Origin of the sequence: Candidatus Clostridium eludens, from assembly GCF_045310515.1 — a bacterium.
Lineage (GTDB): Bacteria > Bacillota > Clostridia > Clostridiales > Clostridiaceae > Clostridium_B > Clostridium_B eludens.
Genome location: NZ_JBJHZX010000008.1, coordinates 1 through 57671, shown reverse-complemented (window position 1 = coordinate 57671; position 57671 = coordinate 1). Strand labels below are relative to the sequence as shown.

60 protein-coding genes, 4 pseudogenes and 2 riboswitches (1 of these 66 running past the window's edge) are annotated in these 57671 nt (G+C 31.2%); of the genes and pseudogenes, 40 read left to right on the top strand and 24 right to left on the bottom strand.

The genetic code is table 11. The annotated features are described in order from the left end of the window. The 14 genes from eno to ACJDU8_RS07165 all read left to right on the top strand — a co-directional run. Positions 1–285, top strand: partial view of a phosphopyruvate hydratase gene (gene eno, locus ACJDU8_RS07230; RefSeq protein ID WP_406791477.1) — the final stretch only. 981 nt of this gene lie to the left of the window's left edge; 285 of the gene's 1266 nt are visible here — the last part of the coding sequence; its start codon lies beyond the left edge, outside the window; its stop codon occupies positions 283–285. Between the two features lie 116 nt (positions 286–401). Then, entirely contained in the window at positions 402–1037 is a 636-nt protein-coding gene (locus ACJDU8_RS07225) for a DUF190 domain-containing protein (RefSeq protein ID WP_406791476.1), read from the top strand. A gap of 65 nt (positions 1038–1102) precedes the next feature. Next, positions 1103–2296 carry an MFS transporter gene (locus ACJDU8_RS07220; RefSeq protein WP_406791475.1) on the top strand — a complete coding sequence of 398 codons (1194 nt, stop codon included), beginning with the start codon at positions 1103–1105 and terminating at the stop codon, positions 2294–2296. Positions 2297–2376: 80 nt separating this feature from the next. After that, positions 2377–2436: riboswitch (Fluoride riboswitch) on the top strand. A gap of 73 nt (positions 2437–2509) precedes the next feature. Then, positions 2510–2704 carry a hypothetical protein gene (locus tag ACJDU8_RS07215; RefSeq protein WP_406791474.1) on the top strand — a complete coding sequence of 65 codons (195 nt, stop codon included), beginning with the start codon at positions 2510–2512 and terminating at the stop codon, positions 2702–2704. A 59-nt stretch (positions 2705–2763) separates the two neighbouring features. Further along, complete coding sequence (locus ACJDU8_RS07210) at positions 2764–3330, top strand: recombinase family protein (protein WP_406791473.1); 567 nt, start codon at positions 2764–2766, stop codon at positions 3328–3330. Positions 3331–3673: 343 nt separating this feature from the next. Beyond that, positions 3674–4135: a MarR family transcriptional regulator gene (locus ACJDU8_RS07205; RefSeq protein ID WP_406791472.1), complete on the top strand. Its 462-nt coding sequence runs from the start codon at positions 3674–3676 to the stop codon at positions 4133–4135. A gap of 73 nt (positions 4136–4208) precedes the next feature. Continuing rightward, positions 4209–4787 carry a cyclase family protein gene (locus tag ACJDU8_RS07200; RefSeq protein WP_406791471.1) on the top strand — a complete coding sequence of 193 codons (579 nt, stop codon included), beginning with the start codon at positions 4209–4211 and terminating at the stop codon, positions 4785–4787. Between the two features lie 235 nt (positions 4788–5022). Next, entirely contained in the window at positions 5023–5586 is a 564-nt protein-coding gene (locus tag ACJDU8_RS07195) for a class I SAM-dependent methyltransferase (protein WP_406791470.1), read from the top strand. A gap of 251 nt (positions 5587–5837) precedes the next feature. Beyond that, complete coding sequence (locus ACJDU8_RS07190; protein ID WP_406791469.1) at positions 5838–6644, top strand: class I SAM-dependent methyltransferase; 807 nt, start codon at positions 5838–5840, stop codon at positions 6642–6644. 490 nt (positions 6645–7134) lie between these two features. Beyond that, positions 7135–7470, top strand: a complete 336-nt coding sequence (locus ACJDU8_RS07185) for a hypothetical protein (RefSeq protein WP_406791468.1) — start codon at positions 7135–7137, stop codon at positions 7468–7470. Positions 7471–7578: 108 nt separating this feature from the next. Then, entirely contained in the window at positions 7579–8052 is a 474-nt protein-coding gene (locus ACJDU8_RS07180; protein ID WP_406791467.1) for an HAD family hydrolase, read from the top strand. Positions 8053–8138: 86 nt separating this feature from the next. Next, positions 8139–8702, top strand: coding sequence for a GNAT family N-acetyltransferase (locus tag ACJDU8_RS07175; RefSeq protein ID WP_406791466.1), 564 nt, complete (start codon positions 8139–8141; stop codon positions 8700–8702). Positions 8703–8937: 235 nt separating this feature from the next. Then, complete coding sequence (locus ACJDU8_RS07170; protein ID WP_406791465.1) at positions 8938–9402, top strand: GNAT family N-acetyltransferase; 465 nt, start codon at positions 8938–8940, stop codon at positions 9400–9402. Positions 9403–9519: 117 nt separating this feature from the next. Continuing rightward, on the top strand, positions 9520–9993 hold the full coding sequence (locus ACJDU8_RS07165) for a GNAT family N-acetyltransferase (protein ID WP_406791464.1): 474 nt from the start codon (positions 9520–9522) through the stop codon (positions 9991–9993). Positions 9994–10450: 457 nt separating this feature from the next. Here ACJDU8_RS07165 and dcd read toward each other — a convergent pair. Beyond that, a pseudogene (gene dcd, locus ACJDU8_RS07160) lies at positions 10451–10972 on the bottom strand (dCTP deaminase). Positions 10973–11177: 205 nt separating this feature from the next. Further along, the gene (locus tag ACJDU8_RS07155; RefSeq protein ID WP_406791463.1) at positions 11178–11426 is read right to left on the bottom strand and encodes a helix-turn-helix domain-containing protein; all 249 of its coding nucleotides are present in this window, start codon (positions 11424–11426) and stop codon (positions 11178–11180) included. A gap of 348 nt (positions 11427–11774) precedes the next feature. Continuing rightward, positions 11775–11890, top strand: a riboswitch (SAM riboswitch). A 200-nt stretch (positions 11891–12090) separates the two neighbouring features. Between ACJDU8_RS07155 and ACJDU8_RS07150 the strand changes: the two genes are divergently transcribed. The 6 genes from ACJDU8_RS07150 to ACJDU8_RS07125 all read left to right on the top strand — a co-directional run bounded on the left by ACJDU8_RS07150 (position 12091) and on the right by ACJDU8_RS07125 (position 18083). Further along, positions 12091–12903, top strand: a complete 813-nt coding sequence (locus ACJDU8_RS07150; protein WP_406791462.1) for a transporter substrate-binding domain-containing protein — start codon at positions 12091–12093, stop codon at positions 12901–12903. Positions 12904–12990: 87 nt separating this feature from the next. Continuing rightward, the gene (locus ACJDU8_RS07145; RefSeq protein WP_406791461.1) at positions 12991–13692 is read left to right on the top strand and encodes an amino acid ABC transporter permease; all 702 of its coding nucleotides are present in this window, start codon (positions 12991–12993) and stop codon (positions 13690–13692) included. A 4-nt stretch (positions 13693–13696) separates the two neighbouring features. Then, the gene (locus ACJDU8_RS07140) at positions 13697–14407 is read left to right on the top strand and encodes an amino acid ABC transporter permease (protein WP_406791460.1); all 711 of its coding nucleotides are present in this window, start codon (positions 13697–13699) and stop codon (positions 14405–14407) included. Next, a complete protein-coding gene (locus ACJDU8_RS07135; protein WP_406791459.1) occupies positions 14404–15156 on the top strand; it encodes an amino acid ABC transporter ATP-binding protein in 753 nt (250 codons plus the stop codon). The genes ACJDU8_RS07140 and ACJDU8_RS07135 overlap by 4 nt, the downstream gene beginning before the upstream one ends. Positions 15157–15345: 189 nt before the next feature. After that, on the top strand, positions 15346–16809 hold the full coding sequence (locus ACJDU8_RS07130; RefSeq protein WP_406791458.1) for a nitrogenase component 1: 1464 nt from the start codon (positions 15346–15348) through the stop codon (positions 16807–16809). After that, positions 16797–18083, top strand: coding sequence for a nitrogenase component 1 (locus ACJDU8_RS07125; protein WP_406791457.1), 1287 nt, complete (start codon positions 16797–16799; stop codon positions 18081–18083). Before ACJDU8_RS07130 ends, ACJDU8_RS07125 begins: the two co-directional genes overlap by 13 nt. A 374-nt stretch (positions 18084–18457) precedes the next feature. On the opposite strand, the gene ACJDU8_RS07120 is transcribed toward ACJDU8_RS07125, so the two are convergent. Both ACJDU8_RS07120 and ACJDU8_RS07115 read right to left on the bottom strand, forming a co-directional pair. Continuing rightward, positions 18458–20302 carry an ABC transporter ATP-binding protein gene (locus ACJDU8_RS07120; RefSeq protein ID WP_406791456.1) on the bottom strand — a complete coding sequence of 615 codons (1845 nt, stop codon included), beginning with the start codon at positions 20300–20302 and terminating at the stop codon, positions 18458–18460. Between the two features lie 3 nt (positions 20303–20305). Next, positions 20306–22024, bottom strand: a complete 1719-nt coding sequence (locus tag ACJDU8_RS07115; protein WP_406791455.1) for an ABC transporter ATP-binding protein — start codon at positions 22022–22024, stop codon at positions 20306–20308. Between the two features lie 1153 nt (positions 22025–23177). Here ACJDU8_RS07115 and ACJDU8_RS07110 point away from each other — a divergent pair. After that, on the top strand, positions 23178–23429 hold the full coding sequence (locus tag ACJDU8_RS07110) for a methyl-accepting chemotaxis protein (RefSeq protein ID WP_406791454.1): 252 nt from the start codon (positions 23178–23180) through the stop codon (positions 23427–23429). Positions 23430–24356: 927 nt separating this feature from the next. On the opposite strand, the gene ACJDU8_RS07105 is transcribed toward ACJDU8_RS07110, so the two are convergent. The 6 genes from ACJDU8_RS07105 to ACJDU8_RS07080 form a co-directional block, all read right to left on the bottom strand. Further along, positions 24357–24515 (bottom strand): Spo0E family sporulation regulatory protein-aspartic acid phosphatase, encoded by a 159-nt coding sequence (locus ACJDU8_RS07105; protein ID WP_406791453.1) that lies wholly within the window; start codon positions 24513–24515, stop codon positions 24357–24359. A gap of 276 nt (positions 24516–24791) precedes the next feature. Beyond that, complete coding sequence (locus tag ACJDU8_RS07100) at positions 24792–25682, bottom strand: methyltransferase domain-containing protein (RefSeq protein WP_406791452.1); 891 nt, start codon at positions 25680–25682, stop codon at positions 24792–24794. Positions 25683–26050: 368 nt separating this feature from the next. Then, positions 26051–26227 (bottom strand): hypothetical protein, encoded by a 177-nt coding sequence (locus ACJDU8_RS07095; protein WP_406791451.1) that lies wholly within the window; start codon positions 26225–26227, stop codon positions 26051–26053. Positions 26228–26380: 153 nt separating this feature from the next. After that, on the bottom strand, positions 26381–26554 hold the full coding sequence (locus ACJDU8_RS07090) for a recombinase family protein (protein WP_406791539.1): 174 nt from the start codon (positions 26552–26554) through the stop codon (positions 26381–26383). 700 nt (positions 26555–27254) lie between these two features. Continuing rightward, positions 27255–29186 carry a glycosyltransferase gene (locus tag ACJDU8_RS07085; RefSeq protein WP_406791450.1) on the bottom strand — a complete coding sequence of 644 codons (1932 nt, stop codon included), beginning with the start codon at positions 29184–29186 and terminating at the stop codon, positions 27255–27257. A 14-nt stretch (positions 29187–29200) separates the two neighbouring features. Continuing rightward, positions 29201–30553, bottom strand: a complete 1353-nt coding sequence (locus ACJDU8_RS07080) for a glycosyltransferase family 2 protein (RefSeq protein ID WP_406791449.1) — start codon at positions 30551–30553, stop codon at positions 29201–29203. A gap of 145 nt (positions 30554–30698) precedes the next feature. Between ACJDU8_RS07080 and ACJDU8_RS07075 the strand changes: the two genes are divergently transcribed. From ACJDU8_RS07075 to ACJDU8_RS07065, 3 genes are read left to right on the top strand one after another with little or no spacing between them, the layout of a single operon-like run. Continuing rightward, positions 30699–31700 (top strand): SDR family NAD(P)-dependent oxidoreductase, encoded by a 1002-nt coding sequence (locus tag ACJDU8_RS07075; RefSeq protein ID WP_406791448.1) that lies wholly within the window; start codon positions 30699–30701, stop codon positions 31698–31700. A gap of 10 nt (positions 31701–31710) precedes the next feature. Beyond that, positions 31711–32649, top strand: coding sequence for a dTDP-glucose 4,6-dehydratase (locus tag ACJDU8_RS07070; protein WP_406791447.1), 939 nt, complete (start codon positions 31711–31713; stop codon positions 32647–32649). Positions 32650–32664: 15 nt separating this feature from the next. Then, a complete protein-coding gene (locus ACJDU8_RS07065; RefSeq protein ID WP_406791446.1) occupies positions 32665–34062 on the top strand; it encodes a metallophosphoesterase family protein in 1398 nt (465 codons plus the stop codon). A gap of 132 nt (positions 34063–34194) precedes the next feature. Here the strand turns inward: ACJDU8_RS07065 and ACJDU8_RS07060 are convergent, their stop codons facing one another. Further along, positions 34195–34878 (bottom strand): PIG-L deacetylase family protein, encoded by a 684-nt coding sequence (locus ACJDU8_RS07060; protein ID WP_406791445.1) that lies wholly within the window; start codon positions 34876–34878, stop codon positions 34195–34197. A 221-nt stretch (positions 34879–35099) separates the two neighbouring features. Here ACJDU8_RS07060 and ACJDU8_RS07055 point away from each other — a divergent pair, with 221 nt between their 5' ends. The 6 genes from ACJDU8_RS07055 (at position 35100) to ACJDU8_RS07030 (ending at position 40178) form a co-directional block, all read left to right on the top strand. Beyond that, the gene (locus tag ACJDU8_RS07055) at positions 35100–36068 is read left to right on the top strand and encodes an ATP-grasp domain-containing protein (RefSeq protein WP_406791444.1); all 969 of its coding nucleotides are present in this window, start codon (positions 35100–35102) and stop codon (positions 36066–36068) included. Positions 36069–36082: 14 nt separating this feature from the next. After that, positions 36083–37249, top strand: a complete 1167-nt coding sequence (gene pseC / locus ACJDU8_RS07050) for a UDP-4-amino-4,6-dideoxy-N-acetyl-beta-L-altrosamine transaminase (RefSeq protein WP_406791443.1) — start codon at positions 36083–36085, stop codon at positions 37247–37249. Positions 37250–37252: 3 nt separating this feature from the next. Beyond that, the gene (locus tag ACJDU8_RS07045) at positions 37253–37690 is read left to right on the top strand and encodes a hypothetical protein (RefSeq protein WP_406791442.1); all 438 of its coding nucleotides are present in this window, start codon (positions 37253–37255) and stop codon (positions 37688–37690) included. Positions 37691–37696: 6 nt separating this feature from the next. Then, on the top strand, positions 37697–38590 hold the full coding sequence (locus ACJDU8_RS07040) for a glycosyltransferase family 2 protein (protein WP_406791441.1): 894 nt from the start codon (positions 37697–37699) through the stop codon (positions 38588–38590). A gap of 21 nt (positions 38591–38611) precedes the next feature. Then, positions 38612–38803, top strand: a complete 192-nt coding sequence (locus ACJDU8_RS07035; protein ID WP_406791440.1) for a hypothetical protein — start codon at positions 38612–38614, stop codon at positions 38801–38803. Positions 38804–39041: 238 nt separating this feature from the next. Then, a complete protein-coding gene (locus tag ACJDU8_RS07030) occupies positions 39042–40178 on the top strand; it encodes a hypothetical protein (RefSeq protein WP_406791439.1) in 1137 nt (378 codons plus the stop codon). A 37-nt stretch (positions 40179–40215) separates the two neighbouring features. Here ACJDU8_RS07030 and ACJDU8_RS07025 read toward each other — a convergent pair whose 3' ends face one another. Both ACJDU8_RS07025 and ACJDU8_RS07020 read right to left on the bottom strand, forming a co-directional pair. Further along, positions 40216–40506, bottom strand: coding sequence for a hypothetical protein (locus tag ACJDU8_RS07025; RefSeq protein ID WP_406791438.1), 291 nt, complete (start codon positions 40504–40506; stop codon positions 40216–40218). A gap of 163 nt (positions 40507–40669) precedes the next feature. Beyond that, positions 40670–40747 (bottom strand): hypothetical protein, encoded by a 78-nt coding sequence (locus ACJDU8_RS07020; RefSeq protein WP_406791538.1) that lies wholly within the window; start codon positions 40745–40747, stop codon positions 40670–40672. A gap of 514 nt (positions 40748–41261) precedes the next feature. Between ACJDU8_RS07020 and ACJDU8_RS07015 the strand changes: the two are divergent. Next, positions 41262–41416: pseudogene (locus ACJDU8_RS07015) on the top strand (alanine:cation symporter family protein); the annotation flags it as partial. A 378-nt stretch (positions 41417–41794) separates the two neighbouring features. Here ACJDU8_RS07015 and ACJDU8_RS07010 read toward each other — a convergent pair. Continuing rightward, complete coding sequence (locus ACJDU8_RS07010) at positions 41795–42346, bottom strand: flavodoxin family protein (RefSeq protein WP_406791437.1); 552 nt, start codon at positions 42344–42346, stop codon at positions 41795–41797. Between the two features lie 145 nt (positions 42347–42491). On the opposite strand from ACJDU8_RS07010, the gene ACJDU8_RS07005 reads away from it, so the two are divergent. Both ACJDU8_RS07005 and ACJDU8_RS07000 read left to right on the top strand, forming a co-directional pair. Next, positions 42492–42812: a winged helix-turn-helix transcriptional regulator gene (locus tag ACJDU8_RS07005; protein ID WP_406791436.1), complete on the top strand. Its 321-nt coding sequence runs from the start codon at positions 42492–42494 to the stop codon at positions 42810–42812. 778 nt (positions 42813–43590) lie between these two features. Next, positions 43591–44181 (top strand): DUF4352 domain-containing protein, encoded by a 591-nt coding sequence (locus ACJDU8_RS07000; RefSeq protein WP_406791435.1) that lies wholly within the window; start codon positions 43591–43593, stop codon positions 44179–44181. Positions 44182–44420: 239 nt separating this feature from the next. On the opposite strand, the gene ACJDU8_RS06995 is transcribed toward ACJDU8_RS07000, so the two are convergent. Continuing rightward, positions 44421–44579, bottom strand: a complete 159-nt coding sequence (locus ACJDU8_RS06995) for a hypothetical protein (protein WP_406791434.1) — start codon at positions 44577–44579, stop codon at positions 44421–44423. A 266-nt stretch (positions 44580–44845) separates the two neighbouring features. Between ACJDU8_RS06995 and ACJDU8_RS06990 the strand changes: the two genes are divergently transcribed. The 5 genes and pseudogenes from ACJDU8_RS06990 (at position 44846) to ACJDU8_RS06970 (ending at position 47776) form a co-directional block, all read left to right on the top strand. Further along, a complete protein-coding gene (locus ACJDU8_RS06990) occupies positions 44846–45739 on the top strand; it encodes a helix-turn-helix domain-containing protein (protein WP_406791433.1) in 894 nt (297 codons plus the stop codon). A gap of 208 nt (positions 45740–45947) precedes the next feature. Beyond that, entirely contained in the window at positions 45948–46505 is a 558-nt protein-coding gene (locus tag ACJDU8_RS06985; protein WP_406791432.1) for a Uma2 family endonuclease, read from the top strand. Between the two features lie 22 nt (positions 46506–46527). After that, complete coding sequence (locus ACJDU8_RS06980; protein WP_406791431.1) at positions 46528–47106, top strand: Uma2 family endonuclease; 579 nt, start codon at positions 46528–46530, stop codon at positions 47104–47106. Between the two features lie 56 nt (positions 47107–47162). Further along, positions 47163–47482, top strand: a pseudogene (locus tag ACJDU8_RS06975) (tyrosine-type recombinase/integrase); the annotation flags it as partial. Between the two features lie 21 nt (positions 47483–47503). Beyond that, positions 47504–47776 (top strand): hypothetical protein, encoded by a 273-nt coding sequence (locus tag ACJDU8_RS06970; protein ID WP_406791543.1) that lies wholly within the window; start codon positions 47504–47506, stop codon positions 47774–47776. Between the two features lie 574 nt (positions 47777–48350). On the opposite strand, the gene ACJDU8_RS06965 is transcribed toward ACJDU8_RS06970, so the two are convergent. From ACJDU8_RS06965 to ACJDU8_RS06940, 6 genes are all read right to left on the bottom strand, one after another. Next, complete coding sequence (locus tag ACJDU8_RS06965; protein WP_406791430.1) at positions 48351–49277, bottom strand: alpha/beta hydrolase family protein; 927 nt, start codon at positions 49275–49277, stop codon at positions 48351–48353. A 95-nt stretch (positions 49278–49372) separates the two neighbouring features. Next, positions 49373–49600, bottom strand: coding sequence for a hypothetical protein (locus tag ACJDU8_RS06960; protein WP_406791429.1), 228 nt, complete (start codon positions 49598–49600; stop codon positions 49373–49375). 1 nt (position 49601) lies between these two features. Further along, the gene (locus tag ACJDU8_RS06955; protein WP_406791428.1) at positions 49602–49922 is read right to left on the bottom strand and encodes a YbjQ family protein; all 321 of its coding nucleotides are present in this window, start codon (positions 49920–49922) and stop codon (positions 49602–49604) included. Positions 49923–50002: 80 nt separating this feature from the next. Next, the gene (locus tag ACJDU8_RS06950; RefSeq protein WP_406791427.1) at positions 50003–51118 is read right to left on the bottom strand and encodes a helix-turn-helix domain-containing protein; all 1116 of its coding nucleotides are present in this window, start codon (positions 51116–51118) and stop codon (positions 50003–50005) included. 112 nt (positions 51119–51230) lie between these two features. Then, complete coding sequence (locus ACJDU8_RS06945; protein ID WP_406791426.1) at positions 51231–51617, bottom strand: CPBP family intramembrane glutamic endopeptidase; 387 nt, start codon at positions 51615–51617, stop codon at positions 51231–51233. A 99-nt stretch (positions 51618–51716) separates the two neighbouring features. Further along, a complete protein-coding gene (locus ACJDU8_RS06940; RefSeq protein WP_406791425.1) occupies positions 51717–52007 on the bottom strand; it encodes a hypothetical protein in 291 nt (96 codons plus the stop codon). 554 nt (positions 52008–52561) lie between these two features. On the opposite strand from ACJDU8_RS06940, the gene ACJDU8_RS06935 reads away from it, so the two are divergent. Continuing rightward, a complete protein-coding gene (locus ACJDU8_RS06935) occupies positions 52562–53572 on the top strand; it encodes an AI-2E family transporter (protein WP_406791424.1) in 1011 nt (336 codons plus the stop codon). Positions 53573–54186: 614 nt separating this feature from the next. Beyond that, positions 54187–55182: a sodium:calcium antiporter gene (locus ACJDU8_RS06930; RefSeq protein ID WP_406791423.1), complete on the top strand. Its 996-nt coding sequence runs from the start codon at positions 54187–54189 to the stop codon at positions 55180–55182. A 169-nt stretch (positions 55183–55351) separates the two neighbouring features. Here ACJDU8_RS06930 and ACJDU8_RS06925 read toward each other — a convergent pair whose 3' ends face one another. The 3 genes and pseudogenes from ACJDU8_RS06925 to ACJDU8_RS06915 all read right to left on the bottom strand — a co-directional run. After that, positions 55352–55552, bottom strand: coding sequence for a hypothetical protein (locus ACJDU8_RS06925; protein WP_406791537.1), 201 nt, complete (start codon positions 55550–55552; stop codon positions 55352–55354). A 562-nt stretch (positions 55553–56114) separates the two neighbouring features. Next, the gene (locus ACJDU8_RS06920) at positions 56115–56522 is read right to left on the bottom strand and encodes a DUF421 domain-containing protein (RefSeq protein WP_406791536.1); all 408 of its coding nucleotides are present in this window, start codon (positions 56520–56522) and stop codon (positions 56115–56117) included. Continuing rightward, a pseudogene (locus tag ACJDU8_RS06915) lies at positions 56521–56988 on the bottom strand (cupin domain-containing protein); the annotation flags it as partial. The pseudogene ACJDU8_RS06915 and the gene ACJDU8_RS06920, both read right to left, overlap by 2 nt. Positions 56989–57671 lie beyond the last annotated feature (683 nt).

The window sequence follows — 57671 nt, the reverse complement described above, 5'->3', positions numbered from 1 at the left end:
GCCAATTCAGTTTTAATTAAATTAAATCAGATTGGAACTATCACAGAGACTATAAAAACAATAAAAATGGCACGGGAAGTAGGTTATACTACCATGATTTCTCATAGATCTGGAGAAACAGAAGATACATTTATTGCAGATTTTGCAGTAGGATTATGTGCAGGACAAATCAAAACTGGCTCAATGTCAAGGACAGAGCGTGTATCTAAATATAACCAATTTTTAAGAATTGAAGAAGAACTAGGTAGGGATTCTATTATGACACCATTTAAATTAAAAAGGTAAGATTTATATATAATTAGGTTTATATATTTTGATGGTTATAGAATTTATACAAATATTTTTATCCACTTAATAGAAGCTTTTATAACATAAAATGGATAGGGGAATTCATTAATAACATGAATAGTTTATTAAGAATAATAGTTGGGGAGCAAGAATATACTGCTAATTCACATAATGCCTATAAATGGATAAAGAAATTTTTAGGGAAAAAAGGATTCCCAGGATTGATAATTAGGCGTAGCGAATTAAACCTTGATTATCAAAGTGGACTGCATTCATTTACACTTGAAGATGTAGCATTTAACAACTTGGCTGTTATTTTAGAGACAGTTGCTAGTAATAGGCAAATAGAAAAAGTGAAACAAGAACTTACTGGAAATATGATTCATGGCCAAGTGAGTGTAGTTAAAGGAATGGAGGAGAAAGATATGGAAATGCATGATTATTTTGTTGTTAAAGTTTATACAAAAGAGAATGATTTGTGGTTTAAAAGAGAAGAGTACGAAAAGATTTTAGATTTTTTTCAAAATACAAAGGTTATTTGGGCTACAATTACTAAGGGTATTGTTGGATATGGCAAAGATAGAGTTGTGCATAAACAACGCATGTTTTCGTTTAGTGAACAAATGCCTATTGTAATAGAAAGTATTGTTGCTTCTCAATATTTAAAAGATTTATTAGATGAACTTAAAATCATTGTTAAGGAGGGTGTTATATTTACAACACCAGTAAATATGATAATGGATAAATAGCAAGGAAAAGTGATGTGGCAACTAAAAATTTGAAATTTATTTTTATAAAAAAGGAGATAAGAACTTTGTCAAATAATATAGATGATATTGCTAATAAAAATGTTATGAAATTAGGATGGGTGGCATTTTTTGGGGGGTTAAGTCAAGATATGATTTCGCCTGTTTTACCAACATTTTATTCTCAAATCCTAGGACTAAATAAAAGTACTATAGGGCTTATTGAGGGAGCAGTGACTACTATAGTGAGTATTTTCAGAATTTTATCCGGAATTATCTCGGATAAGATAGGAAAAAGAAAATCAATAGTTTTTATAGGTTATTTACTTTCAGCAATAGGAAGATTAATTCTATTCTTAGCAACAGGTGCTTTTAGTGTTTTAGGGTTAAGGTTGCTAGATGGCGTAGGGAAAGGATTAAAAGACGCACCAAGAGATGCACTTGTGGCAAAATCATCTAAAGCAAATAAAACAGGTTTTGCTTTTGGATTACAAAGAACATTAGATACTTTGGGTTCTTTTATAGGACCTCTAATTACAACATACCTACTTTTAAAATTTGCTGTATATGGAGAAATAAAAAAGTATAGATATTTATTTATAGCTGCAGGAATTATTGCATTTATAACAATTATTATAATTGGAATATTTGTTAAAGAAAAAGTGGGAGAAAATGTAGGAGTAAAGTTTAAATTTGATAGAACCATATTAAAAGGAAAATTTATGTTATTTCTCATTATTATACTTACATTTACATTAGGTAACAGTAGTGATGCATTTTTAATTTTGAGGGCTGAAAATGTAGGTATATCTCCTATTAAAATTCCAATAATCATAGCCGTATTTAATTTGTTTTATGCGTTACTCTCTATACCAAGTGGAATTCTTTCAGATAAAATTGGAAGAATTAATGTTATGCGATTAGGATGGTTTCTTTATGCACTAACTTATGTAGGTTTCGCTCTTGCTAAACTTCCCTGGCACATATGGGTACTATATATTGTATATGGAATATATTATTCAACAACAGAAGGTATAGCAAAGTCTCTTGTAGTTCACTTAGTTGGTGAAAATATAAGAGGAACCGCCTTTGGATTATATAATGCTTCTGTTGGATTATTAGCCATTCCAGCAAGTGCTATTGCGGGTTTGCTATGGGATCGAGTTTCTCCATCAGCACCATTTTATTTTGGAGCAATATGTTCAGTTATAGCAATAATATTAAGTATGATAACTAATATAGAAAAGTATAAGGTAATATAATAAATTGTGTGATGATATAAAATCCATGGTTTTGTGATATTAAATAGTGTGGATTTTTATTTAACTCTATAGTATAATATTTATAAATAGGTGATGGAGTTCGCCTTTAAATGCGTTATGCTGATGACTCCTACTTTGAATTCAAAGTAGGAGTCATCTATTTTTTTCGGTAGGAATACAAATATTTCTATCCAATAAAAAATGGTGACGCTTATGAAAAGTTCTAAAATCTTCTTGATAATTATCGTAATACTAATCTTTATTATGTCTTTTATAGGAGTAAGGGGATCACTGATTGAAAATCTAGAAATACTCATAGGTGTTGGGACAGATATAGATGTGGATCCTTCAAATACAATTTATGGTATACCTTTTATAGTGTATATTTATTTCAAGGTAGTAAGATAACGGGTACTACCTTCACTGAAGAAGACGGAAATTGAAGGAAAACACGAGAAACTAGGCAGTTGAAAGAAGGCAAAAAATCTATGGTAGGCCTCAATAGAATATTTTTATTTGGTGAAAAATCTGCACTATTTGGTATTAAAAATACTTTAGATAAGTTATTAATAACCATAAATATTATGAAGATATATTATTATAGACGTATAGAAGTTAAGGAAAGGAAGTCATTAATAATGAATATAGGATATGTTAGGGTTAGTACGGTTGAACAGAATGAAAGAAGACAGGTTGAAGTGTTAAAAAAATATAGTATGGATAAAGTATTTACTGAAAAGGTTAGTACCAAAAATATAGATAGACCAGAATTAAAAGCAATGATAGGCTTTGCAAGAGAAGGGGATACAATATATGTTAGTAGTTTGGATAGGTTAGCGAGATCAACGAAAGGCTTATTAAATATAGTAGAAGAATTACAGGTAAAAGGGGTACATTTAGTAAGCGATAAAGAAAATATAGACACATCAACTACTACAGGAAAGTTAATGATTACGATGATAAGTGCTATTGCAGAATTTGAACGTGTTAATTTACTTGAAAGACAAAAAGAAGGTACCTGTAGGGGAAAATAAAGATACAGAATTTGTGGATTCTATAAAAGATGAAAACAACCTTTATGAAACTGAAATTATTAAATTTTCCTCCTTTTAGAAAGGATTTATTTGTTTTTTGAAGAAGTATTAATCTAATATATATTGCACAAATGGAAATCAATAGGACATGCGAAAAAGGTGAAACAACTCAATAAATAGTAATTTAGGGAGCTTTGCTATTGTTTTTATTTTTTAGAAAATATGCGATTTTCTTGAGTTCGATTGTATAATCATGATTCAATGAAAAAATATCTTGTTGACACGGAAGGAAGATTGGCTTATACTTAACTTGTTTCCAAAGAAGAAAGTGAGAGGATTCATAATGAGTATTGAGAGTGATATTATATTTTCTTTAAAAAAAATTCAGCAAAGCACTGAGTTATTTATTCCTAATATTGAGGGCGAACTTAGTATTTCACAAGTACATTGCATTTCTGTTGTAGCAGATATTGAAAATGCCAATGTTACTAAAATATCCAATGAATTAGGGATGACAACTGGTGCCATTACAAAAATGTGTAAGAAATTATTTAGTCAGGGTTTTGTTGAGAGGTATCAAGAATCAGGAAATAAGCAAAAAATATACTACAGGTTAACAGAATCAGGGCAAAGGATATATAAAATTCACAAAGGAATACATGATAAAATCCAACAGGATAAAGAATCTATTATAGATAAATATAATGAAGACGAGAGAGCAATTATATTGAGATTTCTTAACGATATAAACTCTATGATGGACAATACGTTTAAGGATTTTAGGAAAGATAACAGCACGTATTAGTTAACTTAGGTTTGGTCAAATCATGTGAGATTATTTTCTGATAAATTAAATATATTATAATGGAGGGCTTTATATGAAAATTGACTTGAGTTTTAAAGTGGATAAAAAAGCATTAGAAGAGATATTGGATTTGCTAGGACAAGCGAATATGAACCTTGAAAAACAGGGATATATAGGAACTCACTTTGATGTTATGAACAAAGAATTTTCTATAGATAAAGCTATAACAAGGGGTAGAGTATTTGATGTAAGTCATATTAAAAATGGAGAGGTAAAAGTAAATGATCTCGATTTAAGTAGTGTAAAAAAAGGTGATTTTGTAATGTTTTATTCAGGAATTTTAAAACAACTTAGATATGGAACAAAAGAATATTTTTCCACAAATATCGAGTTATCTGATGAGTTGATTGATTATCTTATAGATAAACGGGTGAATTTCATAGGCATAGATATGAATGGAGCACAAAAACCAGCTAATCATCTGCGTATTGATCAGCACTGTGCTGACAGAGGAGTATTTATTATTGAAAATCTAGATAATTTAGACCTAATGCTGGAGAAAGCATCCGGCGAGTCATTTACAGTATATACTTTCCCGGTAAATATGAGTGGATTTTCCGGACTTCCCTGCCGAGTAATTGCTGAAATATAAGTATATAATCTAGCGGGAATCATCAAAAATGACCAGGTATATATCAGATATAGTAATTTATTCAACATTAGCAGCTATAATTTTAGTAAATTAGTAGAAAAGCTAAACAAAATAAGATAAACTATTTTATATATTTTGATTTTCACTTGCTAATCAGAAAACTGAAGGCGAGCTTTCTTTATAGAAATGCTGGCCTTTTTGTTATATTTATAATTAATAGGAGAAGGTGTAAAAAATGAAGGTTCGTGACAGTGGAATGCCTGAACAAAAATACTGGGAAAGTTTATTTAGCGTAGAACTTATTCTTGATAAAATGGAAATAAATCAAGATATAAATTCTCTTGTAGAGTTTGGCTGTGGCTATGGAACATTTACATTGCCCAGTGCTGAGAGGATTAGAGGTAATGTTATTGCCATAGATATGGAAGATGAGATGCTTAATATAGCTTCATCGAAAACTGTTCCTAAAAATAATATAACTTTCGTAAAGCGTGATTTTATAGCTAATGGTACAGGGATACCCGATAACTCGGTTGATTATGTTATGTTGTTCAACATACTGCATCATATCAAGCCATTAGAAATTTTGGATGAGGCATACAGAATACTTAAGGTAGGGGGAAAGGCCGGTCTTATTCATTGGAATTATGATCCAGATACTCCAAGAGGTCCAAGTATGGATATTCGCCCAAAGCCTATTGAAATGAAAGAATGGGCATTAACAGCTGGATTTAAACAAATAGGATACAATTATATTAGCTTACCGCCTTATCACTATGGATTCGTTGTATATAAGTAATAGATACATTTACAACATTACTACAATTTGGACGATATATTCTGGGGTAATTCATTAAACACATTTGGTACTAAAGCTGATGCGGAAACGAGAGATATGAATTTACATATTCAAGAGATATAGTATTACAACTTTTGAATGAAATAAGAAACTCTTTTGGACGTACAAAATAAGCATTATCTACAATAGTGAAAGTTCGCATCCCTTATTAACTGCGATGTTAGAAAATTTATATAAAGCGAGGTAATATTATGAGCAATAAAAATATATTTGAAGGCAATCGAGCCGCTTGGAATCAAGCTTCGAAATATCATCAAAAGGCAAGAAAAAATTCATTGCTAAAGAGTTTTAAAAATCCTGAGTTCACAACATTTAACAGCGATTATGATGATGTTGTGGTTAACAAATTGAAACATATTAATTTTGATGGTGAGATCATAGCTCAAATGCAATGCCAAAACGGTAGGGAGTTGTTGTCGCTCATGAAGTTTGGCGCAAAAGAAGCGATAGGGTTTGATATTTCCGATATCGCTATTTCCGAAGCCGAGCAGCTTGCCGAAACAGCAAAGCTAAATGCAAAATTTGTAAGAACCAACATATTGGAGATTGAAGATAAATACAACGATTACTTTGACTTTATATATATTTCAGAGGGGTCGTTGCAATGGTTTCCCGATTTGAATAATTATTTTAATGTGTTATCAAGGCTACTAAAGAAGGGTGGACAAATATTGATTTCTGAGATACATCCATTTGTTCATTTCTTTGATAATGGATTTGATTTTGAAAAACAAAATCTTGATAAGTTAATTTCTTATTTCAAGAAAGGACCTTATAATTATGCGACAGGGATGGATTATGTTGGTGGAGTAGAGTATGAGTCAGACGAGTGCTTTTGGTTTATGCACAAAATATCTGATATTATAAGCGCTATACTCCAAGCCAATATTGAGATACAAGAATTTGATGAGTACAATTTAGGAAATTCAGATAACGAAACACTGAAATTGCTTGACGAATTTCCGCTTAGTTATATCCTCATTGGAAAAAAGAAATAATTGTTGTTTAGAATTGTTATGCAAAGATAGGTGCCAATCAATGAAAAAATGGCCGGCCCAGATTACTGTTTCAAAAGTACACCTTGCAGCCAAGGGTGCACCAGAGGGGTACAGCATCTTTTTTGTATCCTCAAGGCATATGGAGGATACAATAATTTGAGAGTAGGATTGGTAAGAGAATCTAAAAGTTAATTCGCATCATTCTTATGGGATTTATTAACCGTAAAATCTACGATATTTGTACGCCAAGCGAAGCTTGGTATTTCTGATAGAGTGGAAGTCTCTATAGGACAGGGTCTAACCAACCAACCTTATCGAGTGTTGCGCCGAAACTGGTAACAAATAGGTGAAGTGTACACAGAGTAGCATGTAGGCCATAGGGAAAACCGTAATTCCTGAAGTATATTCAGCTCCGTTAATAGATGAGACTGCAAACAGTCTTAAAATGCAGATGACGACATGTTAAGTATCATGGAAGTCAATACAATACATGACAGTTGGAAAGATTTATTCTACGGAATTGCTTGATAAAGCATTTGAAGATGTAAAGAAATGTAATGCTAAATTTAGTACAGTGATAAATAAGATATCGGTTGAAATGATAGGTGAAAATGAAGAATCAATTATTATAATAGAACACGAATTTATTGCTACAACTCAAGTAATGATAAATATATCAAGAAAAAGATTATGTAATCAAGCATCAAAGGAAACGAGGGAAGTATGGCAAGAAGTATTGAATTATATTAAAGATGTAGAACCAGAATTGTATAACGTATGTGTGCCAGACTGTATATATCGAGAGTGGTGTTACGAGTATAAATAATGTGGTTATCATAAGACCGAGGCATATAAAGAACAATTAATGAAATATAGAGATGGTATTAATTAAGTGTTTCATGTGTAAAAATACATTATATAATGAGGTGAATGCATGAATGAACATTTTGTAAAAATACTGAAACAACTTGGAGTTGAAGATAATGCTGCAAATAGTATATCAAATAATATACGAGAGGAATATTTAAATTCAACTAAGTGGCATATTTATGAAGATACTGTCTTTTGCTTAAAAAGTACTATGGAAAAGGGATATTGTAATGTAATCGTTTCAAATCATGTACCAGAATTAGAAGAACTAGTAAAAAATTTAGGTATTAGGGATTATTTTATAAAGATATATTCTTCAGCACATATAGGATATGAGAAACCTAATATAAAAATATACCAAAAAGTACTTAGTGACTTAAACGATGTTGAAAGTACAACTATGATTGGTGATAGTTATATTGCTGATATACAGGGAGCAAAAGGTGCAGGTATTGATGCGATTTTAGTAAGGAAAAGCAATGATTATAACTATGATAAATATTTTACTTCATTAATTCAATTGGTTAATTTTATATAAGTCTATTATTCCACAATATTTTAACAATACAGCGTATGAAAGAGGTAAAACAACTCTATAAATAGTAAATTTAAAAAGGAGAAAACATGGATAGTGTATATGTAAGTTGCCCCGAATTTGAAAATAAACAATTCAACTTAAGATTTATTTCTATTGACGATTGTGATGACTTATTAAAAGTATATTCTGATAAAAAAGCAATTCCTCTATTTAATAGTGATAATTGTGACGGAGATGATTTTTATTATGCTACACATGAAAGAATGAAGCAGGCTCTTGATTATTGGAAATTCGAGTATGACCGAAAAGGTTTTGTAAGATGGTCTATTATAGATAAAAAATATAATGCTGTAATTGGAACAATAGAATTATTTCATAGAGAATCCAAAGATTATTTTAATAATTGCGGGCTTCTCCGTTTAGATTTGAGAAGTGATTATGAAACAAAAGCCAATATAATAGATATTTTAAAATTGATTATTGATAAAACTTATTCATTGTTTGAATGTAATATGATAGCAACAAAGGCACTTCCTATTGCAACCGAAAGAATAAAGGCTTTGAAGGAATTAGATTTTTCACCTACTGAAAATAAGTTGATTGGTAATGGTGGGATGGAATATTCATCATATTATTTTAAAAAGAGATAAACTGCCTAACTATGAGATAAATGAAATTAAGTTATTTAGTACTATACCAAATGATTTAACTTATCCCTTCATCCAGCCATTTTTATATAATAAAGTAATAGAATTTCTTAAAAAAGTATAGTTATAAGTTAATTCGCACTTTTCATATTTTGTTGATTAATTGAGATTCTACGGTATTTAAACAATAGTAAAATATTATGAAGAAAATTCATATTGAGTGAAAGGAATTTGTACGATGAAAATTGAATTTACAAAAGCAACAATTGATGATGTTGATAAATTAATTGATGTACAAAATCAGAGTTTCTATGCTGATTTTGTTAAATACGGAGAATGTCCTGGATATAACCATTCTAAAGAAAGTATGACTAATATTGTCCTAAACAAAATAACATATAAAATAATTTGTAATAATCAGATAGTGGGTGACATTATTATTAGAGATAATAATGATAGCACGTATTTTCTTGGAGGTATTTTTGTTATACCAGATTATGAGAATAAAGGGATTGGACAAGAAGCTATTAAATTTATAGAAAGTCAATTTCCCAATGCAACTGCTTGGATTTTAGAAACACCTGGGGATAAGAAGAGAAATCATTATTTTTATAAGAAAATGAGCTATACTATCGTAAAAGAATATATGGATGGTTCTGTCAAAATAGTATTATTTAAAAAAGAGATGAACTCAACAAAATAAGTATAATTTTAGTACATGTATAACTCAAATTTTTCTTGATGTGTGACAAAAAAGTAATTTTTTGCGTAATAAATTATATTTCATAGTAGTTGATAAAATTTGATGTAGAGGTGTCATATGGAAATAACAATAGTAAAGGGAAGCCTGGATTATATAAATGATTGTGAAGTTGCATTAGCAAATTCTGAACTGGGGATAAGATATTTTTCTAAAAAAGGAAGTGCTCGAAATGCATTAGAAGAAGGATTTGCTAAAGAAGAAATATACATTGCTATGGATATTAATCAGAATTATAAAGGATTCATATGGTTCATTTTAGATGGAATATTTCATTCATTCCCCTATCTACATATTATTGCAGTAAAGCAAGAAAGCCGTAATCAAGGAATAGGTAAAAAACTATTAAAGTTCTTTGAGGATAATTGTTTCAAAGAGTATAGTAAACTATTTTTAGTAGTTGCAGATTTTAATCCAGAAGCAAAAATGCTGTATGAAAAAATTGGGTACATTCAAGTAGGTGCTATACCTAGTTTATATAGGGAAGGAATAACTGAACATTTAATGATGAAATCAAGAGAAGTGAACCGATAACAATATTTTTCTGCTTGAAATAAAAAGCAATATAATATTTTCAATAGTACACATTCTTCTTATTAAATGGTGCGGCAAGAAGTCGCTAATTAGTAGCGGTTTATAGGAAACTGCGTCAGTTATTAGGCGTATCCCCGCTTGAGACTGCATACGGAGCAATCTGTTTGTAGGTTGCATGAGAGTTAAGTACCTAATGTTACTGCTTTACGCAGGAGCAGTACAGGGTTAGGAGAAAAGTGGAAAGTATAAACGAAAAGTTGAACCTTAACGGATTTTTCGTGCCGGGCATACTAACTTGTTTGAGGTAAAAAGGCGGCTTGAGCCGGATGTGTGGAAACATACAAGTCCGGTTCTTTCTGTATATAATCACCATCTGTGCATTTATAATATCTCCATATTCCACAGATGGCTCCTGTAATTCTTCATCATTCATAAAATAGTTTGAATTAAAACTTATTTATTTTAAAAACTCCTTATATAATAAACTGGGTTGAATACCTTTATTGTTTTGATATTTTTCACTTTTATATCTAGTATATTCTCCTTCTATTGCATGATAGTAAGTTTGGCATATTTCAACGTTTGGATATATTTTTATTGGTTGTATGCAAAACATTTCTAAAGTTCAATACCCTTTAAAACCAACATCTCCAAATCCAGCGGTAACATGGATAAATAAACCGAGTCTCCCTACAGAGCTTCTACCCTCAACCATAGGAACATATTTATCAGTTTCTGTGTACTCTACTGTTCTACCTAAATAAAGTTTATTAGGTTCTAGCAAGAATCCTTCATTGGGTATTATAATCTCTCTTGTAGAGTTAACTTTCTTCATATCAAGAATATTTTCTTCATAAACAAGTAATTTATTATGAAGCCTTAAATTATAGCTATTAGGGTTGAGTTGTTTTTCATTAAAAGGTTTTATTATAATTTCTTTGCCCAATTTATTCTGTATTTCTTTTCCGCTTAATATCATTTAAACTCTCCTTTTGCTTCGTATAATTTTCATTTTGCCTATTAATTATTTTGCCATAACTTATTTAGTATATAATATATCAAAATTTATGATAAAGTATTTAATGCATTGGTAGAAGAAGATTATAAATTCTTAACTAATACATCTTATCTTTATGTTAAAAATTGGGATGGAAATTGAGAAAAATATTTAGCTTGAATAAGAACTAATTGCCAAGTAGAAGCCAATCAAGAGAAACATTAAGTGCCTTAGCAATTGCAATTACCTCATAATCAGCTACGAATCTATCACCAGATTCAATTCTTGATATAGATATTCTATCAAGTTTTACATTCATAAGTTCTAATTTTGCAGATAAGTTTTCTTGAGTTAAAGCAGGGCTAAACATATGACGAGCTTTTTTAACCCTAGAGCCTATAACATTTTTACTTCCTTCATGCCAGTATATTTTCAAAATACTCCACCGCCTAATGTGCTAAAGATTAACTTTCAAATTGATTTTACATTTCTATACTGATAGGATGTTGCTAAAGATGAACATATACTAAAAAATTAACATAATTGTATTGGAATTAACAGCAATTTATTATAATAATACTAATTAACTTAAAATAGTTATTATGAGGAGAGTTCTATGGGAAAGCAATTGTGTTCACACATGGCTGAATCGCTTCAGAAAATTACTTATTAGATTTGAGAAATTAGATTCCTCATATATTAAGTAAAAGTTTATATTGACAAAACATTTCAAAAGTTATATCATTTATATATAATTTTGGAATAAGTCAATTAAATATAGAATTTCTTATCAAGAGAGGCAGAGGGACTGGCCCTATGATGCCCGGCAACCTGAATATGTACATTTACGAATATATTCAATGGTGCTAATTCCAGCAGGTTAAACCTGAAAGATGAGAGAAACAAAGAATATAACTTCCTATAGTTTCTCTGTAGGAAGTTTTTTGATTAACTAGACAAACTAGAGGTCAAGTTTTGTTTATTATAGAGTTTTAGTCAATAATCTCTATAATATTTAACTTTGACCTCTTTATTTATTAATGATTTTAATGTTATTAATTTAAAATTATATAAATTTTACATGAATGGAGGATTTAATTATGAAAAAGCCAAAAATATTTATGTTATTTTTAGCCAGTCTGCTAACTATATTCGCATTAGCAGGCTGCGGTGCAAAGGCAACTAGTACATCAAGCTCTTCTGCACCTAAAACAATTGTTATAGGAACAGGAAATGCATTTAAACCATACTGCTATTTGGATGATAAGGGTAACCTTGCCGGTTATGAATATGAAGTCTTGAAGGAGGTTGATAGACGTCTTCCACAGTATAAATTTGAATATCAAACAATGGACTTTAAAAATGTTCTACTTAGTTTAGCTTCTAAGAAAGTAGATATAGCTGCACATCAATTTGAGAAAAACCCAGAACGTATACAAAAATATCTTTTTTCTGATGAAAGCTACACTACTTTTATTCTAAGAATAACTGTTTTGAAGAATAGAACTGATATAAATTCTATTAAAGATTTAGAGGGTAAAACTGTAAATGTATCTCCAGGTAGTAATGACGCATATGTTTTAGAGAAATATAACAAACAACATAATAATGCCATCAAACTAGTTTATTCAACACCAGATAATGCTACTCTAGTTAAGAATCTTGAAGATGGAAGAATAGATGCATTTATTTCCATTAAGAGAATAGTAGCTGATTTAAATAAAACTTATGGAGATAAACTTAAAACAGTAGGAGATCCTATAGCTACTTCAAATACTTATTATATTTTTCGCAAAGACGATACTCAGTTAAAGGCTGATATAGATAAGACAATAAAAGCCATGAAAGCAGATGGTACATTGTCAAAGATATCAAAAGATGTCTTAGGTGGAGATTATACAACAAATGATTAATAGATATGAAATACACTATGGTGATATCATACGTTCTGATAATGTCTGTAAAACAATCCAAAATAATGTTAAAGGTAGGAGATAAATATGGGAAAGTTATTTGACATTAGATTAGTATTTGAGTATTTGCCACAATTGTTATCTCGCCTTCATATCACCCTATTGATTGTATTGCTGGCAACTGTAATAGGTATATTTTTAGGAATGATTTTAGCTTTATTTCGTATCTATAAGATACCTATACTAAATCAAATATCAATTGTTTATATATCCTTTATGCGAGGTACGCCTATAATTGTGCAAATGTTTATAGTGTATTATGGTCTACCAGTGCTTTTTATGCTTATAGGCATTGATATTAATAAATGGGATAAATTATTTTTTGTAATAATTACCTATGGCTTAAATGCTGCAGCTTTTATGGCTGAAGTAATAAGATCAGCTATAATAAGTGTATCAATAGGCCAGACAGAGGCTGCTTATTCAGTAGGAATGACAAGGATACAGACTTTCCATCGAGTAGTAGCACCTCAGGCACTATTGATTGCTTTACCAAGTCTTTCAACTAATATGGTAGGTCTTCTTCAAGACTCCTCTATAGCTTTTTCACTTGGAATAATTGATGTAATGGGAAAAGCACAAACCATAGGAGCTAGAACCTATCATACACTTGAGGGCTATATAGGTTCAGCATTAATTTTCCTTGTGCTAAGTATTCTTGTAGAAAAAGGTTGTACTGTTATTGAAAAAAAGGTTACATATAAAAAAATAATAGGTGATGGTAGGTGAAAATATGGGATTTGATATTGGTTTCATGTTTGTAGCACTTAAAGCAGCAATTAAATATACTCCTATAACGCTAATAATGTCATTTGCATCACTAGTACTAGGTTGTATTATAGGAACTTTCATTGCATTAACAAGAGTATTTCAGGTTAAGATACTTAATAGATTGTCACAAGTTTTTGTTGTAATTATAAAAGGTATACCAATTGTACTACTGATTTTAATTTTGTATTTTGCAGTAGTTCAAAGTTTTGATGGGCTTGCAGAAAAATTTCACTGGTCATTACGAGCTAAGGATATACCTCTTATTTATATAGCAATTATAGCATTATCATTATTTGCTTCAGCAAATATATCTGAAGCAATAAGAGGGGCTCTTCTAGCTGTAGATGAAGGACAGTATGAAGCTGCTTATTCTGCAGGGCTTACAACGGGCCAGACTTTAAGACGAATTGTATTGCCACAAGCACTGCCTGTAGCTGTACCTATGTTGTGCAGCAGCTTAATAGGTCTTATTAAAGGTTCATCACTTGTATTTATGATTTCGGTAACTGATCTTATGAATGCAGCATTAATAACAGCAACTTCAAATTATAAATTTCTTGAAGCTTATGTAGCAGCAGCAATAGTTTATTGGGTTATTTGTATAGTAATTGAAAAATTATCGTTTATATTGGAGAAACGTCTTAGAATCTACAGTAAGGGGGAAGTTCTTTGATTGAGATAAAAGGAGTACACAAGTCTTTTGGAAAAAATGAAGTTTTAAAAGGTGTTGATTTAAAAGTTAACAAAGGAGAGGTTGTAGTAATATTAGGACCTAGTGGTTCAGGAAAAACTACACTATTAAGATGTATCAATTTTTTGGAAAAGGCAGATGCAGGTGAAATATCTATAGGGGATATTCATGTAAAATTTAACCATGAAACTAAAAAAGATGTACTTAGAATAAGAAGACAGACAGCTATGGTTTTCCAGTCATATAACCTTTTTAATAATAAAACAGCGCTTGAGAATGTAATGGAGGGTTTAGTTGTCGCAAGAAAAGTACCAAAGAATGAAGCACAAGAGATAAGTAAAAAAGTGCTTAATAAGGTTGGTTTGTCAGAAAAATACAATTTTTATCCATCTCAACTTTCAGGTGGCCAGCAGCAGCGTGTTGGTATAGCTCGAGCACTTGCCCTTAATCCCGAAGTAATTCTTTTTGATGAGCCCACATCAGCATTAGATCCTGAACTTGTAGGTGAAGTACTTTCAGTAATGAAAAAAGTGGCAAAGGAAGGCATAACAATGATTGTAGTTACTCATGAGATGTCATTTGCTTATGATATAGCAAGCAGAGTTATATTTATGGAGAATGGCGTAATAGTTGAAGAAGGAACACCTCAGGCAGTTTTTACAAATCCTAAGGAAGAGAGAACAAAGCAATTTTTGAAGAGAATAGTTTCTGAATGGAGCTATACAATTTAGTATGGTTGCCATGGTTTTCTATTGATAGATTCACGTTTATAATTTTGTCTAAACTTTTTTAACATAATGCTCTTGGCAGATCTAACATTCTTTGAGAGTAATAAGACCAATTCTAAATGAAAAATTATATGGAAAAAATGAATTAATAGACGTTTATTAATATAAATAAATTGCGGAGGATACAAAAATATGAGTAAAATTTATTCAGGAATAAGAGAGGACAGACCAAATACCCACAATGATTGTGGTGGTAATAGCAAACAGATTTCCGAAGATTTTAAAAAAGGTTGTCTAAAGAAAGCTGACAGAAGCTTTAGTCAAGGTTTGCAGTGTCAGCAGATTAACAGTATGGCTGCATTAATGTCCTTAGATGATGCTGTATTTATAGCACATTCTCCTCAAGGATGTGTTGGGTGTACAACATTAGCAACGGATGTATACCGCGTAGGTCAAGCTCACAGGGGAGTAAAATTAATTCGTAATCCAAGAATCATTGTAACAAATATTGATAAAGATGATGTTATTTTTGGTGGAGAGAAAAAATTAATAGAGGCAATACAATATGCGAAGGAAAGATATAATCCAAAATTAATTTTCATTTTTACGTCCTGTGCTTCTGGTATTATTGGAGATGACATTGATGCTGTGGCAAGAAATTTACAAAGAGATAATGAGGCTCTGCTAATTCCTATTCACTGTGAAGGCTTTAAGTCAAAAATCTGTGCTTCTGGTTTTGATGCGGCATTTATATCTATATCAAAATACATTTTAAAGGAAGAAAAACTAATAAAGAAAGAGAACTTTATTAATCTTTTTGCACCGGTAACAGTTAGTTACAAGGATCAGTTAGAAATAGAAAGAATGCTTGGATTGTTAGGCTTGACGGCAAATTATATCCCATTTTATAGTTCTCTTGAAAAGATAAGGGAAATTCCATCTGCACAGGCATCTACTTCTATATGTAAGGTATTTGCAGATGAATTTATGAAGGAATTAGATAGAACCTATGATATTCCGTATTCTCATACCGTGATGCCCATTGGTATTCGTAATACAGATAAATGGTTTAGGGGAATTGCTGCTTTAGTAGGAAAAGAGAAAGAAGCAGAAGGGTATATTGAAAAAGAGCACGAAAGAATTTTACCACAAATTGATAAGATCAAAAAGCGTTTACAAGGAAAACGTGTATTTATCTGTGGTGGAACAGGACGTTCTTTTGCAGCAGCAGCTTTAATTGATGATTTTGGAATGAAGCTAGTAGGATTGGAAACACCTACCTATGATGTGGATGCACAAATTGATATTGAATATTTAAATGAAATACATCAGGATTACATTGTGGATGTAGCAAATATGCAGCCATTTGAGCAAATTAATCTAGTGAGACGTTTGAAACCGGATGTATTTATTGGTGTTCCTACCTGGGCTGCTAAACTTGGAATACCAACTACGCATGTCCTGGATATGAAGCGCCCAACAATGGGGTATGATGGAATTTTATATTTGGGAAGTAAAATTGCAGATCAGATTGAAAATCCAGGATTCAACAAAAAATTAGCGAGACATGCCCGTTTGCCATATCGGGAAAGCTGGTATGAAGAAAATCCATTTAAGTACATACAAAGTTGGGGGGAGAAAGAATGTCTAAAGTAACAGAAAGTCCACGTGGCAATTGTGTCCTTGGGGGAATTAATGCAGTCCTTGGAGTAGTCGACAGAGTATGCCCAATCTTTCATTCAGGTCCTGGCTGTTGTATGCAAACAACGGCCGGAGAAGCAGGACAAGCAGGAGGAAAAACACCATATTTTTTATCAGGTGTTTCTTTGCCATGTTCGAATATGTTAGAAAGAGAAGTTGTTTTTGGCGGCGTAGATAAGTTGCGAAATGCAATAAAAGGATCCATTGAAGTGATAGATGCAAACGCTTATTTTGTATTGACAGGATGTACTGCCGGAATTATCGGGGATGATATTGTAAGTGTTATTAATGAATTTGTAAATCAAGGTATTGATATTTACCCCATTGAAACGCCAGGGTTCGCAGGGGATAGCAACTTGGGATATGAAGTGGTGTTTGAAACTTTTTTAGATTACGTGGTACAAGAAAGTCGTCCAAAGCAGAAGAATCTTGTAAACTTACTTGGAATTATTCCAAATCATGATCCGTTCTGGAGTGGTAACTTCGAAGAATTGACTAGAATTCTTAGAAAACTTGGGTTAGAGGTGAATACCTTTTTTACAGAGCATCAAGGAATTGAAAATATTAAAAATTCTTCAGCAGCTGTACTTAATATTATTGTAAATCCATGGTTGTTGAAAAATGCGGCAAAAGAGTATGAGAGTCGATTTGGAGTTCCATATCTTCGCTTTGCTGGGCTTCCAATTGGAGTTACAGATACTACCGATTTTATCCGTCAGGTTGCAAAAGCCTTGGATTTGGATAAAGAACTAGTGGAGAAAGTAATTGAAGAAGAAGAAGACTATGTATACAGTTATTTAGAAACGGCAATTGGAGGACTTAGCTGGAAAAAATTCGCAGTGGTGGGTGATGCCAATACCTCCATAGGTATTACTAGATATTTGGCCAATGATTACAGTTTCACGCCTGTTATAACTATTGTAACAGATCCTATGTTTCGAGAAACGGATAAAGAATGTATTACAAAGCGTATTACAAAATTAGAGTATGCTAGACCACCGAAGGTTTTATTTGAAACAGACCAGTACAATATTACAAAGGCATTAGAGGAAAATGATGAAATAACATTGTTAATTGGAAGTACTAATGAGAGAGAAATTGCTTTAAGAAAAGATATTCAATGTAGTGTAATATCTTTCCCAATTACAGACAGATTAATTTTTAACCGTACATATGCAGGCTATCGAGGAAGTTTGACACTAATAGAAGATTTGTATGATAATCTGTAAGATTTTTGTATAAATCTCAGGCTGTTGATAAACATGTTTTGTCAGCAGCTTTATATAAGTAATCCATACTTTCATTTAATCCTTTACCAGTTTCTTATTCTTATTATATAAGGATTCTTAGTGTCCATCAAATTGGAGTAGGATCATGGATTTAGGGTAATGAAGAAAATAGTGTTATTGAATCATCGTAATTTATAGGGTTCCCACTTTAATTAACTATATTTTAAGGTATGCATTAGCTAAGTTTTTGTATAGGAGCCCTATATAATATATTACTTTATTAAACTAGCACTTAACTCAAATGCTTTTTGATAATCCAAAGGAAATTGAATTTTTCTAAAACTTAAAGCTCTTTATTCATCCAACACTTGTTTCTAGGGTAATTCTCCCATTTGGCTAATGACCATTTTATAGTATTGTCCACCGTTATCCATAAGACTTTTATGATTTCCACTTTCTAGTATTTTTCCATCACCAATGACCATAATGTGATCTGCATCTCTAATAGTAGACAAACGATGTGCAATCAAAAAGCTTGTACGATTCTTCATTAAACTTAGTAATGCATTCTGAATATCTTTTTCAGTTTTTGTATCAACACTACTGGTTGCTTCATCTAAAATTAAAATAGGACTGTCACAAAGCACTGCTCGAGCAATAGCTACAAGCTGACGTTGTCCCTGACTTAAATTATCTGTGGCTCCAGATACCATTGTATAGTACCCTTTTGATAATTTGTCAATAAAATCGTGAGCATGAGCTATTTTCGCAGCTTTTATCACCTGTTCGTCTGTTGCATCCTTTTGTGAATAGCGAATATTATCCATAATTGTACCAGTAAAGAGACAAGTATCTTGCAGCACTACTGAAAAACATTTTCTAAGACTGGCTCGTTTCAAATTTGTAATTGGTTCATTATCAATTAAAATTCTGCCGCTGTCTGCATCATAAAAACGAGTGAGGAGATTAACAATAGTAGTTTTCCCTGCACCAGTTTCACCTACTAAAGCAACTATTTTGCCTGCCTTGACATTAAAGCTCACATTCTTTAGTATAGGAGCAGATTTGTCATATGAAAAATACACATTTTCAAAAGTAACATCACCATTTGGATGCTCCATATCAATGGCATTTACCATATCAGCTGGCTCCTCTTCACTATCCAAAATTTCAAAAACACGTTCTGCTCCAGCAAGTGCTGATTGAATGGTATTAAACATACCTGCCACAGAGTTAAGTGGCTGTGCAAATTGTTTTGAATAACTCATAAAACTAACTACAGTACCAACTGCAAGGCCGTATCCTACTGACAATATACCACCCACAATAGCAACAATTGTAAAGATAAAATTGTTAATAACATTCATAAGTGGCATCATATATCCAGACCATACCTGTGCTTTATTACTACTTTCATAAAGTCTTTCATTAATTTCTTCAAACTGCCTTAAAACATCTTGTTGTTTACCAAAGGCTTTTACCATTTTTAGCCCTAATACATTTTCTTCAATTACTCCATTGAGTAATCCAAGACTTCGCTGTTGCGTCAAAAAATAAGCACGGCTTCGTGAGGCAATTACTCGAGTTAAAAGCATCACAAGGGGAATACATAATAAAACAACTAGGGTAAGAGGTACATTTAGTATTATCATCACTATAAAAGAGCCCACTAGCGTTAACGCACTTGATATTAATTGTGTGGTTGTCTGTGCAATAGTAGAGCTAATATTATCTACATCATTTGTAATTCTGCTCATTGTGTCACCATGAGAACGTGTATCATAAAATCCAAGGGGAAGTTTTTGCATTTTTTCAAAAAATTCTGTGCGTAACACAAACACAAGCTTCTGTGAAACCTTAAGCATTATAACTCCGCTGATACATGAAACAAGCCAATTAGCTGCATACAGAATCACAATTATTAATAATATCCAAACAAGCATCTTTGTATCCACTGTTCTAGTTGGAATTTTAAATGTATTAAAGGTTTTCCCTATAAAATAAGGAATTGCAACAGAAACTGCTGACGAAAATGCTGTAAGTATCATAACTATAAAAATAGTTTTAGCCCAACGCATATATATTTTTATAATACGCATTAGTGTACCCTTTGCATTTTTAGGCCTTTCAGTGGGTGCAAAACGTTTGCCGCCACCGCCTACCGGTCTCCCACTAATAGAGGGTATTTTTACTTCCTGTTTAAAAAATTGTTGTGCCATCGATTACACATCCTTACTGCCTTCTATTTGTGTTTTGTATATATCTCTATATATTTCACAACTTTCCATGAGCTGATTATGTGTGCCATATCCAACTTTTATTCCATTATCCATAACTAAAATTTCATCTGCAAACATAGCTGTTCCACAGCGTTGAGTAATGATAATTATGGTTTGATTTCTTGTTTTAGAGTTTAGATTTTGCCGCACTTTAGATTCAGTCACTGCATCTAGTGCACTGGTTGCATCATCTAGTATAAGTACAGAAGAATTTTTGAGTATTCCACGAGCTATTGAAATACGCTGCTTTTGTCCACCAGAGACATTAACTCCGGCACTTCCCAAAAAGCTTTCATAGCCATCTTTCATATTTTCAGCAAAATTTGCTTGCGCCTTACTTGCAGCTTGATATATCATTTCATCGGTAGCCTCCTTATTTCCCCATCTAATATTTTCAGCAATGGATCCTGAAAAAAGCATTGGCTTTTGTGGTACAATAGCAATATTATTGCGAACTGAATCAATATTTAGTGATTTAATATCACAGTCGTTAATCAAAATTTTCCCGCTGTTTACATCATAAAATCGCAAAAGTAGCCAAGCGATTGTGGATTTACCACTGCCGGTTGGTCCAATTATTGCCAAGCTTTGTCCATTCTTAATAGAAAATGACAGATTTTTTAGGGCAGGTACACCGCTGCCATTAGGGTATGCAAATGTTACATTTTTAAAATCGATATCACCATTTAATTCTTTTATTTCACCACTGTGAGTAAAATCCTCATCACAATCAAATACTTCTTTAATACGGGCAGTGGAAGCCTTCGTTCTTACAAAGGTATTAAATATATTGGTTATCATAACTAAAGATGTAAGAATTTGTGCCATATAAATTGTGAATGCCGTAATATCACCTGGCTTTGCAAGATTCAAAAGAAACATCTTACTTCCAATAAAAATTACAATTACTGTACCAACCCCAACAGTAAGTGTTATTAATGGCGACACTAATGTAATGACCATTTGAGAGGATACACCTTTTTGCATCAAATTCATATTTGCATTTTCAAACTTATCAATTTCCTTGTCATAAGTTCCGAAGGCCTTAACCAAGCGAACTCCTATGAGATACTCCTGCACAATCAAGTTTACCTTATCCATTGCTTTTTGCAATTTATAAAAACGAGGATAGCTAAGCTTCATACTAATTATAATAAGAATGGCAACTACTGCAACAACACTATAAATAATAATACTTAACTTAAAATTAAGCAGACTTGCAAATACGATACTGCCAATACACGTAATAGGTGCTTTTAAAAAAATTCTCATGATTCCGTTTACAAACTGTATAATTTGTGATGTATCATTAGTCATACGCGTAATGAGGGAGCCGCTTTCAATTTTATCGATACTTAGTTCGGAAAAATACACAATCTTTTTGAACAAATCATATCTCAAATCTGCTCCCATACGCTGTGATACTTTACTGGCCAAAATATTTCGTGTAACAGCAAAACATGCACCAACAGCAGTTACTATAAGCATTAGCGTTCCCCAATAATAAACTTTGGAAAGTAATTCCTGATCAATTCCTGTATTAATAATATTTGACATAAGCGTAGGACCAAGCAAATCACAGATTGCTTCAAGAGCAACGCAAAAAACAGCCACTAAAAAGGGGAATTTATATTTTTTAAAGTATTTACGGTATAGATTCATTTTTGTATCCTCTTCTTTCGGTTAAAGTCTGATTCCAATATTTCGTATTTGGATATCTTCTCAAAGGCTGAGGCCAAACTTTCAGGGTACCGGTAATTTGGGAAGCTGTGGCATCAGCTTGAAACTCCCTCTATCTTGATATTGTAGACTGAATAGAAACCCATCCTTAAAATATCCTGCTCAGAATTGTTAATGCTCCTCCAAGAGGAACAACTATGGTATTAGATTGCTTGTATCCTGTTGCAAATGGCATTTGGTACATCAGTGTAACTATATATACTTCCGTACTCCTGCTGAAATAATGATTATTGCAATTTCCATGCTAATACCTCCATTTACATAATTGATCAAATTACACAATTAATATTTTTTTATGATTAAAATTAGGTAGCAACAAAGAATTATATAGATATTATACAAAAGGCAATAACCATATTCAACGAAAATAGACTGAATTTTAAATTTGTTAATAAGTTGTCTGCATTTCAAAACTACCTCTTTAACCTCGCTCCCAAAGTCAATATTATGTATAAGTCGAGGCACTTTTACTAAACACATCTTTAGTGAATATTAAAAGCAAAGTATTACAAATAAAAATTGGAAACAAGTAGGTGTAGTGTAACTATGAGTAGAATAATTTTTCTTGTAGATTTGTTATATAAATTTATTTACCACAGTAACATTTATTTACCACAGTAATATTATAAATATATATAACAAAAGATAGCAAGGAGGGATCTTTATGTCATGCAGACGTAATGTCGGTTGTGGTGGATTTGGACGAGGTAAAGAAGTAGTAGTTATAATAATACTTTTATTATTATGTTGCGGATGTGGATGTAATTCAGTCTGCTAAGCAAATTATTAGAGGGAAATGAAATTTTTCATCTCCCTCTTTTTAGATACTAGTTTATTACTTCAGTTGTTCTTTCATCTGTTGCCTTTCTAATGGTGTAGAAATGTTGGTTTTATCAAATCTAGCCTCATTCTTTATGTCTTCTATAGCTGATATAGAAAAGCTACCTTTTATTGTACTGATTTATAAATTGCCCAAAAATGTTCATGAAAGGATAATTATAATATAAAAAAATCAAAATTTTTATAATGTATACTCTAAATAGCAAAGAACATAAATCAAAATGTAAATGAAAGCTTGAAACAGGTTGCTGCAGCTGTAGAAGAACTTTCTTCATCTGCTGTAAATGTATCAGAAAATCAGCAATTCTTAAATAAAGAAATACAAAATATAAAAGAACTTTCGGAAAGAATACATCAAATTATAAATTATATAAGGAGTATCGCAGATCAAACAAAGATGCTTGGACTAAATGCAGCCATTGAAGCTGCAAGAGCAGGTGAATACGGAAAAGGCTTTAGTATAGTGGCTAGTGAAAGCTGTCGTTGAGCAAATCAACGTTAGTCTACAGGAAGTATTGTCTCTGCTTTCCGATATGAATGAATTGGCCAATAATTTAAAATAATTTTTTCGCAAGTGTTAATTATCGGATGTTAGGAAATTAAAATATATAAAAAATTAAAATATTGAAATGCAGAAAATTAAATGCGTTAATGGGAAGATAGAAATTCTCACCTAACGCATTTTATCTTTATGTCAAAAATATAGGATGAGATAAGGTTTATAAATATAAAACCCCTGCTATTGAGCAAAATAGTATTAATGAAGCATGGCTTGACATGACTGGATGTGAAAGAATATTTTGAAAACCATATTAACTGTATTATTTTCAAACTCAAATGAATTCTCGCTATAAATTACAAATGAATTTGAATCTACTGTAATTCTATCAAATTCAACTTTTGTAAGTTTAGATGGTTTACGATTGTATGTGTCATAAATTAACATGACTTGAAGTAAATTTTGATTAGCTAATTTCAATGTTGATTTATTCATTTCATAATTAAAGAGGATGCTTCTTGTTTACTGGTAATACTTGCTTCGAAGGTTATCATAAATCAGTATCAAAACAATAGCCACAGAATAGGTAGTTATATACCGACAATGCCCTATACTATATTATGTGGTTTATTATATTAGAGTTACCAATTATAATATTATTTGTTATGCACTACAGCTCAAGATGTAAAATTCCATTAGGTGTATTACATGGTAATATATCGATATATTACCACTAGTGTTTCTGTTGCTAAAGAAAATTTAAAACAGGGAGAGGTTGTTTTTTTAAAAAGCAGCGTTCTCTCTTTATGTCCATGAAATATAAAAAAACAGGCTCACAGTAAATTATGGGTCTGTTTTGTTCATTCTCATTCTAAAGATATTCCTCATATATTAATATAAAAATAAAATTCCAAATTAAGCACTTTCTAAGTTGTTTGATAAATTAAGTTTGTAATAGGAAACAATAAGTTTATCTAGTTTCTGGCTTACATATAATATTTCCTCATCAGTAAATTTGCCTGAATCTAGCATAGTATTTAAGTCATCTCTTAGCTTTTCTAATACTCTTTTCATACAAATCCCCCCTTACCAATTTGACATTAATTCAACATACTTCCATATTATATTATAAAAATACCAATTATTCAAATATATTTTAATAATTTTATCATATTGGTAAATAAATACAATAAATTATCGCATTTTTTAGTATATTGTTTTGTTATAATCGGTAATAGTTGCTGAATAATATTATAACATTTAGTTGCTAATATCTTACTATTGTTTAAATATCTTGGATTTACGATTAATAAACAATACAAGAAATTTTCGTATTAAATCTATAAAGAATCATTTGTTTCCATATGATATGAGCGTACACGGTGCTTGAAGTATATAGGTACTATCCTTTTGTTTCATTACGTATTCACTAATCTTGATTTCACTATTTACATACATTTCTGCTTCCTGTTCACTTAGGCCCTTTCCTATAAGTACATTAATATAATTTACTCTATCATTCTCTGACAACTGCCTATCCCACCCCCATGCCCTAGTCATCGCATTATATTGTTTGATGTGTTCGTCTTTATCTCCACATGGATTAACAAATTTAACACAATCATTCATCCTAACTCCAACATTATATAACCCCAATTCTTGCATAAATATAGGAATCTTAATAGCAAATCTATAATCTCTTCCCCCATTTGATAATTCCTTTTTGTATATTTTCCTATGCAAATGTGGCAAATCAAGTTCCGTATAATCAAAACCAGAGAAATACCGTCCTGCCTTTTCTATTTCCACGTCACCTTCCATACAAATTATCAAGCCACCTTCTATAACAGATTGTATCATCTTTTTAATAATGTTCTTTGCGTTAGGTATATGCCTTAAAACGGCCTGTGATATAGCAATATCGTAAATTTCTTCTGGTTCATACTTATCTAAATCTACCTTAATAAATTTCGTAGAGTACCCTGAGTTTGAAAAAATATTTTCTGCTTCACCTAAAAGTGTTTCACTGATGTCAATACCTGTATATGTACTTCCTTTAGGTAATATAGGCAATAATAATAGTCCAACATATCCAAAACCACAACCAAAATCTATTATATTAACTGCCTTGTCAATTTTCCAAACCCTTCTAACTAAAAATTCAATATAATCATTATTACACCAACCTATGCGAATAGCTTTTAAAAAATCAAGTTTTTCATTCCATGAAATTTTACTCATAAACCTACACTCCAATATAAAATCATTCGTTCGATATTATTATAGCACGCACTAAAAAATAAAATTAGAGCAGTTTTCACTCTAATCTTAATATCCTGTTTTTATATTTATGTTAGTTTTATCTGTAGTTTACATTTTGTTTCATCCCATAGGGTTTCTTTTACAGTAAATCCATAACTATGATTAAGTCCTTTAATCATGCTTTCTAAGGGGTTAAGACAATAAATATCACAAGGTTTATCTGCACCATTTTTTTTGCAAAGAGAATAAAGTTTACAAACTTTATTGACAGCAATAAACCCGTCTTTTTCATTAATGATTTCCCATTTTGCACAATTAAAAATTTCGTTAAAAACTATGAAGACATCTTATGCCCTTGTTACTTCCATGCTTTGAACTAATTGCTTACCAGATTTCATTTGTTCTTTTCTCTTTTCCTCAACAATTCGTGGCAATATACCTTCTTTTGTATATCGATAAACAGAATCCGCCAATATTGCAACATAAAAATTTTCAAGGAATTTTACTTTTTCTTCAAGTTCCATACAAACTCCTCCTTAAAATGGTATGCTTAGAATTTAACACGCAAAAATTTACTATTCCGTCTTAACTTAATTATATAGGAAATAAAAGGTTACTTCAAATTTTTAACGTCATTTGTCTTAAATATAGCTTATCACAGCTATGAAAAAACCAATTTAGAACTTTGTAACCTCTCTGCCTTCATTACAACGCTGTAACATTAGCTTCCTTTCAAACTGAGCCATACCAGCGAATATAGTCATCATTAATTCGCCTGGTGGAGAGCCAGTATCTAACCAGCTTCCATTTAACTCCTTTAACTCTGGCCTATCAACCTTAGTTCCTGTGATCTTCTCATTGTATTAATCATAAAGAACTACACAAAGGTCTATACGCAACACACAATACAAAGGTTTGTAATTAATAAGAAATGGATATAAAAGAAAAAACCAATCTAACTATTGATTAGACTACTTTTATTTCAGTTTGGCAGGGGCAGTAGGGATCCAACCCACAACCAACGGTTTTGGAGTGCGGTAGACTGCTTGCTTTGTGCTAAAGTGTATTATGGCAACCATTGGTACATAAGCGTTTTACAAATTTAGCTTGTTCTATTTTCTTTTGCTTTTGGGTTCTATTTCGAGCTAGTAGTACCCAAATAGAACCAAATAATTATTTTTAAAGCTCTGATTTCTCCTATCATATATTTTTAGTGCTTTATGATAGGTTACAATATTCGCTTGAGTTTTTCATTCGTAATTTTTTTCTGGGATAAAACTAGCACAATGAGTTAATTTAGTACGCAATTTTCTTATTAGATGCAGTGTTAAATCAGAGAATTTACATTTATACTATGTTCAGTAACTATATACTAATTTTATTAAAGTAAAATAAAACCCTACTGAATTTCAAGTACGGTTATATGTATTATGTATCGTGGGTTTTAGTGATAGAGGCGAAGCGTGGTGGGTGAAATCCACTAAATTCTACTTAAATAGTTCTTCTTAACCCTCACGCTTTAAACCTTATAAATATGACTTCTTAGCTATTCTAGAATCTTCCTTTATTATTTAAAGCATTTACATAAATTTTTACAAGCTCCTTTACAAAGTTATCGATATCAAACATTTTTTCACACCAACCTCTGGACCATTTGCCGATTCTTCTAATTCTTTCCTTTTTCCTTAAGAGATGGTTAATATCTCTTACTAGATTTTTAACATTAGGTTTTCCAAGAGCATCATGATCACCAAAATACATATCCCATTGAATATCTTTTCTACTTTCAGTTACAATTCCCGTATAGCCTTGATTACCTATAGCAATTACAGGTTTTCTACACATCATCCCTTCTAATGCAACTCTGGCTGTTCCAATTATAATGCTGCTTTGGAGATAATATGGTATTACATCTACTTTTGCTCCTATCATATGCACAACATCTCTTTCAGCCATTTCATTGATTACTTGTGCTTCTTTTTCTAAGCTTTCTCTTCCAGGACCATCCCCTATAACAATAACGTGTAGATTAGAATATTCTTCTAAAAGCTGTGTGAAACTAAATAATAATACACGAGCTACATTGGTCTTGTTCCAATCTAATCTGCTGCAATAGCATAATATTTCTGCATTTTTGGGTATGTTAAGTTCCTTTCGTATATCTACATCCGTATGAGAATTATCAACTAAATCCTTACTAATTCCGTTGGGAATTATAACAATTTTATCTCCAATTTTGTCTCCAAGTTTATTATGCAGCATTTTTCTAACAGGCTTACTTACTGCAATTATTTTGGAGGCTTGAATACAGGTAGAATAAAAAATATTATTAGGATAAAATAATCCATGAATGGTGACTACATATGGTATCTTATACATTCTATAAAGTTCGCTAGCAAGCTGCATACTTGCAAATAAATGGCAGTGAATAACATTTATTTTTTCTTTATCAACAATGGTCTTTAGTATTTTTATCATTCCAAATTTTTTCTTGTTGGATATATAGTCTCCATCAATAGGAATTTTAATTACTTTTATTCCATAGGACTTCATTATTAATTCCATAGGACCACCAGAAGTTGCTACGACCGCATAAATTCCCATATCTATTAATTTTTTAGTAATATTAAGAACATGGGTTTCTGTTCCTCCAACATTTAATGCATCTATAAGCATTAGTACCCTCAATTTACTATTTTCATTCGGCTGAACTTGTCTTTGTACATCAAAATTCAAATTCTTATAAAACTCCTTAAATTGAAAATAATTTTTAACAGAAGGATCTTTAAGTAGTTTACATGTATATTTATCATATTCCTTCTGATTTACAACATGATAAGCCTCTTTGTGCCTTCTGTAGGAATAAAGAATAGTATTTACCTTTTCTACAGGACTTAACTTAATCAACTCTAATAATAATTCTGTTTGATCATCAAAAAGAGAAGTTTTACTATTATAATTTACCTTATCCATAAGTTTTTTACGAATCATTAAAGTCGGAAATATGACTGGTAAAAAACCTGCTATAATTGATTTTTCAATTTCTTTGTTATCTTTATAGTAGTTTTGAATTCTCTCAATAAAAATGCAATCCTTACGTAAGGACTGATCTCTCGTAAAACAAGATATAAGACATGAGACCATCCCTAGCTTTGGATTATCTTTCAAATAACTCTGTTGAATTTCCAAACGAGTAGGTAAACTTATGTCGTCCCCATCATGTCTTATGATAAAGTCTCCCTTTGCAAATTCATAGCCTTTTGCAAAAGCTGATGCAATTCCTTGGTGCTCTTTTAAGTTGATTAGATGAATTCTTTCATCTTGTATTCGAGATATTTTTTCTACTGTGTTATCCTGTGAAGCATCATTTACAATTACTAGTTCCCAATTTGTATATGTTTGTTCGCAGATACTTCTAATACTTTCTTCTATGAATTCGTTACAATTATACACAGGCATTACTATACTAATTAACGGTCTCATAAGCTCAACTCCTTTTATTGGAAGTACAAAACATCCCTAAGATTCTGTACCTTGTATCCATTATTTAAGAGTCTATATATAAATTCAAAATCCCATGCACCCTGCATTAAGTTATTGAAACCAGCTGTCTTATGAATTTGTTCATATCTTATCATTAGAGTATTTATATTCACGCAGTTAAAGGATTCGGTGATGTAGGAGTATTCGATCTTATCGTCATATAGTATCATTGTTCCACCGGGTTCCCAATTTGTACCTACTGCACTGTACATGAAGTTATTCTTTAAAAAATCTACTTGTTTTTGTATTCTTTCAGGGTGACTTAAACCTTTATCATGGTGAAATGCTATATATTCTCCTCTGGATAGATACGCCCCAATATTATATGTCCAAGGGGAACAGACTTCTTTGGGCGGTTTAAAATATAATAAATCCTTAATACAGTTATTATTTGAGTGATTTCTATATCTTTTGTACCAATTATTAATTACTTCTTCTGAGTTGTCATTGGAACAATCATCTATTATGATAATTTCAATATGAGGGTAGGTCTGCTTACCTATACTCTTTAATGTATCATAAATAGTTAAGCCACTGTTTTTAACTGGCAGTACTATACTAACAAGATTATCAACAACTTTCCTCTTTTTGAGCACGTTTATATCTTGTTTATGACGTATCTGACTGCTCATAGATCCTGTATGCTTTCTTACATAGTGTAATTCCTCTTTTATATTTTCAATGATAAAATCATGATTCACTATATTATTTACAAAAAACATATCATTGCCAACTGGAATGGCTTTAAAGCATCCAATAATCTCTTCCAAAATGGCAGCACGAAACATTAGTGTACCATAAGCCACGCAGTGTCTTAAATACTTTTTATAATTTTTCTCTATATGCTCTGAATTGAAGCTTAGCCAACCACTTCCAGGCTTACTTTCAAAAATATTATTTTTAAAAGTTCTAAATCCTGTGCCTACCATAGCAGTATCTGGATGTTCATCTAATACTTTCACCTGCCTTTTAATTTTTGCTGGATAGCTGACATCATCTGCATCATGTATTACAATATATTCTCCAGATGAAATCTGAAATCCAATATTGTAGGCCCAACCCGCTCCACAATTTCTTGGAAGTTTTAAATAAATAAAATTTGAAAATTTATATTCACATTTTTTATACCATGAATTTACAAGTTTCTCTGTATTATCATCTGAAGCATCGTCCATGATAATAAGCTCTATGTCAGGATATGTTTGTTTTTGGATTCCATTAAGAGCATCTATTATAAAATGGCCATAATTATAAGTAGCAATTACAATACTTACAAGACCAGGCTTCCTGTCGGACAATTGCGTCATTTTGACTTCCTCCTACAACTGTTTCTAATGATAATATATGGTGGCATTTATATAGTGTGTATAACTAAGAAATAATTTGAAACATTATCACTAATAGTCCTAACTTCATATATTATATTACTAACTGATGAGAGAGGGATGTGAAATGTGGATTAGTAATAAAAAAATCTTAATTACTGGTGGTACTGGTACCATTGGAAAAGCGTTATTAAATAGACTATTAAAATATGATATAAATCATATTTATATATTTAGCAGAGATGAACAAAAACAAGAGGCAGAGCTTTATTATTTTAAACAAAATCCAAAGGTTGGTTTCATAATTGGTGATATAAGAAATTATGACAGCATAAATTCAGCTTTAAGAGGGATAGATATAGTTTTTCATACTGCTGCTATGAAGATTGTTGATATTTGCGAAAATAATCCACATGAGGCTTGTATTACGAATGTTATCGGTACTCAGAATATTATCAAAAGTGCAACCTTAAACAATGTGGAAAAAGTCATATTTACGAGCAGTGATAAAGCTGCCAATCCCACTACTGTAATGGGGGTTGGAAAACTCTACAGTGAAAGGCTTATATCCCATGCAAATTTTTTAATGGAAAATTCAACAATTTTTACAACGGTACGTTTCGGAAATGTTTTTGGTTCTAGAGGCTGTGTTCTTGATTTATTTAAAAATCAAATAAAAAAACAAAACTATGTAACAGTTACTCATCCAGATATGACCCGTTTTATATGTACAATTAATGATGCGGTTGACCTTTTAATAAAAAGTAGTGAAATAGCAACTGGAGGAGAAATTTTAATTAAAAAAATGCCAAGTATTCGCATAGTTGATCTTGCTGAAGTATTAATCGAATATTTAGCTCCTATATATTTAAAACACATTGAAATAAAGATAACACAAAAACTGAATTCTGAAAAACTCTTTGAGGAACTTATTACGACTCATGAGGCAGAGAGATCTTTTGAGTTTGATGACTATTACGCTATACTTCCTACGGTTTCATCAGGTAGGCAAAGTACCTTTGATTTAAGAAAAGGAAAACAAGTATCCGGAGAAATATCTTCAAAAACTAGCATTAATCTTACAAAAGAAAAACTTTTAGATTTTCTCGTTAAGAATAAATTAATATAGGGGTGATATCATGAATGTACTTGTAACAGGTGGTGCAGGGTTTATTGGAAGATGGGTAGTAAAACGGCTTGCAGAGGACAATCATAGGATATGGATACTAGATAATCTCTCAAATGGTTCAGTAAATAATTTGGAAGATTTACAACTTATTTATCCGTATATTACCTTCATAACAGGAAGCATTATGGACAACCATCTTCTTAAGGCTCTTTTTGTTAATAAATTTAATATATGTTATCATCTTGCAGCTTCAATTAATGTTCAGGGTAGTATTGATGACCCAAAAAGTACTTTTGAAAATGATGTGATAGGAAGCTTCAATGTTCTGCAACAATGCAAACTAAATAAGACAAAGTTTGTGTATATGAGTACTTGCATGGTATACAGCAAAGCTTCAAACAAAGAAGGTATTTCTGAAAGTTACCCTACACGTCCAGCTTCTCCTTATGCAGCTGCTAAATTGGCTGGAGAACAGTTAGCTTTATCCTATTACTATGCTTATGGTCTTCCTGTAACCATTCTTCGTCCCTTTAACACCTATGGACCATATCAGAAAGAAAATAGTGAAGGTGGGGTAATTTCAATCTTTATTAATAAAAAACTTATGAATGAAACACTATCTATATATGGTGATGGCAGCCAGACAAGAGACTTCTTATATGTTGCAGATTGCGCTGATTTCGTAGTAGAGGCGGGTTACTCTGAAAAGTCAGAAGGGAAAGTGATAAATGCGGGTAGTGGTTTTGACATCTCAATTAATGAATTAGCAAAATTAATCACTGATAAAACAGAAAATATTAAATATGCAACTCACATTCACCCCCAAAGTGAAATACAGAAGTTATTGTGCGATGCACGGTATAGCCAGAAGCTTCTTGGGTGGACCCCAAAAATATCTTTGATTGAAGGCATAGTGAGGACAGAAGAGTTTTTAAAGGCACAATTATAATTGGAGGTGGCATATGTGGAGTCGACTTTTCGTATTGCAGTACTAGCAGATAGCAGTAAATCTGCTGTAGCGGTAAATACACAATTGCTCCGTACCATACTCTCTCGTATTAAGGGATTGTCACCGCAGCCAAAATTTATAATTTTTGTAGGAGATATGGTATATGGCGGAACTAAAGTAAATGAGCAATTAGAAAACTGGAAGAAATTAATTGAGGACTATTATTCTGTTACTATGATCTATCCAGTACTTGGGAGCCACGAAAATAATGAAACTGCTTTCAGTAATGCATTTTCTTATCTTCCTAATGAACAGCTAGCAGGATATCAACGAACTGTATACTACTTTGATTATGAAAGTGCTCGCTTTATCATTTTAAACTCAAATCGAACAGGTTCAAACTATAGCTATGTCATCGACGCAAAACAACGCACCTGGTTAAAGAATACACTAGATGGCAGTGATAAAAAATATAATTTTGTGTTTTTCCATGTTCCTGCTTTTCCTACTGGACATCACCATGGGGAAAGTCTAGATATGAGTCCAGATGACCGTAATGCCTTATGGTCCATTCTTGCTCAGTATAATGTAACAGCAGTATTTGTGGGCCATGAACACAACTACTGCCGTCGTCTTATAGATAAATCTTTCACTACTAGTGGCTTGCTAATACAAAATTCCATTTATCAAATAACTACCGGCGGTGCAGGTTCTTCATTAAATGCACACATTACTAATATAAAAAATGCCATTGTTGGCCCTATTGCGGTATACCATTATTGTGTTTTAGACATAAATGATAGTGGGGTTTCTCTACAAGTATACGATAAAGAAAATGACCTTATTGATAGTTGTTCTATATACCCGCCTATTAATGGGTCTGCTTCTAATACTATAATAGATATATTAATTCCCATGGGTGCATCATGGATGTATTTTGATAAGGGTTCTGACCTAGGAACTTCTTGGAGAGAGCTTGATTTTGATGATTCTTCATGGCCTTCTGGACTTGCTGAACTGGGTTATGGAGATGGAGGTGAGGTTACAGTTATAAGTTATGGGCCTAATGTTCACAAAAAATATATAACAACTTATTTCAGAAAACATTTTACTGCTTATGATACATCAATATATAAAAGTTTGGTACTTCGAATTCAAAGGGATGATGGGGCTGTTGTATATCTAAATGGTAAGGAAGTATATAGAACTAATATGCCTTCTGGTATAATTAAATACAATACTTTAGCCATTAAAGCCTTAAATGGAATAGATGAAGTTTCTTTTGAAAAAACTATAATTGATACAAATTTCCTTAAAAATGGAGATAATGTAATAGCCGTAGAAATTCATCAAGTAAGTCCTTCTAGTTCTGATATAAGTTTTAATTTTCAGCTTCTTGGAGATAAAAGTTAACAAATTAGCCTGGAACAGGCCTAAAGTGAAATACTGAATATGTAGAAAACACGGGAGGCCAATTAATAATTGTTTCTTCCGTGTTTAAGACCTCTTAAAATAGCAAGCTTCTTATCATTATACTATAATTTGTTATATAACTACCTTCCTTATTAATTCAAAAGCTTCTGCGTAGGTGCATCCAATAACTGTGCCCCACCTTTTAGCAGCCACCTCCAACCCTTCTAAGGAACGAGGATGGGGGTATTCTCGTAACTCTGATTTATAACATTTCATTGCTTCTAGTTTGTCCTTTAGTGTATCTTCAATATTTACGAAATAATTAGGTGTAAATTTATCTTTGTTTAGAAAATTCCATTCCGTAGCAGACAAGGTTTCAAAACAGTATATTTCTTTTACGGGGCACTCCGCCATAGGTCTTGTGGCTGTTTCAACTGCTTTAAAAGTTATTCGATGATCAATATTTAAATCTCCATAATGATGTGAGAATATAATAGAAGGCTTAATTTGAGAAACATACTTTTCAACCAATTTTACAATAGTTAAGAAACCTTCCTTATCAAAGCTGTTATCAGTAAACTGACAAAAGAAAGTTTCTTTATATCCTATAAGCTTATTTGCTGATAAACTATCTTGAAGTCTTATCTTAATTTCTTCCATTACTTCAGTATTCATATTGTCATGCCTTGAGGTAGTGCCGTCAGATAAAATTAATGAATATACTTCATTCCCTTCTTTAATAAGTCTTTTTATTGTCCCACCACATCCTAAAATTTCATCATCTGGATGTGCTGCTATTACTAAAATCTTTTCCATTACAAATTCCCCCAGTATTCTATATAACACAGTAAAATATATAGTACAAGGCAATTTCCATAATTTTGGGTGAGTTATAACATTAGTGTATGCACACTAAATTTATTAAGTTACATATACTATATTGTTAGAAGTAATATAACTTCAGTTGTATTGATTGTAATTAATTTTGGGTGTAACTACCTTTAGGTTTTTTACACATCATAAAGGAAGGATTTATTATGACACAGTATAATGTTTTAGTTACCTCTGTTGGAGGTGATCTGGGTCAAGCAGTCTGCAAAGCCTTGCGTAATACAAACTATAATATAAAAGTTTGGGGGACAGATTGTAGAAACTATGTGCTGCACCCTCTATTTTGTGATAGCTTTCATATTGTTCCTAAAGCTGAAAGCTTATTATTTACAGAATTAATAAATAAGTTTTCTCTTCATAATTCAATTGACCTGATTTATATTTGTAGTGAACAGGAGCTTTTGTATATCTGTGATCATTTTAATGAATTAGATGATGAAATACGTTGTCGTATTGCCATTCCTCCACTGCATGTAATCAACATTTGTCGCGATAAATACAAAACAATGGAGATTTTAAAAAATAATAACTTTCCCTACTCATACTCAGTCTTATATAATGAATCAACACCAAAAGAGGACCTATTAAAAGGGTTTAAATATCCCTTTGTATTAAAAAAAACTTCTGATTGTGGCTCAAAGCATCTTCACATAATTCAAAACCGTAAAGAATTTGAGGATATTACTAATCTAGACAGCAGCTTCATGCTTCAAGAGTATATTCATGGAACTGAGTATACTAATGGAGTGTACAAAGATTGTTTTAGCGATGAAATATATGTGATTACTCTTGAAAGAACCATAAAAGATGGAATGAGCTATGAAGTAAAGGTAATCTTTGATAAAGAAATAGAAGAACTATGCAAAAGTGTTGCAGAAAAACTAAATATAACTGGTTCCATTAATATTCAGTTACGGAAACAGAATGGTTCCGAGCCCTTTATTTTTGAAATTAATCCCAGATACTCTAGTACTGCTTTTATTAGAGCACAATTTGGATTTAATGATGTTATATATGCTTTTGAAAATATTGTTCTTAATAGATCTATTACTCCACCAACTATAAGGACGGGTGAAGCTTACCGATATATAACAGAATATTATAAGTTTTATTAAAGAAGGTGAAGGTAATGAAGCACCCCTATATACCCTATGGACATCAATATATTGATGAACAAGATATTCAAGCAGTCTTAGAAGTATTAAAAGGTGATTTTCTAACCACTGGACCCAAAATTCATGAATTCGAAAAAAAGGTAGCAGATTATGTAGGATGTAAATATGCTGTTTGTATAGCAAATGGAACGGCTGCTCTGCATGCAGCCTGTTATGCCGCTAATATTAGTGATGATGATGAGGTTATTACTACACCTATGACCTTTGCTGCTACTTCCAATAGCATCCTTTACCTTGGAGGAAAGCCTGTATTCGCTGATATTGATTCCCATACCTATAATATAGACCCTTTGGAAATAGAAAAAAAGATTACAAATAAGACTAAAGCAATTATAGCAGTGGATTTTACAGGTCAACCAGCAGAACTATTTAAGATTAAAGATTTAGCCGAAAAACGTAATTTAATTTTTATTGAAGATGCAGCCCACAGTCTTGGTGCTGAGATAATGGATTCAAAGAAAATCTGGCATAAGACCGGAAGCATAGCCCATATGACTACCTTTTCCTTTCATCCTGTAAAACACATTACGACAGCTGAAGGAGGAATGATCTGTACAAATGATCCTAAGTTCTATGAAAAACTCATTCTATTTAGGACCCACGGCATTACACGTTCTCCACAACTTCTTATGGATAAATCTCATGACAAATGGTATTATGAGCAGCAGTTTTTAGGCTACAATTATCGTTTAAGTGATTTGCAAGCAGCCTTAGGAATTTCTCAACTTAACAAATTGGATAACTTTATTAAAAGAAGACGTGAAATAGCTGTTCTATATGATAAAGCCTTCTCAGAAAGAGCTTTTAAAAATAAAATTACTATCCCTTATCAAGCTTCACATACGAAATCTTCCTATCATATATATATATTGAAATTTAATCTTTCAGCTATAGGAAAAAGTAGAGAAGAGATACTTAATAAACTTTTAGATTTAAATATTGGAGTAAACGTTCATTATATTCCAGTTTACTATCATCCCTATTATCAGTCTCTAGGATACTCAAAAGGACTTTGTCCAATTGCAGAAAAGTTGTATGAGGATATTATCACAATTCCACTTTATCCTGGCATGTCAGATGAAGATGTTAATTATGTTATAAAAAATATAAAGGAAGTGTAAGGTATGGATTATCAAATAAACCGCTTTGTTATTGATGTTCCAGACGGTGATGAAAAATCAAGTATTGATCAATTAGACATGGATTTTTTCTTACAACGTGACTATAGAAGAGTAATACTTGGAACAGTTCGTTTTCCTGATGGAAAGCCTGCTCCTTGCTCTGTAGTTAAGTTTTTCAAATTAAAACATGCTATTGCTGACCCTGAAACAACATCTGATTTAGAACCCATTGGTAATGCTATAGCAGATGAAAACGGACAATTTCTTTTAGGACCTGTATATCCTGGAGATAAACTTATATTAAAAATATTATATCTTGATTGTTTCATGAAAAAGCCTTCAATGGAAACTATTAAAGGTACCCGTGAACCTGAAGTTTATGATAAAGAAGCTTACGATATTGTAGAGTATAAACATGAAAATTGTGATTTTGAAGAGTAGGTTACTATGGATAATATGAAAAAATATGAAGTAGCTATTATTATTCCATGTAAAAATGAAGGTATTTATATTAAACAAACTTTGGAATTTTTATTTAGAACTGAAGCGAACAATATATCAAATATATTTATTATTGACGATGGTTCTAATGATAATTGCTGTAAGTTTTTGAAAAATCCTTTTAAAAGATACCAAAATGTAATGTTTATTGAAACAAAGGGCATAGGAGCAGCAGCAGCGAGAAATCTAGGTGCAAGTTTTGTACCATTGGCAAAAATATTAGTCTTTTGCGATGCCCATATTACTATGAAACCAAACTGGCTTAACACACTATTAAAGGCTCTTAATAATAAGGATATAAGTGTAGTATGCCCAGGTATTGGACATTTTTCTCCAGATAGTCCTGTAGGCTATGGTCAAACTTGGAATGAAAAATTTGAAACATATTGGTTGAAAAAGCCAGTGAATATTAAAGAGGTTCCACTGGCTCCAGGCGGATGTATGGCTATAAGAAAAGAAGTCTTTGACGCAGTAGGGGGATTTGATAATGGCTTCCATAGCTGGGGCTTTGAAGATGTAGAACTATCAGTAAAGCTTTGGCTTTTTGGATATAAAATTTTTGTACATCCTGCTGTTAAAATTGGTCATAAATTTAGAAAAATACAACCATATAACGTTGACTTAACTGAATTTCATTATAATAAATTACGTATGGCATTTAGCCATTTTAATGAAAATAGAATTCGTAAATTAATGAAGCCACTACAGGATTATCCTAGCTTTGAAATTATTTTTAATAAAATAACTGCGAGCAATACTTATGATCAACGTATAGATTATTTTAAGCGCCGTATACATGATGATGATTGGTTCTTTAATAAATTTAATATACCCTTCTAGCATATATTTGGAGGTGAAGTATTGAAAGATTTAATAAATTCCATTATCGATAATTTTAATTATACTGCTCCTATAGAAGTTGTCATAAAAAATATATATAAGTCAAAAGGAAGAAAAGATGAACAAATTAGCAATAGTAAGTTAATAATATCTGAGGAAGATAGTAGTTTAATTGAAGTAGATATCATTATAGATATACCAACTAATTTATAAAATATTTTATGTGGATGGATAATGTACCCATACACTATAAGTATTCATGATAGTATGAATTCTTGTACTACCATGAATACATTTAACAATATGGAAATAGTATAATAAGAGCTGATCCTCAAATAATTTTGATTCTCGTGGATTTACAAGTTGATTGAAGATAAATATTCCTTAAATAATGGAAGAGCAAGCGTAGCTCCGGTTGTTCTAATCAAAAAAGGAAATAGGGGGGAAATAGATGAATTTTATATTAGATACGAATGCCTTTTATAGTCTCTATGGAAGAAATAGACTTGGAATAGATACCAATTCAGTAATAAATGAAACTAGATTGAGAAACGTACTTTTAAATTATAATCATGACATTCATATATCAAACGTAACATTATATGAGATTATTACATTTTTCAGCTCAGGAAACTTAAATAGACTTGCAGGTTTACTTGATTATATTAGAAAAAAGAACATTGGAATAGTTAATTTAGGAATAAGTGATATTACAAGGAAAGATCTTGACACATTGGTGACAGCAAAGGAGTCTTTATTAAAAATACTTGTTAAAGATTATATAAGCAAAAAAGTTGATGTAGAGTCACAATTTGCTACAGATATTTTGCTTTTGCAATTAAGATTGTATGTGATTTTTTACTTTGAGAGAGAAGAAAGTCTAAACGAATCTTTTAGAAATTTACCTAAAGATAAAAAAAATGATATAAAATTCAAGGCATTTGATGTATTATTACAAGATAGAATTGCAGAATATTTGAAAATTCTTAGTTCTAAATTCAAAAAAATTTTGAGACAGGCATATTTTAAAGGTAAAGATTCAAAAAAAGATGAGTATGCAGAAAAATGCGTTAAAGATGAGTTTAATAATATATTGTACCAACAAAGTCGAGTTTTTTCACTTTTTTTAGAATTGCTTATGGCAAATCATGAAAATATGGAACCCTCTGATAACGTAGTGTGCAAAAAACTTATTGAAATTTATAGAAATAGTGGAGATTATGGAATCATTGAGGAAAACCCTGGTAATGTGAATGATGGCATAGGGAAGCTTATAAAACAATTTGAAGATTTAAATTACACTGAATTTATAAAAGAGCATAAACAAGATGCTATTGATATATGGGGAGAAAATAGTTGTTTTACCAGACATCAAATTGAGTATATAGGGATATTATTTGAAAAGTGGATGAAAGAGAGTGCAAAATATAAAAAAAATGATATGTTAGATATGTTTATATTAAGAGCATTAGATATGAAGAATTGGGTAATTTTAACGTTTGATAACAGAATGCAGAACTATATTTTTTTAAATTCTCCAGAAAGTGAAAAATACATTAAAAAATTTGATTTAAGATACCGTTGTTAAAGATGTGGAACATTGAATCTAATGTTCCACTATAATATTAACATTCTATGGCAAATTCGCAAAATTCTATTTCTTCATCCTCTGTATCAACAGTGTATTTATGCTGGCTTACTATTGTAAAGCTCATAACATAATCATCATCCCAAACCTCTTTATACTGATAACCTCTCTTGTAAATCATTTTGCAATCAAAATCAACAATATTTAATTCCAAATTATAAGATATTAATAAATTGCATACTATGTTATAAATTGCGTCTTCCCCTAAATCCTTTGGAGCTATAACCTTAACACCTTTAAATATTGATTTCAACTTTTTTTCCAACATTTTCTTTCTACCTCCTTTGTATACTTTATTCTATATTAAAGACAATTTAAATATCTGGAAAATAAAGAAAGGTACATGGGGATTATCTACGATGCAATAAGAACCATGATATACTATCAACTCAATGCTCTCCTTTCTCTTAACACCTCTATTAAATCCTCTACTATATATTTTTGCTTTGAGAGTGTAATGGTTCATGATGTGGAATAATATGGTTACTCAAAGTATCTGTACCTTTGATTATTTTATATACTTCTTTCGCACTTATTCCTAATTTTTATGCTAAACTTTCAATGCAAAATATAGTAAACTCCAATTTTTTTTCATCCATAAATCCACCCTCTAAGTAATTTTATCCGAACGCTACCATTGCTAACCCTACCTTCTTCAAAGTGGGGGATAAGCACTGTTACGCACCTGGATAAGTTCTTCTAAGGTTCAGATGGAGAAAAGTATTTCTCATAAGCAAACTCCACCTGAACCTAAGAATCACTTGATATATTATCTATATTATAAATTATAACTTTTATCAATCAATTTTAAAAGAATTAATGTTATACACCAGAAGTAGTTTATTAGTGGCATTAATGGGCCACTATATTTTTGTTGGGATTATTTAATATACATTATAGTTAATTCCATATTGTAAGAAAATAAGAGTATTTTAGAGAATCATGAAAAAAATATGAACAGTGCTATCATGTGAATTATTGATAAACATGAGTTTATTTGATGCGAAATTAACAATATAATTAATTTTTATAGGAATTAAACTATCTGTTACTTAAAGATCCAGATAGTGAAGGAGATGTATCACAATCTAGTGCTCTTAGTACTGCTTTAGCATCTATTATAGGTACAGGTAATATAATTGGTGTTGCAACAGCATTTAGGAGGACCTGGTGCTGTCTTTGGAATAGGATGTTCTACTCAGACAAATGCTGTTGCTGCTACTTTAAATGATAGTTTTGGAATCCCCATGTGGGTAACTGCAAATGAAATTAGTATTATATGTTGTATAAGGCATCTAGTTAAAAGCTAGGTGCCTTTTGTTACAAAAAATTAAACCGAGTATTTGTATAATATTATTGATGCTGGTGAATAATACAAAGGATACATATAATGTAAAATAACGAAACATTCCCCCATAAGAAAATATTTATGTAGATCAATATGAAAAAATAAGTGCTTTTAATGAGGCACTTATTTTTTTATGTCTAAAATAAATTCAAATTGTTTCGTTAAATAAATTTATATGATTATTATATTTAATATTTTTTCTGGGAATTTATCCAATTAGGTTTTCCCCATCCTTAAATGCTCTTAAAGATAACTCCTCAAACACTGCTAAATCAGGATCATTAGTTCCACAGTAATGAATACTATCTTCCAATTTCCAACCATATGATTCAAGAATATTAGTAACAAATTTAATACCCTCTTCACCTATTTGAGGATTTGGGTTTCCTTGAGCAAATATAGTTATTAGCTTTTTACCAGGATGTCTCGGTGCAAAGTTATCTCCAACCATTGGAAATGTGCGATCTAGCCAAACTCTTGCTTGACCTGTAATTTGATAATAATAAATTGGAGAACCAAATACAATAGCATCTGCTTCATTAATAACCTCATACATTGGCTGAAGATAATCTTTAATAGCACAACCATCATGCGTACGGCAATAGAAGCATCCCTGACAACCACGAATTCCAGAATCATTTAAATCAAATTCAATGACCTCAGCACCCTTGGATTTAGCTCCATTTGCTACTTGTTGCAACAATTTTGCAGTATACCCATTTTCTCTTGGACTGCCTTTAAAAATAACAACCTTTGACATTTTATAGATCTCCTTTTAAATACAAAGTTTTTTTAAAATCAATTAACTATTGACTAACCTTATTATATTGAGTAACATATAAATCAACAAGTACGCAAGAAATATTTAGTCACTAATATTTATATAAGTAATGGAGGTTACTTTTATGGAAGATTGTTATGTCAGGTATGCTATGGATACTATAGGCGGCAAATGGAAACTCTTAATCATATGGACTATATTACAAAATGAAGTTATCCGATTTAATGACCTACAGAGGAAAGTTGATGGTATATCCAGTCTGATGCTCTCTAAAAATTTAAAAGAACTTGAAAGAGACAATCTTGTTATTCGCCATCAATACAATGAGATTCCACCGAGAGTAGAATATGAATTATCAGAGCTTAGTCAAAAACTCATCGTTGTTTTACACTCTCTTGATGAATGGGGCTGTGAAGCTTATAAATATAAAAAATCATCTTCCTAGCATAAATCTGCCGTTGGTATGTATCGGCAGGTTTTTATCATTTTTTCTAATATTAAATTTTTACTTATAACTTCACTATCTTAATATACTTTTAACAAAGTTAAGTCAAATTTATTTGAAATTGTCTATGAACTTACTAACTTCGCTAAATTTGAATCGGTAAGATTAAGCATTAAAAAACGGCTTAAGCGATTAATGTTAAGCCATTTTAAAAGAAATCTTCAAGCTTTTTTATGCCTATGTTTTCAGTATGATCTATGTCTTGCTTATCTCTCCACTTATTAGGTTTTCTATTTTTCAACCAGAATATCTGTGCTGTAGTATCTGAAACAACTTCTTTTTATATTCATATAATGTAGCAACATGAATACCTAAATTCTTTGCTATTTATTCATCAGTGAGCCCATCTCTTGCCCAACCTTCAATCAATATCAATTTATCTTTTACGGTAATATTCTATCTAATAGTTTGCTGTGAGCGGATTAAACCTTATATCCTATGAATAATTCCTTCATTGTCATAAAATGAAAAGCACGGAACCAAATTCAGCCCAATAATGGATTCACTAATCTTACCATACCTGAATATATCGATTTCCACCCATGAATTGTAGGGTAATTCCAATATGTGCTTTTGACTATATTATACCATAAAATTACTCCTAAAAAATCAATTGAATGGCTTAACACATATAATACATAATCTTCAGTAATTTATCTTTATTGCATGTTATATCATAAAGCTATATAATTAGTCTTAAGAAAAAAGAGGGGATGCTATGAAAAAAAAAATTATTATTCAAATTATATGTGCTGCTATAATTTTTGTTATAGGATATTTGCTAGGAAATAATTCAGCTAATAATCCTGCAAATACTAAAGTGGCAAATGGAACATTAACAACAGCCCAAACAACCAATGACTCTAAGGAAAAGCTGTACAAGTTAGGGGAAGAAGGGCAGTCGGGTATATGGAGTATAAAAGTATTAGATGTACTGGAAACTGATATAACACAAAGTGGAGATGCTTCAAACAACAAATCTACACAACAAAAATTTATAGTTGTACATTTACAAATGATAAATGAGGGAACTGATGTAGCTGACTATACCACAAATGATTTATCACTAAAAGATACTAAGGATAAAACAGAGTACGAAATGAATGATGAAGGTGGGAAGACAGCAAATCAAGCCAAGGGTATATACGCAAATGATAAAAATTTTTTTGGTGAATATGATAAAGTAAGTCCTAATATTCCCAAAGAAACTTACATTGTGTTTAAAGTACCCAAGAGTTTAAACATATCAAATTTAATCTTATTATATCAGGGAGACACTAGTAAAAATGTAGGGTACTGTTTAAAATAATTTATTAAGAACTTTTGGTTACGATAATATCGGAGTCATCAAAAAAATTTTACATAAAGGAATCCCATCATTATTGCTTTAATTAATGGGATTCTTTATATTTAAATCAAGTACTTATACCCCAAATTAATTGTATCAATGGCTTTATTATTCCTGTCAGGTTCTATACACTCGGCTTCCAGCATCTTTATTTCATGCAGCTTCCAGAAATATAACCTTACAAGTCTTATAAAATTTACTCATTGGTGGGCTGTTAACTTCCTGTTTCTAATGGTATCATATATATACCTAGCTGTAATTTTTATGTCTTCCTCATTTTCAAGCCTTCCTAGTTCAATTAAAATAGTTTCCTTCATTACCTGCCTATCAGAATCTACAAGAAATTTAATATCTTCCATTTCTTTAACTACTGCTAACACTAGTCATTTTATTAGCTTCTTTCATCTGGTTTATATAAGTTTTTATATCTCTTAATAAGTTCGAATGCCTTTTATCCACCATTAATCTTAATCCAGTATTCATATAATCACCTCTTTAAAAGCGATAATTACATTATCTTTTAATTTTATTATAGATAATGTAATTGTATGATTCAATATATTTTTTTCCATAATATATAACCTAATTATCTATTGTGATATAATGATGATAATGGGAGGATACTATGAATATTGGAGAAAATATTAAAAAGTATAGAAAGCTAAAAAGATTAACTCAAAAACAGCTTGCAGAAAATATAGGAAAGTCTGAAATTACAGTAAGAAAATATGAAAATAATGATACTAATCCACCATTAGATGCCATAGATAAAATGGCAAAAGCTCTCAACGTATCAGTTACTGAATTGATAGGAAATAGCGAAATATTTGGCAGAAGGTTAAATCAGTTAATAAAAGATAGAAATATAAATGGAGATGATTTAGCTAAATCCCTAGAAATTTCAATAGAAGAAATTTTAGAATTTGAGAGTGGAAAAGAACCAGATATCACTACATTAAATAAAATAGCTAACTTTTTTGGTGTTACAGCGGATTACCTTACTGGCGACAGTGATTTTCTAACCCGAACTGACGAAAATTTAATAGAACTTGCTAAAGAAGGAGTTGAATTAGGACGTTTTAGCACTCCTATAGAAACAGATATAATGCAGAAATATCACACTGAAGTAAAAAAAATAATAGATGAACATACCTCTAAATTAAATGAAGTTTTAAATAGCTATTATCAAGCCCATATAAAAGTTAATCGTGATGAAATATTTGGAGTTTTAATAGATGTTGTTTCTAACCTAATTTATTTTGCAGACTTTATTGTAAAATTATCTCAGAATAATAACTTTAGATATTCTGTAGATCGTAATTCAATGAGAGAGGATCTACAAAATGGTATTATAAATCCTAATGAGTATTTTCGAGAAATTTTAAACTTTTCTCGTAAAATACGAAGTATACCTCATATTAGTGAAAAGGTTTCTTCAATGTTAAAAGACCTTGAAGATGAATATTGTAAAAAATTTGATTTGAGTATAAATATATTTGTTGAACACTCTAAAAAGTAACATTAGAGTTTCCTATATATCGTACTAAAGAAAAGTCCTGAGTGAATGACAAAGCAATACTTTAATTCTAAATCAAAATATTAGGCTCAAATCTTAAATCTGCTCTAAAGATAACTAAAAGTAGTTACTATGGAATTATTCAAAGTAACTATACTATAAGACAAAATAAGAGGTTATTATAAATTATTTTAGAAGGAGGAATAAAACTATGTTACCTGAATCTAAAAAACATACTTATGACGAGTTTTTACAGTTAACTAAAGATACCGAAAGAGCTGAATTTATAGATGGCGAAATATATTTGCTTGCATCACCAACACCTGAGCATCAAAGAATATCAGGAAATATATTTTTTGAACTGAAAAATTATTTTAAAAATAAAGAATGTGAACCGTTTGCTGCTCCTTTGAATATAGTTTTAGAAAATGATAGTGGAGATAGAACTGACATAGTTCAACCGGACTTAATGGTAATTTGTGATAAATCAAAGTTTACCAGCAGCAATTACAAAGGCATTCCTACTTTGATAATTGAAATTCTTTCTCCTTCAACCGCTGCAAAAGATACCATTAAAAAGATGGATTTATATATGAGGTTTAAATTACCTGAGTATTGGATTGTAAGGCCTAAAAGTAAGACAGTTGATATATATGTGTATGATGAAAATTTAAGAGCTTATACGGAACCTATGGCCTATTCAAAGGATGATGTGGTTAAGTCCAGTATATTTAAGGATTTATCGATTAAACTGGAAAACATATTCTAGTAAAAAAGGGAGGTAAAATTCAATGGATAACACAGCTAAAAACAAAACTTATACTTATGCTGACTACATAAATTATCCTGAAAATGAACGTATTGAACTTGTAGAAGGTAAAATATATTCTATGGCTCCAGCTCCATCAAGAATACATCAAAAAATTATTATGGAACTTTCCACAATAATAAATAGCTATATTAAATCTAATAATGGGCTGTGTGAAGTATATGCAGCTCCATTTGATGTATTTCTCGCTAATGATGAAAGCCTTGATAACTGTAAGAACATTGTCCAGCCTGATATATCGGTAATATGTGATAGGGATAAATTGAATGATAAGGGCTGTATTGGTGCCCCTGATATGATAATAGAGGTAGTATCACCATATAATCCCAATAATGATTATATAAGAAAATTAAATCTATATGACCAATACAAAGTGCGTGAATATTGGATAGTGAACCCGATGGAAGAATCTATATTGGTTTATAAGCTTGATAAAAATGATCAATATGCAGCTCCCAAAGTATATACTTTTAAAGATATTATAAAAGTTAGCATATACGATACCCTTGAAATTGATTTCAGTAAATTAAACTTATTGTAGGTAATACTTTAAATTATATAATACCTATAAATATTTTATGGAAAGGGGGAAAATACATGTTATCAATAGAAAAACGAGGGGATAACTCATATAGACCTACAGTGTCTTGTGGATATAATAAGCAGGGCAAAAAGATAATAAAACGTAAGACAATAAATTTATTCCATATAAAACCTGGTAAACAGTTTGAAGAAGCTAATAAACAATGGATATTGTTTAAAGATGAGATAGAGAAGGGGATTTATTTAGATAGCGGTAAAATTACATTTGAAGGGTTCATAAAAAAGTGGTTAGAGGATTATGAAGAAGCGGATCTTGCACCAAAAACTTTATATCGCTATAAAGAATTATTAAATACTCGTATCTTCCTGCTCTTGGACATATCAAATTAAATAAATTGCAACCAACTCATATAACTGAATTTTATAACAATCTACGTGAAGATGGTATCAGAAATGATGGTAAATCTGGAGGATTGTCCGAAAGAACTATATTACATCACCACAGGTTAATTTCAAGTATACTTGCTACTGCTATACAGTGGAGATTTATTTTGAATAATCCAGCTTTACGTTTAAAAGCACCTAAAGCTGAGAAAAAAGAAGCTAGACATTTCAATATAGAAGAGACCGCATATGTTCTTCAACTAATAGAAAATGAACCGCTATAACCTTACTAAAGGAATATAAAAGGTGGCAGAACACTGAAAAATTAAAGCTAGGAAACTTATGGCATGTGACGCTTTATTTACTGCAATTGATGGAAGCCTATATTCCCAAGTACAATAAGTAAATGGTTTCTACAGTTTATCAGAAAACATAATGAATCCATTATGAATGATGATAAGATATCACAAAAAAATAAAAGCAAATACAGACATATACTCACATAGTTTGCAAAAAGCAGATGTGGAGGCTGCTGATAAACTAGAAAATTTATTTAATAATCAAAGTAATAAAACTAAAAAACAGTTATAAAAATATCTTAATTCTTGTGGTAATTTATATTGTTTTTTAGTAATTTTTTATTATGGTAGTACCCAAATAGAACCCAATTTAGGTATGCAACCTATTTTTACGAAAAATAAAAAACCGTAGAACCATTGATTCTACAGGCTTTATTCTGGCAGGGGCAGTAGGAATCGAACCCACAACCAACGGTATTATGGGTTTTAGATAGTTTCGCTTTTTAAGAATAATGTGAAATAACCAAAATTCGCTTTCTAATACTCCTATTAATATTTCCTAAATTGAAAAAATCCAATTTGAAATGTCATTTATAACTTGTTTATCAATATGCTGAGGAATCTTATACTCTTCTTTCATTTTTAGTATCTTTCCATAGACAGCAGGCATAAACAAATGATTCAGGTTCGTATAAAGTTTAAATGTTACATTTGGCATATTACCCAATAACTTTTTGTAACCACCAAAATCTTTTTCTACTGATACATGGAAGTCTTTATCTCCCTGCAAAATAAATACTGGTTTATTCAATGCATTGAGATAATTAATAGATGGATGTTTCCCCATTTCTTTGAAGTAGTAGGCTCTGGTATGTTTCCTAAAAACTAGCGTTGATTTTGCTTCTCTATCACTTAGGTTATAGATGTTACTAAACTTGGATGATAATGCTGCTATTTGTTTCTTAGCAATCATTTTCAAAAACTTATTTAACGAATATAAAACATCATTATTCTGGTCCATAAGAATTTCTTCAAATTTACGTGGAGACCCGCCCATAATAATGATTCCAGCAAAATTTCCGCCTTCTGCATCGATTCGTGGAGCTAACATCCCACCCAAACTATGGTCTATAATAAATATTTTGTTTGAATTAATACGTGAATCTTTTCGTAAGAAATCGGCTGCAAGGATGGCATCTTCAATGGTTTCTTCTCTTACCGATAATCCTGTATCATTTTTCATTTCTTTGCCATATACCAGTGTTCTTTTGTCATAACGCAACACTATAATTCCTTTTTTATACAAACCTTCAGCAAGGTCTTTGAAAGGGTAATTATTTCCTATTTTTTCATCCATGCTGCTTGGGCCAGAGCCATGAACTAATACAACCGCAGGAAGCAATCCATCAGTTTCATCAGGAATAGTCAATATTCCATTAAGCGGATGCTTTGTTCCAGCACCTATAACGATTTTTTCATCAACCATAAGTTTACCTCCTTTAATTGAGAATCAAAATACTAAACAATATGTTTTTAATTTCGAACATTTCGCTATAGATTTATGTCAAAATTTAGCTGTCATCATTTTTCTTCATGATAAAATCTCTCTCCAGTATTAGGATTATAATAAACTCTAAACCTTTTATTATTGTTAGGGTCTATAGTTATCTCTTCTGTTTTCTTAAATCCAGGAGGAATATTTAATCCATGGTTTTTTCGATATCTTCTGTCCCAAAATACTAAGGAAATTACAGCAAATATTATAAATCCTACTTCAACAAATACATAAATACCAAATATTCTATGCATGTTATTCCTTCTCAATTACAACTGCAGTACCAAATGCTAGTACTTCACTCATATTCTGGCCAATCTCGCTGGAGTCAAATCTCATCATTACTACCGCATTCGCTCCCATTGCAGCTGCATTTTTAACAAGACGGTCAATTGCTTGTTTGCGTGCATCTTCAAGCATTGCTGTGTACTCATGAATTTCACCGCCTACAAGACTTCTTAATCCTGCAATTATGTTTCCACCTAAACCGCGACTTCTTACAATTAATCCAAAAACTTCACCTTTTACTTCCTTTACCTTGTACCCTACAATATTTTCAGTTGTAACAACCAACATTGAGTTTTCCTCCTTACATATTTTTTATTAAATGAACCTTTGATTCAGCATGAACATAATTACCTGTTTTTTTCAACTTTTTAGTTTTGCTCCATGAAATTTTTGAATTTTTGAATGATGCTTTTATATTTTGGCATTTCTTCGAGTACCGAAAAAACAGGGTTCATTAGTATTTCGCGCATCATACTCTCTTTAATGACCTCTTTACTGCGGGGAGCCTCCGCACCTAAATCCATATCTGATAACCAATCGTCTATAGAATCAAAAAATGAATCTCCATGAAGTATATAGGGGAAAAATCTCTTAATGCAAACATCAATGTATTTATCAAGCATGTCAACCGCTTTTTCATAATAGCCGTTTATGCAGTATACCTTTGCTCCAGAAGCATAAAGCAATATAACCATATTGGGATCGAGTTTTTCCATATTAAAGATTTTCGCAAGTGACAATGTACGATTTAATATTTCTTCGGCTTTATTCATATTATCTTCACATAAGAGTAGGTAGTTCAGCATAGAGTCCAATGTCATCTTCAAATGCTGATATATGCTGATTTGCATTACTTCTTTTGCCTTGACTGTTTTACCCATGAGCTGGTATGCCTTTGAAATCAATGGTTCCTCTGGTAGATTCGGCCTTATGTTTTCACCAAACAAATCAAGAACTGACTGCGGTTCCTTCAGCGTTAAGTAGCAGATGGATTGCATATATATAGCTTTCTTAGTGAGCCATATATTACCGCTTTCCGTTCTGACCCTGATACATAATTCTGTTGCCTCGCGCAGAATTTCCTCCTGCTGTTCCTGATGCCCCGCATACATGAAATGATTTACAAATAATATAACCATTTGCAATAATAACGGAAAACAAGAATAATATTTTTTAATAATTGTTCTGCATTCTGTTATTATCTTGTTAAAAGGCTCAGTGGCAAATTGTGCTGCAAACTTGTGATACAGCTTTCTGATGTCTTCTTTAGTCATCTGAGGAGAGTATCCCATCAACTCGTCAATGCTAATATTAAAATAAGTCGCAAGCTGTGGAAGAAATGTAATGTCGGGATAGCTTTGCCCGGTTTCCCATTTTGAAACGGAAGCTTTCGATACTCCGACATACTCTGCAAGCTCATCCTGCGTCACACCTTTTTCTTTTCTTTTTGTTATAATAACTTTTGCAATATTTATTTCTCTCATAATTACTATCACCCCTACCAATATTAATTATACTTAACAAATTTCTATCTACTTTAATGTTCAGTGGTACAGCCATAACACAGTTAAAATTAGGATATACTAAATAAACATTCTATATAAACAATGAGGCTATAAGTGGAGTAATTACATGCAATACAATATCGGATGAAAAATGAGCTATCATAGCAGACTCCAGTCCCTTTTTCCAGTAAAGCCAGCCATAAATTATACCTAAAACACCGTTCATTAAAACCGCCCTAAGAATAACAGCCGAGGTTATAGTGGCTAAGTCACTTGTTATTCCTAAATGTCCGAGACCAAATAAAACAGATGATAGAATGATAGAAAGCCAGATACCGATATCGGTCGGATGCCCTTCTTTTGTTTTTTTAATTTTTGATGAAACCCATATGAAAAAGGTCATCAAAAACATCCTAAACGTAATTTCCTCGGCTATCCCACCATAAAATGGCGCCAACAATGCCTTCCAAGTGGCCACGGACATCTCCGATTTCAAAAGGGAGATTGAAAGGTCCAGAAACGTCAACCCTAGCAATATTGCTAGTATAGCTCCCAGAATACCCATTCCAACAGATAATCAAGGTATAGATTTGAAATTTATACCTTGATTATCTTGATTATTACCTTTCAACACACCTTCCAGAATTGGAAGACCAAACCCGATACGTTTAGATAGATACAATCCCAAAAAGATAACAAATGAAAATTCTATAATTGCTTGGATAATTTCTTTGATGAAAATGGTCGGGGTGAAAATCTTTGCCAGCGTTGGGCTAAGTGCGAGCGTAAATGGCTGTATCAAAATTGTTACCATTATGCTGGAAGTAAGTAAAACAAAAAAGAATCTCCAATTAATAATTTTTTTCATAGTAATTAACTTCCTTTCTATGTTATAAAAACAAAAGTATCATCACCACTACTAATATTAAACTGCATTTTGCGAACATAGTAAATGGATTTTGACTTTACTTTAGTTCAAAAAGTTAACCACCAGGAAACTTTATAGCTTTAAAAGTCAGTTCGTAGATGTACATATATCTGTTACTTTGATTCTGCAAAGTAAGAATTTGAATAAGATTACAGAAGGAGATCTGTTCAATCTCCTTAATAAAGAATAATTTTTTTTAAAAGGAGTTAAGACGCATTAATTTACCTCTACGACTTAACTAAATAATACCATAAACAAATTATTATTGGGACAGATAATTATATGTTTATATAAAATACTAGGCATTAAATTTATTCTGTTTAATTAATGTTTTTGTAATAACCTAATATATCTATCTACCTTGTACTTGATATAATACTACTGGCATTAACCCTATCGTAAAGGTAATTTTATCTTGTACAATTAATACAAAAAACTTATAATAATCATAATAAATATAAATTTTTTAATTTTAACAAAAGGATGTATACTCAATGGATTTATTTAAGAAAGTTTTTACAGAAGATCTTATAAAAAAGCTTTTTGCAATATTTTTATTAATAATTTTATTCTATTTTATAAATACCATGCTTACATTAGTTCTTTTAACTTTTGTTTTTTCTTTTTTATTTTACAAGTCAATTAGCTTTATCTATAGGTCTATACATAAAATATTTCCAATTAAAAAGAAAGCAATGACAATATTAATATACATATTAATGCTTTTTGGAATATGCTTTCTTCTTTACAATTGCATTCCTGCAGTTATTAAGCAATTATTTTTTATAAGAAGACAGCTTATAGAATTCAATGTTAACAGTTATAAAAATATATTAGGCAGTAGAGTTATGTGGCTTATAAAGCAATCCAATATAAACACCTATCTCAGTAAGAGTGGAGGTTTAATTTTAAAGTGGGTACTTAAAATGGAACAGTTAAGTGTAAATATTCTATTTTCTTTTGTACTTAGCTTAGTATTTATTTTAGAACAAGAACAAATAGTAACCTTTGCAAGAAAAATTGAAAAAAGTAAAATAGCTTATTTTTATAATTATTACAAATACCTAGGAAAAAAATTTTTAAATTCCTTTGGAAAAATAATGGAGGTTCAGGCTATTCTTTCTCTAATAAATTCAGTCCTTGCATCCATAGGTCTCTTATTTTTGGGGTTTGATGATGTTTTAGGTTTAGGCGTCATGTTATTTATATTAGGCCTAATACCTATAGCAGGACTTATTATAGCTCTTGTGCCTTTTATAATAATAGCCTTTAGTCTTGGAGGGATACCTAAAGTAATTGATGTATTAGTAATCTTTGGAGTTTTACATCTACTGGAGAATTATATAATAAAACCAAAATTGATGTCCATATCAGTACATTTACCTATATTCTTTGTGTTCTTAATTTTAATTTTTTCACAGCACTACATGGGAATATGGGGCTTGATTATAGGTATACCTTTGTTTGTATTCTTATTAGATATTCTGCAAATATCGGAAAGCTAGCAGAGAATTAATACTATACAGAGTGAGGTATTGCTCATGTTGATTGGTGGGATTTGATAGGTGCAGTGCTTGGGCTTGACGTTGTATAGACGCTGGTTAAAATTCTTACTCTTAAAATTTAATAAGATTAATTCCATACTTTTAAAAGATTTTCACCATATATTACCATAACATAGATATTCAAAGCAATTCAAAGGAATATAGAATTTGTTATTTTTGATTTTGGCATACATTTAAGGGTATTTGAAATAAAGCTAATCGCCATACAGGGTCAATTTTGGCTTAAAATCATATTTGCGTATACATAAAATTGGTCAAAATAAACTTAATATTCAATTTTTAATTTATATTTATATTTATTTTATGATATTTATAAAAACTGTAAATTAAACTTATTTAAAAGAGCTAAGATAACTTGTTGACACCACAAAATGAATCTAGTATACTTTACTAGAATAATATATAAATGTATATTTACAAAAGGGAGTAGTTTAATAGATGTTGTCAACATATTGGTGATGAACCTGGCAATATCCGCAAAAATGTGAAACGAGACTTTTGGCGTATTTTTAATACGCCGATGGTCTTTTATTTTTGTCCAAGGAGGAGAAAAAATGCTAATAACATCAATTTTAGTAATGTTTATTGCAGCACTCTTAATTTATTTTAGTTGTGAATTATTCGTAAATGCTATCGAATGGGTGGGTAGAACGTTTAATATTTCACAAAATGCTGTGGGAACTGTTCTTGCAGCTTTTGGTACGGCTTTACCAGAAAGTGTTGTGACATTCATTGCTGTAGTTTTTGGAACAAACTCAAGTCAAAAAGATATTGGAGTTGGAGCAGCTCTTGGTGGGCCTCTTGTTTTAAGCACACTTGCTTATGCTATCGTAGGATTAAGTATCATTAGTTTTCGTAACAAACGAAAACTTGGAAGTCACATTAACGTTGATGGAAAAAAGCTAGGGCGTGACCAGCTTTGGTTTTTATGTATTTTTATATTCAAAGTTGGATTAGGATTTGTTGCATTTGCAATTAAACCTTGGTTGGGAATTTTATTTATCATAGCTTACATATTTTACTTTTTTACTGAAATAAGAACAAAAAGGGAAGAAGTACAAGGAAAACTGGAGCCTTTGAAGTTTGCTCCTAAAAATCTAAATCCTAAAAAATCAATTATCCTGATTCAGACTCTATTTTCACTAACGCTAATATTTATTGGTTCACAGTTATTTGTACACAATTTAGACACTTTTAGCATATCCCTCGGTATTCCAGCTCATATTGTTGCTTTATTTTTAAGTCCAGTAGCTACAGAGTTACCAGAGATACTTAATGCTCTTATATGGGTTAAACAAGGAAAAGAAAAATTAGCTCTTGCAAATATTAGTGGTTCTATGATGATTCAGGCTACAGTACCAAGTGCACTGGGTATTATGTTTACACCATGGATTTTTGATAAGAGCTTAGCATTTTCGGCAATTATAACATTTGTATCTATTTTATTTTTATACATAACACTAAGGAAGAATCACTTATCAGTTAAACGCTTATCCTTCACTGCTATATTCTATATAGTTTTTGCTATTGGTATGCTCATAATAAGGTAAGGATATTAATTTGATTTAATAATTAAGGACTGTTATTTTTGATAGCTTATGGATGTATCCATTGATTTATAGGGAATTAACAAGATTGGAGCGGTACAATTTTTGCGCAACTTTATTTTGTGCTCAATTGTGTTTTGGGGGTACATTAAATGCAGCTGCAAGTTCTGCACTAGTTCCACTTGCGATTAAATATTTTTTCTATTTTCGTTCTTTCGAGAAGTTTGCTCCCTTGTCCAATAGTAGTAATTCCTCCAATAAGTTTTCCTAAAGTAACCCTATACCAGAGCGAGATCGTTTTAAGCTTTTTTAAAACGACTCCTTCAACCTGGGAAATACCACTTCCACCTATCATAGGTTCTTTTTTAACTATAATTCCTAATATACTTATTAATACTACTCATAAAGGTAATAACCATAATCTTAATAAAAATGTTTTATAAATTTTAATAACTTTATTTTCAAGCTTTTTTATAGCGAATATAGACAACACATTATAAACCCAGTTAAAATGCCTATAATTATTCCTTCTAGTACTAATTTTAGCTTCAGATCACACAATTTAAATTGGCTATTACATTCACATTCCTTAATCTATAGTTTTCTCTAAGCTACTCCAGTAATAGTATCTATTAAGCATACCACCTTTCCTAGGTTATTATGAATTTAAGAATTGTAAGTAACAACCGTCAATTTAGTTAAGTGAACTAGCGCGAATGCATAACTCTCGTTTAATATTACTTATTCTTGGCTCAATAGTAGGTAACATTAATATTTTAGGCATCACAGTTATATAGCACATGGGCATGTTAATGCAACATAAAAAAAGATAAAAATTAATTCTTATCTATAAATAATGTGCCATCACTTTGAACTTCAGCATAGAAAATATCCCTTATATTTACAATGTTGTATTGTTTAAGTTGATTTTTCAGCTATTCTTCACTTAAGTTTAATTCACTTAAATTGTGTTTTATTATTTTGCCATCAACAATTATCTCAGATGGCATATAGTTTAAAGTAGAAGTGGAAATTTGCATATCTGATTTAGTTATTTGTTGTTGTTGAGGTTTTTTAAGTACACTTAAATTGCCATCTGGCTCTAATATGGCGTATTCCACCTCTGTGATAGAAAATACACTTTGTTTCCTAAGTAACATTGATAAATCATCTATGTTTATGTGAGTTGAAGTTAAAGCTTGTTTCTGAATCTTTCCCTTTTTTATTAAGATAGTTGGTTGACCATCAATTATACGTCTTAGATTTCCTGATTTTAGACCTACATATCCGGTTAGGCCAGTTAGGACACACCACCAGACTAATCCTACAAACTCATCTAAAATTGTGCCATGTACCAGCAGGTATCATGATTGCAAAGTCATCATAGGCTTCTGCTTGAAAATCCAGCCTATCTTTACTGCGGCCCATTTTAACAAGTCCTTGCCCTTCTTCAATACGTATGAACTGATCAACATTTGGATGAACTTCTAAACCTATGTCATCACCGACATTGATACTCATTAAGGTAACTTGTAGATGCTTTCCTGTCCATAAAGCAGTACGGAAAGTATTATTTTGCTTAGTAGCTTTATTAATATTAACTACGAAGGGCTGAGGTCCATAATCTTTCAATTTAATTAAAGGATCATCCTTTAAGGATTGTGTAGAATCAAATTTTGAACTATATTCCATTTCATCAGCAAAAGGAGTATACTGATTAGAAAAGTCTGAGTTATACCTTGGTGTATTAATACGGTAAGGACATGGATAGGTGTTATAAGCATTATACAAATTGCTCATTCCTTTCATAGAGTTACAATATTATCATATGTTCTATGTTAAGGAAATGTGATTTGATTCACAGCAATGCTATATCACTGAGGACATAATACTTAAATTAGAAAATTCCTGAATTTTATGTCCCCTTACTGTTAGGGGGTATACCTTTCCGTGAATCTTATTTCAACGCGAATTAGTATCAACTTTCTATCAAAACACATGTTGAGTGTGTGATAAGGATAGAGCGGAAATAGCTTGATATCAAAGGCTTAGGGCATTTTGCCCTATTTTTTTGTGTGCTTTATGTTTGTATAGACTAAAAGTTTATCCTTAAATAACTTTGATTTTTCTAAAGTGATTCGTCCATGAGTAGATAATTGGGTAATTTATAATATCCAGCAGAGAGTTTTGAACTAATTCTTTGTGTGTATGATGTTGTTTCTTGATTATAGTATGATATGAGGATTTATTTGAGGATAAGTTCTTAATATGATGCATTAAGTGGGGGAAAAGAAAAGTTAAACAATATAAGAAATGTTACTGAAAAGGGTTAGTTATATAGAAGTGAAAGCAGTTTATGTAAGTGATTTATTTGAAAATTCTATATTAAAAAGGTAAAATCGCTAATATATTTAAAAGTATAAATGGATAATATTTAACTTTAAATATATAAAGGCGGAATGATTGTGATAAATAAAAGTGTGATAAGTAAA

What these genes read in the sequence shown, in the direction of transcription:
- ACJDU8_RS07225 (WP_406791476.1), top strand. Translation starts at nt 402, where the DNA reads ATGAATAGTTTATTAAGAATAATAGTTGGGGAGCAAGAATATACTGCT.
- ACJDU8_RS07215 (WP_406791474.1), top strand. Translation starts at nt 2,510, where the DNA reads ATGAAAAGTTCTAAAATCTTCTTGATAATTATCGTAATACTAATCTTT.
- ACJDU8_RS07205 (WP_406791472.1), top strand. Translation starts at nt 3,674, where the DNA reads ATGAGTATTGAGAGTGATATTATATTTTCTTTAAAAAAAATTCAGCAA.
- ACJDU8_RS07200 (WP_406791471.1), top strand. Translation starts at nt 4,209, where the DNA reads ATGAAAATTGACTTGAGTTTTAAAGTGGATAAAAAAGCATTAGAAGAG.
- ACJDU8_RS07195 (WP_406791470.1), top strand. Translation starts at nt 5,023, where the DNA reads ATGAAGGTTCGTGACAGTGGAATGCCTGAACAAAAATACTGGGAAAGT.
- ACJDU8_RS07190 (WP_406791469.1), top strand. Translation starts at nt 5,838, where the DNA reads ATGAGCAATAAAAATATATTTGAAGGCAATCGAGCCGCTTGGAATCAA.
- ACJDU8_RS07185 (WP_406791468.1), top strand. Translation starts at nt 7,135, where the DNA reads ATGACAGTTGGAAAGATTTATTCTACGGAATTGCTTGATAAAGCATTT.
- ACJDU8_RS07180 (WP_406791467.1), top strand. Translation starts at nt 7,579, where the DNA reads ATGAATGAACATTTTGTAAAAATACTGAAACAACTTGGAGTTGAAGAT.
- ACJDU8_RS07175 (WP_406791466.1), top strand. Translation starts at nt 8,139, where the DNA reads ATGGATAGTGTATATGTAAGTTGCCCCGAATTTGAAAATAAACAATTC.
- ACJDU8_RS07170 (WP_406791465.1), top strand. Translation starts at nt 8,938, where the DNA reads ATGAAAATTGAATTTACAAAAGCAACAATTGATGATGTTGATAAATTA.
- ACJDU8_RS07165 (WP_406791464.1), top strand. Translation starts at nt 9,520, where the DNA reads ATGGAAATAACAATAGTAAAGGGAAGCCTGGATTATATAAATGATTGT.
- ACJDU8_RS07150 (WP_406791462.1), top strand. Translation starts at nt 12,091, where the DNA reads ATGAAAAAGCCAAAAATATTTATGTTATTTTTAGCCAGTCTGCTAACT.
- ACJDU8_RS07145 (WP_406791461.1), top strand. Translation starts at nt 12,991, where the DNA reads ATGGGAAAGTTATTTGACATTAGATTAGTATTTGAGTATTTGCCACAA.
- ACJDU8_RS07140 (WP_406791460.1), top strand. Translation starts at nt 13,697, where the DNA reads ATGGGATTTGATATTGGTTTCATGTTTGTAGCACTTAAAGCAGCAATT.
- ACJDU8_RS07130 (WP_406791458.1), top strand. Translation starts at nt 15,346, where the DNA reads ATGAGTAAAATTTATTCAGGAATAAGAGAGGACAGACCAAATACCCAC.
- ACJDU8_RS07125 (WP_406791457.1), top strand. Translation starts at nt 16,797, where the DNA reads ATGTCTAAAGTAACAGAAAGTCCACGTGGCAATTGTGTCCTTGGGGGA.
- ACJDU8_RS07120 (WP_406791456.1), bottom strand. Translation starts at nt 20,302, where the DNA reads ATGGCACAACAATTTTTTAAACAGGAAGTAAAAATACCCTCTATTAGT.
- ACJDU8_RS07115 (WP_406791455.1), bottom strand. Translation starts at nt 22,024, where the DNA reads ATGAATCTATACCGTAAATACTTTAAAAAATATAAATTCCCCTTTTTA.
- ACJDU8_RS07105 (WP_406791453.1), bottom strand. Translation starts at nt 24,515, where the DNA reads ATGAAAAGAGTATTAGAAAAGCTAAGAGATGACTTAAATACTATGCTA.
- ACJDU8_RS07100 (WP_406791452.1), bottom strand. Translation starts at nt 25,682, where the DNA reads ATGAGTAAAATTTCATGGAATGAAAAACTTGATTTTTTAAAAGCTATT.
- ACJDU8_RS07095 (WP_406791451.1), bottom strand. Translation starts at nt 26,227, where the DNA reads ATGGAACTTGAAGAAAAAGTAAAATTCCTTGAAAATTTTTATGTTGCA.
- ACJDU8_RS07085 (WP_406791450.1), bottom strand. Translation starts at nt 29,186, where the DNA reads ATGAGACCGTTAATTAGTATAGTAATGCCTGTGTATAATTGTAACGAA.
- ACJDU8_RS07080 (WP_406791449.1), bottom strand. Translation starts at nt 30,553, where the DNA reads ATGACGCAATTGTCCGACAGGAAGCCTGGTCTTGTAAGTATTGTAATT.
- ACJDU8_RS07075 (WP_406791448.1), top strand. Translation starts at nt 30,699, where the DNA reads ATGTGGATTAGTAATAAAAAAATCTTAATTACTGGTGGTACTGGTACC.
- ACJDU8_RS07070 (WP_406791447.1), top strand. Translation starts at nt 31,711, where the DNA reads ATGAATGTACTTGTAACAGGTGGTGCAGGGTTTATTGGAAGATGGGTA.
- ACJDU8_RS07060 (WP_406791445.1), bottom strand. Translation starts at nt 34,878, where the DNA reads ATGGAAAAGATTTTAGTAATAGCAGCACATCCAGATGATGAAATTTTA.
- ACJDU8_RS07055 (WP_406791444.1), top strand. Translation starts at nt 35,100, where the DNA reads ATGACACAGTATAATGTTTTAGTTACCTCTGTTGGAGGTGATCTGGGT.
- pseC (WP_406791443.1), top strand. Translation starts at nt 36,083, where the DNA reads ATGAAGCACCCCTATATACCCTATGGACATCAATATATTGATGAACAA.
- ACJDU8_RS07045 (WP_406791442.1), top strand. Translation starts at nt 37,253, where the DNA reads ATGGATTATCAAATAAACCGCTTTGTTATTGATGTTCCAGACGGTGAT.
- ACJDU8_RS07040 (WP_406791441.1), top strand. Translation starts at nt 37,697, where the DNA reads ATGGATAATATGAAAAAATATGAAGTAGCTATTATTATTCCATGTAAA.
- ACJDU8_RS07030 (WP_406791439.1), top strand. Translation starts at nt 39,042, where the DNA reads ATGAATTTTATATTAGATACGAATGCCTTTTATAGTCTCTATGGAAGA.
- ACJDU8_RS07025 (WP_406791438.1), bottom strand. Translation starts at nt 40,506, where the DNA reads ATGTTGGAAAAAAAGTTGAAATCAATATTTAAAGGTGTTAAGGTTATA.
- ACJDU8_RS07010 (WP_406791437.1), bottom strand. Translation starts at nt 42,346, where the DNA reads ATGTCAAAGGTTGTTATTTTTAAAGGCAGTCCAAGAGAAAATGGGTAT.
- ACJDU8_RS07005 (WP_406791436.1), top strand. Translation starts at nt 42,492, where the DNA reads ATGGAAGATTGTTATGTCAGGTATGCTATGGATACTATAGGCGGCAAA.
- ACJDU8_RS07000 (WP_406791435.1), top strand. Translation starts at nt 43,591, where the DNA reads ATGAAAAAAAAAATTATTATTCAAATTATATGTGCTGCTATAATTTTT.
- ACJDU8_RS06995 (WP_406791434.1), bottom strand. Translation starts at nt 44,579, where the DNA reads ATGGAAGATATTAAATTTCTTGTAGATTCTGATAGGCAGGTAATGAAG.
- ACJDU8_RS06990 (WP_406791433.1), top strand. Translation starts at nt 44,846, where the DNA reads ATGAATATTGGAGAAAATATTAAAAAGTATAGAAAGCTAAAAAGATTA.
- ACJDU8_RS06985 (WP_406791432.1), top strand. Translation starts at nt 45,948, where the DNA reads ATGTTACCTGAATCTAAAAAACATACTTATGACGAGTTTTTACAGTTA.
- ACJDU8_RS06980 (WP_406791431.1), top strand. Translation starts at nt 46,528, where the DNA reads ATGGATAACACAGCTAAAAACAAAACTTATACTTATGCTGACTACATA.
- ACJDU8_RS06965 (WP_406791430.1), bottom strand. Translation starts at nt 49,277, where the DNA reads ATGGTTGATGAAAAAATCGTTATAGGTGCTGGAACAAAGCATCCGCTT.
- ACJDU8_RS06960 (WP_406791429.1), bottom strand. Translation starts at nt 49,600, where the DNA reads ATGCATAGAATATTTGGTATTTATGTATTTGTTGAAGTAGGATTTATA.
- ACJDU8_RS06955 (WP_406791428.1), bottom strand. Translation starts at nt 49,922, where the DNA reads ATGTTGGTTGTTACAACTGAAAATATTGTAGGGTACAAGGTAAAGGAA.
- ACJDU8_RS06950 (WP_406791427.1), bottom strand. Translation starts at nt 51,118, where the DNA reads ATGAGAGAAATAAATATTGCAAAAGTTATTATAACAAAAAGAAAAGAA.
- ACJDU8_RS06940 (WP_406791425.1), bottom strand. Translation starts at nt 52,007, where the DNA reads ATGAAAAAAATTATTAATTGGAGATTCTTTTTTGTTTTACTTACTTCC.
- ACJDU8_RS06935 (WP_406791424.1), top strand. Translation starts at nt 52,562, where the DNA reads ATGGATTTATTTAAGAAAGTTTTTACAGAAGATCTTATAAAAAAGCTT.
- ACJDU8_RS06930 (WP_406791423.1), top strand. Translation starts at nt 54,187, where the DNA reads ATGCTAATAACATCAATTTTAGTAATGTTTATTGCAGCACTCTTAATT.